Here is a 57,671-nt window from a genome sequence, read left to right on the forward strand (position 1 = left end):
GTGGCCCCGGGGCGCACAGAGTGGCCCCGGGGCCACTTTGCGCCTCAACCCCGCTCCGGGCAGGACGCACGGAGGGTTCGGGGGACGCCTCTCGACGTCTGCACAGGACAGCGAAGTGGCCCCGGGGCGCGCAAAGTGGCCCCGGGGCCACTTCGGTGCGCGGAGCTCGAGCGGGCGGGCGGGCGGGCGGCCGGGCGGCAGGGCGGGCGGCCGGGCGGGCGCGGCGGCGGGTCAGCCGTCGATCACGGCCACGAGCTCGTCGAGGAACGCCGCGAACGACGTCGCCCGGCGGACGATGCGCTGCACGCTGTCACGCTCGCTGAACACCTCGACGAACTGCTCGAACACCGTCTGGAACGCCTCGCGGTCCGCCTCCGAGAACGCCACGAGCGCCACCACCTGCACGCGCCCCTCGCCCCAGGCGATGGACGGGTCGGCGATGCCGATCGCGATGCGGGTCTGCGTCGCGGTCATGCCCATCGCGTGCGGCACGGCGAGGGCGTCGGTGAACGCCGTCGACGAGATCGCCTCGCGCTCCACGGCCCGCAGCACGTAGTCGTCGTCGATGACGTCCTGGGCCACGAGCATCCCGCCGAGACGGCGGATGACCTCGGCCTCGCCGCCGGCGGCATCCAGTCCCCGGACGAACGCGCCCGCCGAGAAGTACCGCTCCAGCTCCGCCCGCAGGCGCGCGAGCCGCCGCCCGCGCCGCACCCGGCTCGCCGCGGACTGCACGCGCTCCACGTCGGCCTCGGTGAGGAACGGCTGGATGCGGACGAACCGCTCCCCCGGCCGGGGCGGGTCGATCGTGGTGAGGACGAGGTCCGTGTCGATGGAGTCCCAGGCGGGGTCGATGCGCGTCTCGACGCCGACGACCTCGATCGCCTGTCCGAGCGAGCGGTCCACGGACGAACGCAGCAGCTCGTGCAGCTCGTAGTAGCCGGGGCACACGATCGTCGCCGTGAGCAGCTGATCGGCGCGACGGCTGCGCTCCAGGCGCCCGCCGACGTGCATCGCGATGTACGCGATCTCGTCGTCGAGGATCGGGATGCCGAGACCGTCCTGCAGTCCCTTCGCGATGAACACCGCGACCTCGAAGATCATCGGGTAGGTCGACTTCAACGACCGCGTCAGCGGGTTGCGCGACCATGCCTGCTCCCGCGACCGGTGCAGCAGGTTCTGCACGTGCAGCGCCAGGCGGAGGATGAAGTCGTCGTGGTCGATGTCGACGAGGAATTGGGATGCCGCCCCCTCGACGACTCCGCGCACGGCGGACTCGACCGCGGGGTCGAGCCGGGCCCGCACCTCGTCGGCGGCCGGGGCACCGGGGGCGACCACGCGGGTGAGGACGAGGGTGGCCAGGTGCCGACGGTCCCCCGCCCCGAGCTGGACGCCGATGTGCTTGAGGGTCAGCCGGTCCAGCAGGTCCGCGACCGTCTCCGCCGCCTCGGACGCCTCGCCGCTGGCCTGTCCGAGGCCGCGGTCACGGGCGACGCGGTCCGCCGCGATGGCGATGTGCATCACCACGTCGCCGATGCCGATCTCGTTCACGAAGTAGCCGAGGGCGCCCAGCTCGGCGACGAGCTCCGCCTTGAACGGACCGAAGGCCCGCGCGCCGACCGAGCGCTCGCCGAGCGTGCGCCGAAGGGCATCGAGGTCGAACATGCCGGCATCCATCTCGTCGTGCGCGAGCTTGGACAGCAGCCGCCGCTGAGCGACCTCGGTGCCCCGCAGCCGCGCGGTCGACGCCGAACGTTCGAGGGTGAGCTCGGTGCCGCCGAGGAGCCCCCGCACACGGGCGAGGTCGGCCTCGAGGGTGGCCGCGCTGACGAACAGGTCCTCGGCGGTCGCGAACACGTCGATGCCGTCGGGCGCGTCGAGCAGTCGCCGCACCAAAGTGTGCAGACGGTCGCGCGGGGTGCCCGTGTCGGTCGCTGAGGTGGAGCGCAGCGCGGCCGCGGCGGCGGACCCGGCGCGGTAGCCGAGCGGCCCCGACTCGATGGCCGCGCCCGCGGGCACGCGCGCGTTGACGGCGGTGACGTAGGACCGCACGCTCCGAGGGGTCACTCCGAGGGCGTCGGCCAGGGAGGCGGCGGTGGACCACTCCCCGTCCCGCAGCAGCAGGGCCAGCAGGCGGTCTTGGCGAGCCTTCGTCGTCACGATCCGTCCTCCGCGCCGCCATGGGTGGATACGGCGCTGAGAACCATCCAACCATGTGCGTCGCGCGCGGGCGCCGGGGGCGGCATCCATGTTCCGGGGGGTGGGAAACGAACCTGGTTGTCCGCTGGGAGTCCGCTCATGACAATCGGAAGGAAGGAGGCGGGTCGATGAGGATCCTCGTGGTGTGCGGCGCCGGTGCGTCGAGCACATTCGTCGCACAGCGTGTTCGTCACGCCGCCCACGATCGCGGCCTCCCCTACTCCGCGACAGCGGGGACCCCGAGATCGATCCCGAACGACCTCGACGCGACCGACATCGTCCTCGTCGGCCCGCACCTGGCCCCCGACCTGGAACGGATCCAGCAGGATGCCGCGACGAGGGGGGTGCTGGTCGTGCTGCTGCCCGAGGACGTCTTCTCCGACCTGGACGGAAGCCGCACGCTGGCGCTCGTGGAAGACGCGCTCAGCACCCGGCCGACCGCGGACCGCGTCTGACCCGCCCGGAAAGGAACACCCCCATGCCCCAGCTCACCCGGACGGTCCGCATCGGCTCGTCGCACGGCCTGCACGCGCGGCCCGCGAAGCTCTTCGCGCAGGCCGCGAAAGAGGCCGGCATCCCGATCACCATCGCGAAGGACGCCGGCAAGCCGGTGAACGCCGCGAGCATCCTCGGCATCATCGCGCTCGGCCTGGACCAGGGCGACTACGTCACGCTCACGGCGGACGGCGACGGCGCCGACGCCGCCATCGAGCGGCTGTCCGAGCTGCTGACCACCGACCACGACGCCGAGTGAGGAAGAGAACAGACATGACGGAACTTCGCGGAGTCGGAATCGGCCTGGGCGTGGCCCAGGGCCCCATCGCACGCATGGCGGAGCCCCTGCCCGCTCCCCAGGACACGAAGAGCTCGCTGTCGGTCGAGGACGAGACGACGCGGGTGCGCGACGCCGTCGCCGCCGTCGCGCGCGAGCTCGAGGAGCGCGGCGCGCAGGCCGGCGGCGCCGCCCGCGACGTGCTCGAGGCCCAGGCCATGATGGCCGAGGACCCCACCCTCGAGGCCGAGGTCGACACCCGCCTGCAGGCCGGTAAGACCGGCGAGTTCGCCGTCTTCGACGCCTTCGCGTCGTTCCGCGAGCAGCTCACCGCCCTCGGCGGCTACCTCGGGGAGCGCGCCGCCGACCTCGACGACGTCGCTCAGCGCGTGATCGCCCGTCTGCGCGGCGTCGCCGCCCCCGGCGTCCCCGACCCGGGCCACCCGTTCGTGCTCGTCGCGAAGGACCTCGCCCCCGCCGACACCGCGCTGCTCGACCTCGACAAGGTGCTGGCCCTGGTCACCACCGAGGGCGGCCCGACGTCCCACACCGCGATCCTCGCTCGCGAGAAGTCGATCGTCGCCATCGTCGGCGCCGCCGCCGCGAAGGACCTCGCCGACGGCCAGACCGTGATCGTGGACGCCGCCGCCGGGGTCGTCACCGTGGACCCGACCGACGAGGAGAAGGGCCGCGCGCTGACCCGCGCCGCCTCCCGCGCCGCCGCCGCCTCCGCCCCGATCACCGACGGCGCCCTGTCGGACGGGACCAAGGTGCCCCTGCTGGCGAACCTCGGCAAGCCGGGCGGCGCCGCCGAGGCGGTCGAGCTCGGCGCCGAGGGCGTCGGCCTGTTCCGCACCGAATTCCTCTTCCTCAGCTCCAGCTCCGCGCCCACCGTCGAGGAGCAGCGCGAGGCCTACACCGAGCTGCTCAGCGCCTTCCCCGGCAAGAAGGTCGTCGTGCGCGTGCTCGACGCCGGCGCCGACAAGCCGCTGCCGTTCCTCAACGACGCGCACGAGGAGAACCCGGCCCTCGGCCTCCGCGGCCTCCGCGCCCTGCGGGCGAGCGAGGACATCCTCCGCGAGCAGCTGACGGCGCTGGCCGAGGCGGACGCCGCCACCCGCAAGACCGAGGCCGGCCCCGCCGACCTGTGGGTCATGGCGCCGATGGTCTCGACCGTCGAGGAGACCCGCTACTTCACCGAGCTCGCGAAGGACTACGGCCTGAAGACGACCGGCGTCATGGTCGAGGTCCCCTCGTCCGCGCTGCTGGCCGACCGCATCCTCCAGATCGCGGACTTCGCGTCGATCGGCACGAACGACCTGACCCAGTACACGCTCGCCGCCGACCGTCTGCTCGGCTCGGTCGCGTCGTTCCAGGACCCGTGGCATCCCGCCGTCCTCCGCCTCATCCGCGAGGTCGGCGCCGCCGGCCGTGCCCACGGCAAGCCCGTCGGCATCTGCGGCGAGGCGGCGGCCGACCCGCTTCTCGCGGTCGTGCTGGTCGGTCTCGGCGCCACCACGCTGTCGATGGCCCCCACGGCCCTCGCCGACGTGCGCGCCACCCTGCTCTCGCACTCTCTCGACGATGCACGTCGCATCGCCGAGGCAGCCCTGGCCGCGGACGACGCGGCCTCCGCCCGGGAGGCGGCCCAGTCCGCCTCCACCCCTGTCGCGGTCTGACCCGGCACATCACTGATCGCGGTACCCGCCGCGACGACGACAAGGAGACACAGCAATGACGACGACGTCTACCGCAACCGCGCCGGGAGGTGTGCGCGTCCGGATCCAGCGGTTCGGCACGTTCCTCTCCGGCATGGTCATGCCCAACATCGCGGCCTTCATCGCGTGGGGCCTCATCACGGCCCTGTTCATCCCCACCGGCTGGATCGGCTCCGAGTCGCCCGTCGAGGGATGGCGCTGGGCCGACTCGTACATCCTCGGCGGCGGAACGGGTGCCGACGGCACCGTCTACCCCGGCCTCGTGGGCCCGATCATCACCTACCTGCTCCCGCTGCTGATCGCCTTCACCGGTGGTCGCATCGTCCACGGCCACCGCGGTGGCGTCGTCGGCGCGGTCGCGGCGATGGGTGTCATCACCGGTGCCGACGGCACCATCATGTTCCTCGGCGCGATGATCGCCGGCCCGCTCGCGGCGCTGCTGCTGAAGGTCGTCGAGAAGCCGTGGCAGGGCAAGATCAAGCCCGGCTTCGAGATGCTGGTCGACAACTTCTCGGCCGGTTTCGTGGCGTTCTTCTCGGCGCTCGCGGCGTTCTTCTTCCTCGCGCCGATCATGCGCTTCGTGACCGAGGTGCTCGGTGGCGCGGTGGGCTGGCTCGTCCAGACCGGTCTGCTCCCGCTGGCCAGCGTCATCGTCGAGCCCGCCAAGGTGCTGTTCCTGAACAACGCCATCAACCACGGCGTCTTCACCCCGCTCGGCAGCCAGCAGGTCGTCGACACCGGCCGCAGCCTGCTGTTCCTCGTCGAGGCCAACCCCGGCCCCGGCGCGGGTCTGCTGCTCGCGATCGCCGTCTTCGGTGTGGGCGCCGCGCGCGCCACGGCCCCGGGTGCGTTCATCATCCAGTTCCTCGGCGGCATCCACGAGGTGTACTTCCCGTACGTCCTCGCCAAGCCGATCCTCATCCTCGGCCTCATCGCCGGTGGTGCGACGGGCGTCCTGACGAACGTCATCTTCCAGTCGGGCCTGGTCGCCCCCGCCTCGCCGGGGTCGATCTTCGCGGTCCTCATCAACACCGCCCCGGGCAGCTACCTCGGCGTCGTCCTGTCGGTGCTCCTCTCGGCCGGTGTGACGTTCCTCGTCACCGCGCTGCTCCTGCTCGCCTCGCGCAAGCGCGACCTGCAGGCCGAGGCCGAGGGCGGCGACTCGCTGGCCGCGGCCATCGCGCAGACCGAGCTGAACAAGGGCAAGAGCTCGTCGGCCCTGTCCGGTCTGGCCGCCGGCGCCGGCGCCGCCACCGCCCCCACCGCGGGTGCGCAGGCGTCGACCGCCGCTGCCGCCGAGCAGGTCGCGGGCGTCTCGACCGCCAGCAAGCCGATCCGCAACATCGTGTTCGCGTGCGACGCGGGCATGGGGTCGTCGGCCATGGGCGCGAGCGTCCTGCGCAACAAGATCAAGAAGGCGGGCATCGAGGACGTCACGGTGGTCAACAAGGCCATCGCGAACCTCGACCCGGCCGCCTCCGACCTGGTCATCACGCAGAACCAGCTGACCGACCGCGCGAAGGCGCAGACGCCGGACGCCGTCCACGTCTCGGTCGACAACTTCATGAACTCGCCGAAGTACGACGAGGTCGTGGAGATGGTCCGCACCCAGCACGACGGACGATAAGTCCGATATCACGGAGGGGCCGGCAGCGCGAGCACCGGCCCCTCCGCTTTCCCGTCCGGCCCTCCCCTGCGAGGCTGGACAGCACGACGAGAAAGGCGAGCAACATGTCACGTGACGTCCTCAGCACCGATTCGGTGCGCATCCACCCCGGCAGCGCGACGCGCGAGGAGGCGATGAAGGAGGCGGCCGACATCCTGCAGGCCGCCGGCGCCGTCACCGGCGACTACTTCGCCGCGATGCAGCAGCGCGAGGAGACCGTCTCGACCTACATGGGCAACGAGCTGGCCATCCCCCACGGCACCAACGAGACCAAGCAGGCCATCCTCGAGTCCGGCCTCTCGGTCGTCCGCTACGACGGCGGCGTCGATTGGAACGGCGAGCCCGTCACGTTCGTCGTCGGCATCGCCGGCAAGGGCGACGAGCACCTCGAGATCCTCTCGCAGATCGCCATCCTCTTCTCGGAGGAGGACGACGTCGCGCGCCTCAAGGCCGCCGCCACGCCGGAGGAGCTCTACGACATCATCGCGGGGTCGATCAACGCATGAAGGCCGTCCACTTCGGCGCGGGCAACATCGGGCGCGGCTTCGTCGGCCTGCTCCTCCACAAAGGCGGGTACGACCTCGTCTTCTCGGACGTGGCGAAGCCCCTCGTGGATGCCATCAACGCGGTGTCCTCGTACACGGTCCACGAGGTCGGCGAAGGCGGCGTCGACAAGACGGTGACCGGGTTCCGCGCGATCGACAGCTCCACCGACACCGATGCTCTCGTGGACGAGATCGCGACGGCGGACGTGGTGACCACTGCCGTCGGCCCGACCATCCTGAAGTTCGTCGCCCCGCACATCGTCGCCGGTCTTGCGCTGCGCGACCCCGCGCTGCCGCCGCTGCAGGTCATGGCGTGCGAGAACGCCATCGGCGCCACGGACCAGCTGCGCGAGCACGTCATCGCGATCGCCGCGGAGTCGTGGGACGCGCTGGTCTCCCGCGCGGTGTTCGCCAACACCGCCGTCGACCGCATCGTCCCCGCGCAGGCCGCCGGTCAGGGCGTGGACGTCACGGTCGAGCCGTTCTATGAGTGGGCGATCGAGCGGGGCCCCTTCGGCGACACCCCGCCGAACATCCCCGGCGCGCACTTCGTCGACGACCTCGAGCCGTACATCGAGCGCAAGCTGTTCACGGTGAACACCGGTCACGCGACCACCGCGTACTTCGGCGCGCAGGCGGGCATCGACCGCATCTCCGACGCCCTCGCCGACGCGGACATCGCCGCGAAGGTCGAGGCGGCGCTGGAGGAGACGAGCGCGCTGCTGGTGGAGAAGCACGAGCTGGATGCCGCGGTGCAGGGCGACTACCGGCAGACGATCCTCCGCCGGTTCCGCAACGCCGCCCTTCCTGACACGGTGTGGCGCGTGGGCCGTCAGCCGCTGCGCAAGCTGTCGCGTCACGAGCGCTTCGTCGGCCCCGCCGCCGAGGCGGTCGAGCGCGGGCTGCCCGTCGACGCGCTCGTCGCGGCGATGGCCGCGGCCCTGGAGTTCTCCGACACCGAGGACACCCAGGCCGTGGACCTGCAGCGCCTGCTGCGCGAGCTCGACGCCGAGGCGTTCACCGCCGAGGTCACCGGGCTCGACGCCGCGCATCCCCTGTTCGCGCGCATCGTCGAGATCGTGAGCGCCCGACAGGCGGCGGTACGCTCCTGAGGTGACCGAGACCACGTCCGACGCCGGCGGGGCGCGCAGAGCGCCCCGCCGGCGTCGTCGTGTTCTGCGGTGGATCCTCGGCGGTCTCGGCGCCCTCGTGGTGCTGCTGGTCGGCGGCATCCTGATCTACAGCCAGGTCGGCGTCATGGCGGCCGAGGCCGGCCCGCTCGCGGAGGTGCGCGCCGATCCCGCGCTGAGCGCCGTGGACGAGGGGGCCGGCATCGTCCTCACCCCCGCGGACGGCGGTACCGGCGAGGGCCTGGTGTTCATCCCCGGCGCGAAGGTCGATCCCTGGGCGTACGCCGCCGTGCTCCGCGACGCCGTCGTCGACGACGGCCTCACCGTCGTCATCACCCGCCCCTGGCTGAACCTCGCGTTCTTCGATCCCCGGCCGCTGTCCACGTTCACCGATCTCGCGCCCGGCGTGGACGCCTGGGCCGTCGGCGGGCACTCCCTCGGCGGCGTCCGCGCCTGCCAGCTGGCCGCGGACGCCGACGCCCTCGTGCTCTTCGCCTCGTACTGCGCGACCGACCTGTCCGCGTCGGGCCTGCCGGTGCTGAGCCTGTCCGGATCCGAGGACCTGTTGTCCACTCCGGAGAAGATCCGGGATGCCGCTCCCCTCCTCCCCCCGGACGCGATCTTCGTCGAGATCGACGGCGCCTCCCACGCCTCCTTCGGCGCGTACGGTCCGCAGGCCGGTGACGGCACGCCCTCCCTCGCGCCCGAGGACGTCGCCCGCGAGATCGCCGACGAGCTCCGTGAACTCCCGTACGAAACTAGGTAGTTCCGGCCGAACTGCGTAGCCCTTCCGGTAGCGAAGGCCGTTGAGCGGCAGGCGACCGGCTTTTTACGATCTGAACGACCGGATTTCCTCGCGAGTGCGTACGGACGAGAGCCCGGGACGAGATCCCCCGCCGACTCTCGATCGCTCCGTCGACTCGCCACGACGACGCGTTCATCGACCCCTGAACGGCCCCGCGCCGTCCTCGAGGCCCATGTCTTCTTCGCGCCGTGAAACGTCCCGCCCGCTGCGGCGGCGTTCGGTGTTCACCGCGGTCACCGCCTCCCTCGCCCTCGTGGCCGGGCTCGCGGTGACGCCCGCCATGGCCGTCGCCGCGGCCGCGGATCCCACGGCGACCCCCACGCCGACGGCGACGGCTGCCCCGTCCCCTGCTCCGACGGCGACCCCGGCTCCGACGCCGTCCGCCTCGGCCTCGACGGCTGCGACGCCGACGCCCACGGCGACCCCCGCGAGCACGCCGGCACCGACGACGACCTCCACGCCGACGCCCACCGCATCCCCGTCCTCCTCCGCGCCGACCGTCACGCCGACGGATCGCACCTCGAGCGCGCAGCGCCTGTCCGCCGCCAACGTCGGGATACTCGCCGCCGGCGTGCCGGAGCAGCCGGCGGACGTGTGGATCGAGACCTTCGAGCAGGGCCTGAACACCACCACGCCCTCGTCGATCACCGCGTACGCGGGCGGGCGATACACCTCGACCGGCTGGGCCACCGGGACGAACTGCACCGGCGTGCTCGTGAACTACACCGCCGGCTACCCGAACGCCCAGTTCTGCCCGAGCCAGGGCCTCGGTCAGACGACCATCTCGGCCCGCGAGGTCCGCCGGCTCGCCGACGTGCTCGGCCAGGTCGCCGCCGGCGTCGCCGGCTCCACGACGGCGAACACCCCCGTGGCCGGTTCGACCACGACCACGCGCACGAACCACGCGCTCGTCGCCCTCCCCTACGCCACGGCCGGCGGCACGGTCGTCGCGCAGAGCGCCGCGGGCATCGGCGTCACCGCCGGCGGTTCGCGCTACTACACGCTGCGCTTCGACGCCGCGGGCGCCCCCTGCGGCGCCAACCCGCCCGCTTTGTCGCTCTCGCTGTTCTCGGGGGCGACGACCCTGCTGAACGCCTTCCCCACCGCGGTGAACCCGTGCGCCGCGACCGGCCCGGTTTTCTACACCTCGACGCCGACGCTCGCCGCGACGGGCGGCATCGGCGGCATCCTGGACCCCGCCATCAGCACCTCCGCCCGCGCGGCCACCTACACCGGCACCGCCTCCGCCCTCCTGACGCCCGCGCAGATCTCCGCCGCGCAGGTGCGTCTCACCAACACGGTCACGGGCACCGGCAGCGGGTTCGGCGTCGACAACCTGCGCGTGCTCGACGTCACCCCCAGCCTCGACCTCGCCTTCAGCCCCGCGAGCGTCCCCGTCGGCACGCCCTCCACGCTGACGTACACGATCACGAACACCACCGAGCTCGCGGCCAAGAACGACTGGTCGTTCACCAACACCCTCCCGGCCGGCCTCGCCGTGGCATCCGCCCCCGCCGTCGGCGGCACCTGCGCCCAGGTGACGGGCACCGCGTTCGCCGTGTCCGCGGTCGCCGGCGCCGCCACCGTCTCCGCGACCGGCGGCGACCTGGCCGCCGGGGCGACCTCGTGCACGATCACCGTCAACGTGGTCGCCGCGACCGAGGGCACGTACAGCAACGCCGCCGCCAACGTGGCCACCATGCTCGTCGCCCCCGACGCCGCCACCCTCACCGTCGTGCCGGCCTCGCGCCTCACCGTGCGGAAGAACCTCCCCGCCCGTCTGGCGACCACCGACCAGTTCACGCTGTCGGTCCGCAGCGGCAGCACGGTCCTCGCGTCCGCGACGACCACCGGCGCCGCGACCGGCGTGCAGGCGGCGCAGGTGTCGCGCCTCATCGTCGACGCCGGCGGCACGTACACGATCAACGAGACGCCGACCTCCGGACCCGGGCTCGGGTACGCGAGCTCCTACGACTGCACCCGCGACGGCACCGTCATCGCCACGGGCACCTCGCGCTCGGGCACGATCACGATGCCCGCCGACGACGGCGCCGAGGTCGTCTGCACCTTCACCAACACGGTCCAGCAGACGCGTCTGTTCTGCGACAGCGGGCTGTACTACGGCGTCACCGCGAACGGCACGCTCGTCCAGGGCGACGGCATCGGCGGCTCGCAGGCGAACGTGGGCTCGTGGGCGAACGTCACGGGCGCGAACTCCCTCGGCGTGGCCGCGAACGGGTCCCTGGCCTACGCCCTGAACCGGTCGACGGATGCCGTGAACGTTCTGTCCGTTCTGAAGTGGACGTCCGCGGGCGGGTTCGAGACGCTCGCCAACACCGCGTACACGACCGCCGACCGCGCGGGGACCGCCATCGGCGGCAGCATCGTCGCCGGAGCCGTCGACCTCGCCACCGGCCGCTACCTCTTCGGCAAGTACAACGCCGGCTCGTTCTACCTCTGGAGCTTCTCGGAGTCCGCCCCCGCGGCATCCCGCTTCACCTACCTCGGCTCCTTCAGCGCCGGATCGGCGCCGAACGGCAACGGCGACATGGCGTTCGACAACCGCGGCAACCTCTACGTGCTGGGCGCCGCCACCGTCAACAACGCCAGCAGTGCGGCAATCTTCACCGTCAGCGCCGAGACCCTCGCGGCCGCGAACGGCGGCACCCTCCCCGTGAGCACGTCCACGACGCGCACCCTGAACGGGCTGGACGCCTCCCCCGCCTTCGGCAGCGTGAACGGCATCGCCTTCTCGCCCCGCGGGACGGTGTACCTCTCGAGCAACACGAGCACCTACGAGTTAGACCCCACCACCTGGACGCGCGTCGCCGGATCCCCCCGCGTCGACTTCGCCTCGACCGACCTCGCCAGCTGCAACAGCCCCGGCACCGTGTCGGTGCTGAAGAACGTCGTCGGTCGTGCAGCCGCGGCGGACCAGTTCCAGATCAGCCTCGCCGACGCCAACGGCGTGCTCGGGACGGCCACCACCACCGGGACCACGACCGGTCGCCAGGCGGCGCAGGTCGGACCGTTCCCCGCACCGACCGGTTCGACGCTCACCGTCTCGGAGGCCATGGCCGCCGGGTCCACCTCGACCATCGCCGTCTACACCGTGCGGCTCGAGTGCTGGACCGACGGCATCCGGATCTCCACCGCCAGCGGGCCGACGGGCAGCCTCACGATGCCGGACCGCTTCGGCGCGAACGTCGTGTGCACGTTCTTCAACTCGCCGAGCCCGGTCGCCACGGTCACCGTGACCAAGCGCGTCCTCGACCCCGCGACGGGGCAGTCGACGCCCGCTGCGGGCTGGACCCTCGGCACGGCGGGGACGGCCACCGCCGGCACGGCGACGGTCCTGCCGAGCGAGGCACCCCGTCAGGTCACCGACGCTTCCGGTAGCGCGACCTGGACCGTCCTGTTCGGGTCGGCCGCCTCGCGCGCCACGCTGACCATCTCGGAGGTGCAGCAGACGCGGTTCACCTTCGTCAGCGGCTCGTGCACCGTCAACGGCACGGCCGTCGCCGTCACCTTCACCACCACGGGCGGCGTGGTCAGCGGCTCCCTCCCGGGGGTGGCCCCATCGGCGACGGTCGCGTGCACGCTGATCAACCAGCCCGTGACGTCGCTGACGCTCGTGAAGTCCGTGTCGTTCGGCAGCGCCGCGGCGACCGACTGGACGCTCACCGCCACCGCCCCGGCCACGCCGGCCGGCTCCCTGCCCGGTCCCACCGGACGCACCGGGACCGCCGCCGTGATCAACGTCCCGGTCAGCCCCGCCCGCGCCTACCGCCTGAGCGAGACCGGCGGGTCCGCCTCCTACGTGCAGGTCGGCGCCTGGCGCTGCGTCGAGTCGACGGGGACCGAGGTCGCCGTGACCGCGGCCGGCGACGTCACCCTGCGGACGGGAGCGGCCGTGACCTGCACGGTCACCAACGCCACGGCGACGATGACCGTGCTGAAGGACGTCGTCACCCCGAGCGCCGGGTTCCAGCCCTCGACGTGGACCATCACCGCCACGCCGGCGGCGCTCACCGGCGGCACGCTGCCGACCCAGTCCCGCGTCGGCGCGGCCTACGACCCCGTGGCGGGGAACGCGGCCAGCACGTTCGAGGTGCGCCCGGGCCACGGGTACACCCTCTCCGAGGCGCCGACCCAGAGCGGCACCCGCCTCGCCTACCAGACCCTCCGGCTCGAGCGGCTCGACGGGACGACATGGACGACGGTCGACAGCCGCGCCATCGTCGCCCCGTCCGCCGGTCAGAACGTCGTCTACCGGTTCGTGAACGCCCCGGTGACGGGCCCCGTCCTGCCCCTCACGGGCGGCGTCGGCGCCGACTCGTTCCTCCTCGCCGGAGCCCTCCTGCTCGCCCTCACCGTCGCGGGCGCGCTCATCCACCGCCGTCGCCGAGGAGGAAGCCCGACCAGATGACTTCCTCCGTCGCCCGACGACGCCGACCCCCGAAACACACCCTGCATCACCTCCCGAGAGGAAAATCCATGTCCATCCGAAAGAGAGCGGGCGCCATTCTGAGCGTCCTCGCGCTCGGGTCCCTCGCCGCCGTCGGTGCCGTCGCACCGGCTTCGGCCGTGACGCTCCCGGGCAACATCGACTCGGCGATCAACCGCACGCTGACCCTGCACAAGCACGCGCTCGGCCCGTCGACCCCCCTGAACCCGCAGTCGACCGGGCAGGAGCTGGCGACCCCGCCGGCCGACCCGCTCGCCGGCGCGCAGTTCACCGCCACCCTGGTCTCCGGCATCGACCTGACCACCGCCGCCGGCTGGACCCAGGCGGCCCAGCTGACGCCGGCGCAGGCCGCGCAGCGCCCGAACACCGTGAGCTTCACCTCCACGGTGTCGAACGCGGCCGGCGTCTCGACGTTCCCGGTCGACGCGGCGCAGTACCCGACCGGTCTGCCCATCGGCGTCTACCTCGTCACCGAGACCCAGCTGCCGCCGGGGGCGACCAACCCCGCCGCTCCGTTCCTCGTGACCCTGCCGACGCCGACCGGTGCCGCGGGCAGCCCGGCGAACCAGTGGATCTACGACGTGCACGTCTACCCGAAGAACGCGGTGACGCAGCTGACGAAGACCCGCGTCCCCGCCCCGGCGGGCTCGGTCGAGCAGCGCAACCCGGACCTCGTCCGGTGGGCGATCGCCTCGTCCATCCCGACGCTCGCCGCCGGTGACGCGATCGACGTCTTCACGCTCACGGACAACCTGCCCGCCGAGCTGACGTACCTCACCGCGGCCACCGTGCCGGCCGGGGTCACGCCGTCGAACGTCGTCGTCACGAACGCCGCCGGCACCGCCCAGACGTTCACCGAGGGCACCGACTACACGATCACCGACACGGGCGGCGCGCTGACGCTGACCTTCACCGCCGCCGGTCGCACGCGCCTCGCGGGCCTCCAGGGCGGAACGGTCACGTTCAACGTGCTGACGCGTGCGACCTCGATCCCCGCCAGCGGCGTCATCGTCAACACGGCGACCGCGAACGTCAACGGCGCGACCGAGACCGTCACCGGCAGCACGCCGATCGGCCAGCTCACCGTCTCCGCGTACACCACCTCGAACGGCCGCGTGCCGCTCGCCGGCGCGGTGTACCAGGTGTTCCTCAACGAGCAGGACGCCATCAACGGCGCCAACCCGATCGTCATCAACGGCGAGACCAACTGGACGACCGGTGCCAACGGCAACGTGGTCATCCCGATCATTACGCCCGGCAACTACTACGTGCGCGAGATCACCCCGCCGACCGGGTACCAGATCCCGTCGCCCGACCGCATCCTGACCGCGGTCGTGCCCGGACCCACCTCGACCACCGCGCCCGTGCGCAACTACGTCGAGTTCGCCCACAACCAGGTGCCCGCGTTCGCCCTGCCGATCACGGGTGGCGACGGCGGCCTGTGGTTCGGCGTCGGCGGCGCTGCGCTGCTGAGCATCATGGTCGGCTCCGCGCTGGTCGTCGCCCGTCGGCGCGCCCGCGCCGCTCAGGTCACGGCCTGAGGGACGATCGCACAGTGACAGAGGGGACGACGGGGCAGCTCACCCCTGCCTCGTCGTCCCCCTTTCCCGAGGGGAGGGCCGTTCCGCGGCCCTCCCCTTCGTCGTCTTCTTCGGCCGACGATTCGGCCGTCGCCGCGTCGTCCGCAGGACCCGCGGGAACCGACGCCGCACGTGACGCCGCGCCCGTGGCATCCCCCGGTCCCGCCCCCGCACTGCGTCGCGACCGTCGCCGCGCCCGCTGGCGTCTGCCGCGCATCCCGCTGCTGCTGGCCGTCGGCGCCCTCGCCGGCGTCGCGCTTCTCATGTACCCGACGGTCGCCGCCTGGTTCTCGCAGTACGCCCAGTCGCAGATCATCGACGGCTACTCCGATCAGATCCGCGACCTCGGCGCCGGCACCCTGGCGGACCAGCTGAATGCCGCCCGGGAGTACAACACCCGGCTCGTCGACGGCGGAGCCGAGATCGCCGCGAACGAACGACTGCCGCTGGCGAACTCCCCCGACCAGACCAGCGACTACGCCGAGCAGCTCCGTTCCGACGGCGCGGGACTGATGGCGCGGCTCAAGATCCCCTCCATCGCGGTAGACCTGCCGATCTATCACGGCACGAGCGAGGAGGTGCTCTACGAGGGAGTGGGCCACCTCGAGGGCACGGCCCTGCCCGTCGGCGGCGACACCACGCACTCGGTCCTCACCGCGCACCGCGGTCTCGCGACCGCCGAGCTCTTCACCCATCTGGACCAGGTCGCGCTCGACGACACCTTCACAATCGAGGTGTTCGGCGAGGTGCTCACGTACCGCGTCGTCGAGACCCAGGTCGTCCGACCCGAGGACACCGAGTCGCTCGCGCCGGTCGTCGGCCGGGACCTCGTCACCCTGGTCACCTGCACCCCCCTCGGGGTCAACAGCCACCGCATCCTCGTCACGGGCGAGCGCGTCATCCCGACCCCGCAGGCCGACATCGACGGTGCCGGCGCCCGGCCCGAGATCCCCTCCTTCCCGTGGTGGATCCTCGTGCTCGCCGCGGCCGCGGTCGTGGCCGGCCTCTACGTGTGGTGGTCCGGCCGTCCGCCGCGCTCCCGCCGCCCCTCCCCCGCCGCGCCCTCCCCCGGCCTCGTGCCGGCCGCTCCCGGGCCCGCCGCTCCCGGGCCCGCGGCTTCCGGGTCGACCGCTTCATCCCCCGCCGCTCCCGGGCCGGCCGCTCCCTCCCCGGCCGCTCCCGGGCCCGCGGCGCCCGGGCCCGCGGCTTCCGGGTCGCCGAACTCCTGAGAATCAGCGGGTCGCTGCCCGGCGCCCACCTCGCCCGGCCCGCCGCCCCCTCACCCAACTCCTGAGAACCACCCGGGCGCAGCCTGTTTCGGGCCGGCCTCGGTCGGAAACCCGAAAACCTCAGGAGTTGCGCGGCACGAGCGCGCACGCACCGCCGGCGGAGCCCTCCACGCTTTCAGGAGTTGTGCGAGAGGCCGACCGAGCCGACATCGCCGTGGCCCCGCCGGCTACGACTCCTCCACAGCGCGCAATGCGCCGCATCCATCCCCAAACCGGCACGACCCCACCGTGTTCGCCGGCATCGATCCCCCAGGCTGACCCCATGGCCCGCGGTCGGAAGGACACGAACACTCCACAACCCGTCGTGCGGACGGCCGCGGAGCTGCGCGCTGAAGGCCACACCCCCTGGACGCTGGCCCGCGCCGTCCGAGAGGGGACGCTCGTCCGTGTCCGGCGCGGCCGCTACACCCTCCCGGGCCATCCCGAGGAGATCCTCGCGGCGGCACGCATCGGCGGGCGCCTCGACTGCGTCAGCCTGCTGTCTCTGTGCGGGGTCTTCGTCCTGGAGCGGCAGGAACCGCACGTGCAGCTCGACCCGTCGGCAAGTCGTCGGCCGCGGCTCGCAGAAGGGGCGCGACGCCATTGGCGGCCGTCGGACGCCGCCCCGGAAGAACTCGTCGTCGGGATGGTCGAGGCGCTCGTCCAGTCCGTCCGCTGCCAACCACCGCGGGCCGCGATCGCCACGCTCGACAGCGCCTGGAACCTGGACCTCGTCGACGAGCAGGACATCGACGAGGTGTTCTCGCGCCTCCCCGCCCGCTTCCGCGTGCTGCGTCCGCTCCTCGACCGCCGATCCGAGGCCGGGACGGAGACCCTGGTCCGCCTCATGGTCCGCGCGCTCGGATGCGACGTCCGCCTGCAGGTCCGCATCCGCGGGGTCGGCCGGGTCGATCTCCTCGTCGATGGCTGGCTCATCATCGAGTGCGACAGCCGACAGTTCCACGGCGGATGGGAAGAGCACCGGAACGACCGGCGACGCGACCTCGCCGCACTCGGACTCGGCTACGCGACCCTGCGGCTTCTGGCGGAGGACGTGCTGTTCCACCCGGAGCGGGTCCAAGCGTCCCTGGCTGCGGTCATCGCCCGCGGCGCGCCCTCCCCGAACCGCTGACGTCGGCCCGCAGGTCCGTCGACGCGCCCGGACCAGGGATGCCACGGGCCCGGCATCCGACCCCGCCCGCGGCCCCTGCCCGCCGAACTCCTGAGATCTCGCCCGAGCGCCCCGGGACCGACCCGCGGCAGCCGCCAATTCGACCGAAAGTCAGGAGTTCGGCGACGACGGCTACGTGCAGCGGTCGCGGCGAGGCAGCGACCCCGGCGCACATCCGCCGCAGCGACCCCGGCACAGGCAGCGGACGCAGCGGCCCCGACGGCAGCCCTGCTCGCCGAACTCCTGAGATCTCGCCCGAGCGCCCCGGGACGGACCCGCGGCAGCGGTCATTCCGACCGAAAGTCAGGAGTTCGGCGACGACGGACCCGCGCGACGGACGCGCGCGACGGACTCGGCACGCACGGCGACGACCGACCCGCGCGACGAACCCGGCACGCACGGCGACGACGGACCCGCGCGACGGACCGGCGCCGTGACAGACCGGCCGGGCCGGGTCAGCGGGCGAAGCCCTCCGAAATGATCTCGATCAGCTCCTCGCGCTCCTCCACGGGCAGGAACGCCCCCGCCGCCGCGTTCAGCTGGAACGCTTCGAGGTCGTCGAGGTCGTAGTCGAACGCCTGCACGAGCAGACCCAGCTCGCGGGTGAGCGAGGTCCGGCTCATCAGCCGGTTGTCGACGTTCACCGTGACGGAGAACCCGAGCTGGTACAGCAGGTCGAACGGGTGGGCGTCCATGGTGTCGCCCCACGCGGTGACCGCACCGCTCTGAAGGTTGGACGTCGGCGACAGCTCGAGGGTGATCTCGCGATCGCGCACCCAGCGCGCCATGTCGCCGAAGGTCACGAGGACCTCCTCGCCCTCGCGCGAGACCACCTCGAGGTCGTTCGCGATCCGCACGCCGTGCCCCAGCCGCAGCGCGCGGCCGTCGAGAAGGGCGGAGCGGATGGATGCCAGGCCTGCACCCTCGCCGGCGTGCACCGTCGTGGGGAAGAACTGCTCGGCGAGATAGTCGAACGTCCCGCGATGGTTCGATGCGGGGAAGCCCTCCTCCGGACCGGCGAGGTCGAAGCCGACGACGCCGCGGCCGCGCCACGACACCGCCAGCTCGGCGATCTCGCGCGACCGGGAGCCCTGCCGCATGGCCGTGAGCAGCTGACCGACGCGGATGTCGTGGCCGCGCGCATCGGCGGCATCCTCACCCTCCTCGATGCCCTCCTGGACCGCGTCGACGACGTCGTCCAGGCTGAGCCCGCGGGTGAGATGCTGCTCGGGCGCCCACCGCACCTCGCCGTAGACCACGCCGTCGGCGGCGAGGTCCTCGACGAACTCCTTCGCCGCCCGGACCAGGCCCTCGCGGGTCTGCAGGACGCCGACGGTGAGCGTGAACTTCTCGAGGTAGTCCTCGAGCGAGCCCGACTCGACGTGGTCCGCGAACCAGTCCGCGAGTCCGGCCGCGTCGTCGGCGGGCACCTCGAGGTCGAGCTCATCGGCCAGTTCGAGGACGGTCTGCGCGCGCATCCCGCCGTCCAGGTGGTCGTGCAGCGAGACCTTGGGCAGCTTCTGGATCCTCTTGCCCTCGATACGGACGTCGTCGGTGGGCATGGTGCTCCTTCGGTTCGGTGCCGTCACGCGGTGATGCGCTCGCGGACGAGCGGGGTGGCCGCGGGAGCGTCGTCGCCGATCTCCCACGCCCCGTCGACGGCCGCGAGGGCCCGCTCGAAGCGCGTCCCATCATCGGCCGAGAGGGTGAACAGCGGCTGACCGGCGGTGACCGTCTGGCCGACGGTCGCGTGCAGGTCGATGCCCGCGGCGTGCACGACGGCGTCCTCGGCACGCGCGCGTCCCGCCCCGAGACGCCAGGCCCCGATGCCGAAGGGCAGCGCCTCGATCCGGGTGACGACGCCCGAGCGGTCCGCCACGACGGTGTGCGTCTCGCGGGGCGTCGGGAGGGCGGCATCCGGATCCCCGTCCTGGGCGCGGATCATCCGCTTCCAGACGTCCATCGCGCGGCCGTCGGAGAGGGCGGCCTCGACGTCCGCGTCCGGCTGACCGGCGAGGGCGAGCATCTCGCGGGCGAGGGCGACGGTCAGCTCGACCACGTCGGCCGGTCCGCCGCCGGCGAGCACCTCGACCGACTCGCGCACCTCGTTGGCGTTGCCGATCGCGAGGCCGAGGGGGGTGTTCATGTCGGTGAGCAGCGCCGTGGTGTTCACGCCCGAGTCGGTGCCCAGGGCCACCATCGTCTCGGCGAGCTCGCGCGCGCGGTCGATGTCCTGCATGAACGCGCCGGAGCCGAACTTCACGTCGAGGACGAGGGAGTCGGTGCCCTCCGCGATCTTCTTCGACATGATGCTCGAGGCGATGAGCGGGATCGCCTCGACGGTGCCGGTGACGTCGCGCAGCGCGTACAGCTTCTTGTCGGCCGGGGCGAGACCGGTGCCGGCGGCGCAGATGACCGCGCCGACGTCGCGCAGCTGCGCCATGATCTCGTCGTTCGACAGCGCCGCGCGCCATCCGGGGATGGACTCGAGCTTGTCGAGCGTGCCGCCGGTGTGACCGAGACCGCGGCCGGACAGCTGCGGGACCGCGACGCCGAACGCCGCGACGAGCGGGGCCAGCGGCAGGGTGATCTTGTCGCCGACGCCGCCGGTGGAGTGCTTGTCCACGGTCGTCTTGCCGAGAGACGAGAAGTCCATGCGCTCGCCCGAGGCGATCATGGCGTCCGTCAGCACCCGGATCTGGTCGCGTCCCAACCCGTTCAGGAGGACCGCCATCGTGAACGCCGACATCTGCGCGTCCATGACGTAGCCGCGCGTGTACGCGTCGACGAGCCAGCGGAGCTCTCCCTCCGAGACGGGGCGTCCGTCACGCTGGGCGCGGATGACGTCGACGGCGTCGTACGCCTCGACCGAGCCGCTCATCGCGCCGCCTCCTCGAGGTCGCGAGGACCGAACGCGTCCGGCAGGACCTCGTCGATGGTCCGGATGCCGCTGACCGTCTCGAGCAGCATCCCGGGGATGGCGTGTTCGTACAGCAGCTGACGGCAGCGGCCGCAGGGCATGAGGGTCCGCCCCTGCCCGTCGACGCACACGAAGGCCACGAGCTGGCCGCCCCCGGACATGTGGAGGGCCGAGACCAGGCCGCACTCCGCGCAGAGGGTGACGCCGTAGGACGCGTTCTCGACGTTGCACCCCGAGACGATGCGTCCGTCGGCGACGAGCGCGGCGGCGCCCACCTTGAAGCGGGAATAGGGCACGTAGGCCTTCTGCATGGCCTCGGTGGCGGCCGTGCGCAGTTCGTCCCAGTCGATGTCGGTCATCGTGAAGCGGGGGATCCTCTCGGGTTCAGCGGATGGAGCGGGCGGGCGTCAGCCCTTGATATACGGTTTGCCGGCGGCCGCGGGACCGCGGACCTTCCCGACGAGTCCGGCGACGGCGAAGATCGTCACCACGTACGGCAGCATGAGCATGAACTCGCTGGGCACGGGCGAGCCGATGACGCCGAGGGTGTTCTGCAGGTTCGACGCGAAGCCGAACAACAGGGCGGCGAGGGTCGCGCGGATGGGGTCCCACTGTCCGAAGATGACCGCCGCGAGGGCGATGTAGCCCGCGCCCGCCGTCATCTCCTTGTTGAAGGCGCCCACGGACCCGAGGGTGAAGAACGCGCCGCCCAGGCCGGCGATGGCGCCGCCGAGCGAGACGTTCCAGAAGCGGGTCTTCGCGATGTTGATGCCCACAGTGTCCGCCGCCTGCGGGTGCTCGCCCACGGCGCGCAGACGCAGACCCCAGCGCGTGTGGAACAGCCCGATGTAGACCGCGAGGACGGTGACGTACATCAGGTACACGATGACCGTCTGGTTGAACAGCATCGGACCGATCACGGGGATGTCCGCGAGGAACGGGATCGGCACGCGCGGGAAGCGCGGCGGGGAGTTGAGCGTAGCCGCGTTGGGGGCGAGCAGCTGCGAGAACAGGAAGCTCGTGAGGCCCACGACGAGGACGTTGAGCACGACGCCCACGATGACCTGGTCGACGAAGTACTTGATCGCGAACGCCGCGAGGACGAACGACACGAGCACGCCCGAGACACCCGCAGCGAGCAGACCGGCGAACGGGTTGCCGGTCGCCGTCGCCACGACGGCCGACGTGAAGGCGCCGGCCAGCAGCTGACCCTCGATCGCGATGTTGACGACGCCGACGCGCTCGCTCAGGACGCCGGCCATCGCGCCGAAGATCAGCGGGACCGACAGGCTGAGGCCACCGGCGAGCAGGCCGGTGAGCGGGATGACCGAGGTCGTCGCGCCCGCCGCGGCCCACGTGAGGAAGCCGACCATGAACACCACGGCGAAGACCACGGCGAGCCAGATCGGCGGGCGGCGGCGCGCCCGCACGAGGAAGGCGCTCACACCGGTGATGACGGCGAGCAGGACGGTGCAGACGGCACCGGTGACGACGCCGCCGAGGGTGACCTCGGGCAGCTCGAAGAACTCCCCCGGGCTCGACAGGCGGAACACCGCGTCGCCATCCTGACGGGCGATGACGAACAGGACCGCGGCGAGCACGGTGATGACGCCGTAGACGATCGGCGCCTTCCAGCTGACGACGACGGCCGTGTCGAGCGCCTCGGGCTGCGGGGCGGCCGCGTGGTGCTGCGCGGTGGTGCTCACTTGACCGCCTCCTTCTTCTTGAGGGCGCGGGCCCTCGGCTGACGCGCTCCCGGGGCCGGCAGGCGGAAGATCGCGCGCACCAGCGGCGGGGCCGCGATGAAGAGCACGATGAGCGACTGCACGACCAGGACGATGTCGATGGGCACGCCGTTGGCCGCCTGCATGGCGAAGCCGCCGGCCTTGAAGGCCCCGAACAGGATGCCGGCGACGAGGACGCCCACGGGGGTGGAGCGGCCCAGCAGGGCCACGGTGATGGCGTCGAAGCCGATGCCCGCGTCGATGCCGCTCGAGAAGCCGGTCGTCACGGTGCCGAGCACCTGGTCGACGCCCGCGAGACCGATGAGCGCACCGGAGATGAGCATCGCGTAGACGTACATCGACTTGACGTTGATGCCGGCCACGCGGGCCGCGTTCGGGTTCAGGCCGACCGCACGGAACCGGAAGCCCAGCGACGAGCGCTCGAGGATCCACCAGACCAGGACGACGGCCGCGATGGAGAGGATGAACCCGAAGTGCAGGTTGTAGCTCGGCCCGAGCAGGTCGGGGAACACCGCGGTGTCCTTCATGGCCGGCGTCGTGGGGTTGCTGGAGCCGGGGGCCTGCAGCAGGCCCGGGGTGCGCAGCATGTAGTAGACGAGGTAGAACCCGACGTAGTTGAGCATGATCGTGACGATCACCTCGTGCGCCCCGGTGCGCGCCTTGAGCACGCCCGCGATGCCGGCCCAGATCGCGCCGGCCGCGACGCCGGCCACGAGGGCGAGCAGGGCGTGCAGGCCCCACGGCAGGTCGAACGCGAAGGCGACGTAGCCGCCCGCGGCCGCGGCGACGAGCATCTGCCCGCGCCCGCCGATGTTGAACATGCCCACACGGAAGGCGAGCGCGACGCCGAGGCCCGCCGCGATGAGCGGGGTGGCGAAGGTGAGGGTCTCGGTGAGCGGACGGATGCCGGTGGCGAACTCCGGGCGCCGGAAGTTGTAGATCGCTCCCTGGAAGAAGGAGGAGTAGGCCCCCGAGACCGACTGCCAGATCGCGGCGAACGTGTCGCCGGGACGGGCGAAGAAGTAGCCGGCGGTCGCCTGCACGTTCTCATCCGTGACGGCGATCATGATGGCGCCCACGACGAGCGCGAGCACGACGGCGAGGACGGAGATGATCGCGTTGCCGGTGGCGATCTCGCGCAGCGCGCGCTGCCAGCGGCCGGAGTCGTCCGGCGGGGTGGTCGGCAGCACGCGGGCTGCCGCGGAGGGGGCGACGGTCGCGGACCGCGAGGCCGCGGCGTCGGTAGTCGCGCTCGCCTCGGAGGCGCGGTCGGCCTGCGAGACGTCCGGGTCCTGCGGGCTGTGCGGATCGCTCACGCGGCGACTCCTTCGTTCTCGGGCGCTTCGCCGGCCATCATGAGGCCCAGCACGTCGCGGGAGGTGTCGCCGGGCACGATGCCGACCACGCGGCCCCGGTACATCACCATGATGCGGTCGGCGAGGGCGGTCACCTCGTCGAGCTCGGTGGACACGACGATGACGGGGACGCCGGCGTCGCGCGTCTCGACGACGCGCTTGTGGATGAACTCGATCGACCCGACATCCACACCGCGGGTGGGCTGGGCCGCGACGAAGAGGCGGAGCTCGCGGCTCAGCTCGCGCGCCAGGACGACCTTCTGCTGGTTGCCGCCGGACAGGCGGCCCACCGGCGTCTCGATCGACGGCGTGCGCACGTCGAACTCCGCCACCTTCTCGCGGGCGAAGTCGGACAGGGTCGACAGCTGCAGCGTGCCGCCCTTGACGAAGGGGGCGCCGTCCGCGCGGTCGAGCATGAGGTTCTCGGCGATGGAGAACTCGCCGACGAGCCCGTCCTCCTTGCGGTCCTCGGGCACGAATCCGACGCCGGCGTCCAGCACGCGCCGCACGGAGGAGCCCGAGAGCTCGACGCCGTCGAGCACGACGGACCCCTCGACGCGCTCCTGCAGGCCGACGAGGGCCTCCGTGAGCTCAGTCTGGCCGTTGCCCTGCACGCCGGCGATGGCGAGGACCTCGCCGCGGCGCACCTCGAAGCTGACGTCGTTGACGACCTTCTGACCGATCGCGTCGACGACGGTGAGGCCGGTCACGGTCAGGCCGACGTCGCCGAGCGTGGGCGCGTCCTTCTGCACGGTGAGCTCGACGGCGCGTCCGACCATCAGCGAGGCCAGCTCGGCGTTGGATGCCGTCGGCTGCGCCTCGCCGACGACCTTGCCGAGGCGGATGACCGTGATGCGGTCCGCGACCTCGCGGACCTCGCGGAGCTTGTGTGTGATGAAGACGATGGACGTGCCGGCGGCCTTGAGCTGTCGCATGATCGACATCAGCTCGTCGGTCTCCTGCGGGGTCAGCACGGCGGTCGGCTCGTCGAAGACGAGGACCTTCGCGTCGCGCGAGAGCGCTTTGATGATCTCGACGCGCTGCTGCACGCCGACCGGCAGGTCGTCGACGAGGGCGTCGGGGTCGACGTCGAATCCGAAGCGGTCGGAGATCTCCTTCACCTTCGCCCGCGCGGCGGGCAGGTCGAGGCGGCCGCCGAACCGGGTCGGCTCGTGCCCGAGCATGACGTTCTCGGCGACGGTGAACACCGGGATCAGCATGAAGTGCTGGTGCACCATGCCGATGCCCGCGCGCATCGCGTCGCCGGGGCCGGAGAAGTGCTGGACGGCGTCGTCGAGCAGGATCTCTCCCCCGTCGGCCTGGTACAGGCCGTAGAGGACGTTCATCAGGGTGGACTTGCCGGCGCCGTTCTCGCCGAGCAGGCAATGGATCTCTCCGGCCTCGACAGTGAGGTCGATGTGATCGTTCGCCACCAGGGACCCGAAGATCTTCGTGATCCCGCGGAGTTCGAGCTTCATGTTCCCGATCCTAAGTTCTGCGGGCCCGGACGCGGTGGGCGTCCAGTACCGGGATCCGCCTCGTGAGCGGATCGTGCGGGTGGAGCGTGCATAAGGGAGGGGAGGCCGGCGGACGCCGACCTCCCCTGGAGCGATGGACTCAGCCGTTGAGGTAGGACTCGACGGTGATGTCGCCGCTGATGATGGCCGCCTGGAGCTCCTCGATCTGCGAGGTCAGCTCGGCGGGGACGCGGTCGGCCCAGTCGTGGTACGGGGCCAGACCGACGCCCTCGTTCTCGAGGGTGCCGACGAACGGCGCCGCGTCGAACTCGCCGTTGCCGGCGGCGACGACGGCGTCCTGCGTGCCCACGTCGATGCCCTTGAGGATCGAGGTGAGGAGCAGGTCGCCGATGCCGGGGTCGGTCTCGTACACGTCGGCGTCGACGCCGACGAGCGCGATCTCGCGGCCCGCGTCCTGGATGGCGACGGCGGCCGACTGGTAGATCGGGCCGCCGACGGGCAGCAGCACGTCGACGTTCTGGTCGATGATCGCCTGCGCGGTCTGGCGCGCGGCGTCGTTGGCCTCGAAGCCACCGGTGAAGGAGCCGTCCTGCGCGGCGCGGTCCCAGCCGACGAGGCGGACGCTGGCGCCGTTGTCCTCGTTGTAGCGCTCGATGCCCTGCGCGAAGCCGTCCATGAAGATGGTGACGGTCGGGATGTTCAGACCGCCGAAGGTGCCGACGACGCCGGTCTGCGAGGTGCCCGCGGCGAGGTAGCCGGCGAGGAACGCCGCCTGCGCGGTGTCGAAGATGATCGGCTTGATGTTCGGGGCGTCGGTCTGACCGTCGAAGTCCTGGTCGACGGTGTCGTCGATCGAGATGTACTCGATGTCGGGGTTCGCCTGAGCCGACTCGAGGGCGGCGGGGGCGAGGAGGAAGCCGACGGTGATGATGGTGTTGCAGCCCTGGTCCACGAGGCTCGAGAGGTTCGACGCGTAGTCCGTCTCGGACTGCGACTCGACCTCGATCGGCGTCTGCGAGCCGAGCTCGGCGGCGGCGGCGTCGACGCCCTCCTTGCCGAGCTGGTTGAACGACTTGTCGTCGAAGCCACCGGCGTCCGACACCATGCAGGGCAGGTAGTCGCTGGCACCGGCGGCGCCTCCGGACGCGCCGTTGCCCTCGGGTGCGGCGCCGCAACCGGCGAGCAGCGCCGCGGCGCCGATCATGGCCAGGCCGCTGACGACGGCCTTCTTCGTGGTGTTCACGAATGGTCCTCCAAGACGGATGCCCCCAACGGGTTCGGGGGACGATGGAGTCACGTTACCTATTGCGACGGCGCGCCCGCGGCCACGGGGGCGGCGCTCGGCGCAATGGTTACAAAGACGCAATATCGCGTCACGCGCCTGCCACACGAGCGGTGAGGGGGCGGTACCGGATGCCACCCGGGGTGGCATCCGGTGTCTAAAGGACGTCGCCGCGACCGGTCAGCTTCAACGCGTCGACGACGCCCTTGACCCGCTGGGCGTGCTCGCTCGTGGTGACGAGGAGGGCGTCGGGGGTGTCGACCACGACGATGTCGCGGACGCCGACGAGGCTGATGACGCGCTTGGTCTGCGTCACGACGATGCCGCTGGAGGCGTCCGCGAGCACGCGCGCCTCGTTGCCGAGGATCGCCAGCTCGTTGCGTCCGCCGGTGGAGTTGAGCTTCGCGAGGCTCGCGAAGTCCCCCACGTCGTCCCAGTCGAAGTGCCCGGGGATGACCGCGAGGCGTCCGCGCTCGGCGGCGGGCTCGGCGACCGCGTAGTCGATGGCGATCTTCTTCAGGGTGGGCCAGATGCGGTCGACCGCCGGGCCCCGGCGCGCGCGGTCGTCCCAGGCCTCGGCCAGCTCGATGAGACCGGCGTGCAGCTCGGGCTCGTTCCTCTCGAGCTCGGCCAGCAGCACGTCGGCGCGGGAGATGAACATGCCCGCGTTCCACAGGTAGGCGCGGTCGGCGAAGTACTCCCGCGCGGTGTCCAGATCGGGCTTCTCGACGAAGCGCTCGACGAGCGCGGCCTCGGGGGCGTCGTCCACGACGAGCTCGCCGGCCTTCTTGATGTAGCCGAAGCCCACCGACGGCTCCGTCGGCTGGATGCCGATGGTGCAGATGTAGCCGGCCCGCGCCACCGCGACGGCCTGCCGCACGGCGAAGTCGAACACGCGCGCGCCGCGGATGACGTGGTCGGCGGCGAACGAGCCGATCACGACGTCGGGCTCGCGGCGCACGAGGATCGCGGCGGCCAGGCCGATGGCGGCGCTGGAGTCGCGCGGCTCCGACTCGAGGAAGACGTTGTGGTCGGCGATGCCCGGCAGCTCGCGCTCCACCGCCGCGCGGTGGGCCCGTCCGGTCACCACGGCGATGCGGTCCTCCCCGGACAGGGGGGCGAGACGGTCCCACGTGTCGCGGAGGAGCGTCTGCCCCGACCCGGTGAGGTCGTGGAGGAACTTCGGCGCATCCGCCCGCGAGAGCGGCCACAGGCGGCTGCCGATCCCTCCGGCGGGGATCACGGCGTAGAAGTCGTCGAGCGCAGGTTCGGCCATGGTCCGACCCTAGCGGCGGGGATCGCCCGCGCCGTGCCACGCCGCGGGTGAATCCGGGCGCCGTTTATCTCGATGTCGAGAGACTGTTAGGGGGGCCTAATCCCCCGCGTTCACAGCCCAGACGTAGTATTCATGAGCGCCCGTGTGACGCCTGGGGCTTCGGAGCCTCGCCATCGTGTTCGATCAGGGAGGACGACCGTGTCAGCATCACCACGCGCCACGCTGTCGGTGAAGGAGACCACCTCGAAGGTGCCGCGCGGAACGCTCTACCGCGGTCGCGAGGGCATGTGGTCGTGGGTCCTGCACCGCATCACCGGTGTCGCCATCTTCTTCTTCCTGCTCGTGCACATCCTCGACACGGCGCTCATCCGCGTCTCGCCCGAGGCGTACGACGCGGTGATCGGCACCTACAAGAACCCCATCATGGGACTCGGCGAGGTCGCCCTCGTCGGAGCGATCGCGTACCACGCCTTCAACGGCCTGCGCATCATCCTCGTCGACTTCTGGCCCTGGGCCACGCGTCACCAGCGTCAGCTGTGGTGGGGCGTTCTCGGCCTCTGGGTCGTCACGATGGCCGGCTTCACGCCGCGCCACCTCATCAACGTCTTCAGCGCCGTCACCGGGAGCCACTGATGTCCGTCGCCCAGGAAGCCGCCACGATCCCCGCCCCCCGCACGCCCAGCGTGCGCAAGAAGGGGTCCAACCTGGAGAAGTGGGGCTGGATCTACATGCGCGCCTCCGGCGTGCTGCTGATCGTCCTCATCTTCGGTCACCTCTTCGTCAACCTGATGACCGGTGACGGCATCCACCAGATCGACTTCGCGTTCGTCGCCGGCAAGCTCGCCTCGCCGTTCTGGCAGTGGTGGGACGTCCTCATGCTCTGGCTCGCCCTGATCCACGGCGCCAACGGCATGCGCACGATCGTCAACGACTACGTCCCGAACGCCACCGTGCGCCGCATCCTCGTCTGGTCGCTCTGGCTGTCGGCGGCGTTCCTCATCCTGCTCGGCACGCTCGTGGTCTTCACCTTCGACCCCTGCATCGGCGTCACCGAGAGCAGCATCCTGTGGGAGACCTGCCAGGCGGCGTGAGCCTGCGGCATCCCTCCCCCCTTCGACTGACAGCAGAGGCATTGCACACGTGAGCACTCAGACCAGCGCGGACACGATCGTCAAGGACGGCGTGCACTACCACCAGTTCGACATCGTCATCGTGGGCGCCGGCGGCGCCGGCATGCGCGCCGCGATCGAGGCAGGGCCGGGCGCGAAGACCGCCGTCATCTCCAAGCTGTACCCGACGCGCTCGCACACCGGTGCGGCGCAGGGCGGCATGGCGGCGGCCCTGGCCAACGTCGAAGAGGACTCGTGGGAGTGGCACACCTTCGACACCGTCAAGGGCGGCGACTACCTCGTCGACCAGGACGCGGCCGAGATCCTCGCCAAGGAGGCCATCGACGCGGTCATCGACCTCGAGAACATGGGCCTGCCGTTCAACCGCACGCCCGAGGGCAAGATCGACCAGCGTCGCTTCGGCGGCCACACCGCCGACCACGGCAAGACGCCCGTGCGCCGCGCCTGCTACGCCGCCGACCGCACCGGCCACATGATCCTGCAGACGCTGTTCCAGAACTGCGTCAAGCTCGGCATCAACTTCTTCAACGAGTTCTACGTCCTCGACCTCATCACGGTGAAGGACGGCAAGGGCGGGACCCAGGTCGCGGGCGTCGTCGCCTACGACCTCGCCACCGGCGAGCTGCACGTCTTCCAGTCCAAGGCCGTGGTCTTCGCGACCGGCGGCTTCGGCAAGATCTTCAAGACGACCTCGAACGCCCACACCCTCACCGGTGACGGCGTCGGCATCGTCTGGCGCAAGGGCCTGCCGCTGGAGGACATGGAGTTCTTCCAGTTCCACCCGACCGGCCTCGCGGGCTTGGGGATCCTGCTGACGGAGGGCGCCCGCGGCGAGGGCGCGATCCTCCGCAACGCCAGCGGTGAGCGCTTCATGGAGCGCTACGCGCCGACCATCAAGGACCTCGCGCCCCGCGACATCGTCGCCCGCTGCATGGTGCAGGAGGTGGCCGAGGGCCGCGGAGCCGGGCCGCACCGCGACTACGTGCTGCTGGACTGCACGCACCTGGGCGCCGAGGTCCTCGAGACCAAGCTCCCCGACATCACCGAGTTTGCCCGCACCTACCTCGGCGTCGACCCGGTCGTCGAGCCCGTGCCGGTCATGCCGACGGCGCACTACGCGATGGGCGGCATCCCGACCAACGTCAAGGCGGAGGTCCTCTCGGACAACGACACCGTGGTCCCGGGCCTGTACGCCGCGGGCGAGTGCGCGTGCGTCTCCGTGCACGGCTCGAACCGCCTCGGCACCAACTCGCTGCTGGACATCAACGTCTTCGGCAAGCGCGCCGGCCGCAACGCGGTCGAGTACGTCAAGACGGCCGACTTCGTGCCGCTGCCCGAGGACCCCGCGGCCGAGGTCCGCGGCCTCATCGAGGGTCTGCGCAACAACAGCGGCACCGAGCGCATCGCCGTCCTCCGCAAGACGCTGCAGGACGAGATGGACAAGGGCGCCCAGGTGTTCCGCACCCACGAGTCCCTCGCCCACGTCCTCGACGTCATCGCCGACCTGCGCGAGCGCTACAAGAACGTCCACGTCGACGACAAGGGCAAGCGGTTCAACACCGACCTGCTCGAGGCCGTCGAGCTGGGCTTCCTGCTCGACCTCGCCGAGGTCGTCGTCTACTCCGCGCAGAACCGCGAGGAGAGCCGCGGCGGTCACATGCGCGACGACTTCCCGACGCGCGACGACGAGAAGTACATGCAGCACACCATGGCGTACCTGTCCGGCGACCCCCACTCGTCGCACCCCGCCGATCACATCGAGCTGGGCTGGAAGCCCGTGGTGTTCACCAAGAACGAGGCCGGCGAGCTGCGCTACCCGCCCCTGGAGAGGAAGTACTGATGGCATCCACCGTCATCGACACCGTCGACACCTCCGACGAGATTGAGCAGGCTCCCGCCGACACCGGCATCCAGTCGTTCATCGTCACCTTCAACGTCCGTCGCTTCAACCCCGAGGTCGACGACGAGCCCCGCTGGGTGGACTACGATGTCGAGCTGTACTCGACGGACCGCGTCCTCGACGCGCTGCACAAGATCAAGTGGGAGGTCGACGGCTCGCTCGCGTTCCGCCGCTCCTGCGCGCACGGCATCTGCGGATCGGATGCCATGCGCATCAACGGCCGCAACCGTCTGGCGTGCAAGACCCTCATCAAGGACCTCGACATCTCGCAGCCGATCTACGTCGAGGCGATCAAGGGCCTGCCGCTCGAGAAGGACCTCATCGTCGACATGGAGCCGTTCTTCGCCTCCTACCGCGAGGTGCAGCCGTTCCTCATCTCGAGCTCCAAGCCCGAGCCGGGCAAGGAGCGCGTGCAGTCGATCGTCGACCGCGAGGTCTTCGACGACACCACCAAGTGCATCCTGTGCGCCGCGTGCACCTCGTCGTGCCCCGTCTTCTGGACCGACGGCCAGTACTTCGGCCCGGCGGCGATCGTGAACGCGCACCGGTTCATCTTCGACTCGCGCGACGACGCGGGCGACGTGCGTCTGGACATCCTCAACGACAAGGAGGGCGTGTGGCGCTGCCGCACGACCTTCAACTGCACCGAGGCGTGCCCCCGTGGCATCGAGGTCACCAAGGCCATCGCCGAGGTCAAGCAGGCGGTCCTCCGCGGCGGTCGCTGAGCATCCCTCTCCCGAAGCGGGGGCGGTCCTTCGGGATCGCCCCCGCTTCGTCGTCCCCGGGAGAGGGATGCCACCGGCCGGCGGCCGCGGAAGGGGCGGCATCCATTGATTAGGCTCGTGGCGTGACCGAGACGCGCGACGATCCCCGGCCGCTGCCGGCGACCTCGCGGGACGAGTCGTCGCTGCGCGATCGGCTCGAGTCGGCGCAGGCCTCGCTGCGTGAACGCCTCGACGAGCCGATCGAGAAGGTGTCGCGGATCGCGGGCTGGTTCCCCATCCGCGTCTGGCGGCACTACTTGCAGCACAACGGCTTCCTGCTCGCGGCGGGCATGAGCTTCCAGGCGCTGTTCGCCGTCTTCGGCGCGATCTATCTCGCGTTCGCGGGCGTGGGCGTATGGCTGGGCGGGTCGCGCGCGGCGATCACGACGCTCATCGACATCATCAACAGCTACATCCCCGGCATCATCAGCGAGCAGGGACTCGTGAAGCCGGACGACGTGGAGAGCATCGCGCACGACAGCGGGCGGCTGCTCAGCATCACGGGCGCCTTCGCCATCGTGGTCGTCGTGTGGACCGCCACCGGCTTCGTCACGTTCGCCCGCCGTGCGGTGCGCGACACCTTCGGCCTGCCCTTCGACCTCCGCAGCTTCGTCATGCTCAAGGCGCGGGACTTCGTCGCCGCCCTCCTCTTCGGCATCTCGCTGCTGATCGGCGCCCTGCTCGGCTCCATCGCCACGGGCGCGATCGACCTCGTCTTCTCCCTGCTGTCGTGGGACCGCGAGTCCGTGTGGTGGTCGATCGGCGCCCGGGCGATCTCGCTCGCCGTCGCCTTCGCCCTGAACACGGTGGCCCTGGCCTGCCTGTTCCGCTTCCTGACGGGGACGTCGCTCCGGTGGCGCCGGATCTGGCCCGGCGCGCTCGTCGGTGCGACAGGGATGGTCCTCCTGCAGGTCGCTGCGGGCTTCCTCTTCGTCTACACGCCGTCCAACCCGCTGCTGGCCACCTTCGCGATCTTCATCGGCTTCCTCCTGTGGTTCCGGCTGATCGGCATCGTCATCCTCCTCGCCGCCGCGTGGATCGCCGTGGCGGCCGGCGACCGCGACGTGCCCCTGCGCTCCGCCGAGGACCGGCGGGCCATGGAGCAGGCCGCCATCGTCATCGCCGCGCAGGTGCGCGTGCGCGAGGCGGAGCGCGAGCTGGCACTGGCGCGGTGGCCGCGGCGCGGGGGTGCGCGCCGGCGGCTGGCGGCGGCGGAGAAGACGCTCGCGCGCGCGGAGGCCGACTCACCGGGTCCGCGGCGCGCGTCCCTCCTCCCCGACTGAGCCCGCGACCGTCCCGGCCGTTCCCGCTGGCGTCGCTCGGCGTGGTGCGGGCAGCCGTCCCGGGCCCGATGTCGGAGGCCCGCGTTACGCTCGTCGGGTGTCTCGCACTCTTCGCATCGTGTCCGTGAACGTCAACGGCATCCGCGCCGCCGTCCGCAAGGGCATGACCGAATGGGTGGAGGCCTCCGGCGCCGACATCCTCGCGCTGCAGGAGGTGCGGGCGACGGCCGACCAGCTCGCCGAGGCACTCCCCGGATGGCGCATCGTGAACGACGAGGCCCTGCAGAAGGGACGCGCCGGTGTCGCGGTCGTGAGTCGCATGCCCGCGACGGCCACGCGCGCGGTGCTGGGACCCGAGCCCCTGGATGCCACCGGCCGCTGGATCGAGACGGACTTCGACGTCGATGGGCACACCGTCACGGTGGTCAGCGCGTACGTCCACAGCGGGGAGGTCGACACGCCCAAGCAGGAGGCGAAGTGGCTGTTCCTCGACGCGATGGAGCGGCGTCTGAGCGAGCTCTCCGCCGAGCGCGAGCTGGCGGTCGTGATGGGCGACCTGAACGTCGGCCACCGCGAGCTCGACATCAAGAACTGGAAGGGCAACCGCAAGAACTCCGGGTTCCTTCCCCGCGAGCGCGCGTACTTCGACCGGTTCTTCGGCCCCGCGGGCGAGACCGTCACGGGCGTCGACGGGTCCGAGGGCCCGGGTCTCGGCTGGGTCGACGTCGGCCGGCGTCACGCGGGCGAGGTGGACGGCCCGTACACCTGGTGGTCGATGCGCGGGAAGGCGTTCGACACGGACACCGGCTGGCGCATCGACTATCACGTCGCCACCCCGGCCCTCGCGGACCGCGCGTCCGGCTACCGCGTCGACCGGGCGGCATCCTGGGACACCCGCTGGAGCGACCACGCGCCCGTCATCGTCGACTACGAGATCGGGTGACGCGCCGAGGTCGAGGCGCCACGATCGCCGGGGGCATCGCGGGCGAGGACGCGACGGCTGCGTGAAGAGGGCTGCGCGGGCGAGGGCTGCTCAGGCGAGAGCTGAGCGGGCAGGGACGGGCGACCCGACGCCTAGGATTGTCCGGTGACCACGCAGCGCCTCTACTCCGGAATGCAGCCCTCCGCCGACAGCCTCCAGATCGGCAACTACATCGGGGCCCTCCTCCAGTGGCGGACGCTGCAGGACGAGTACGACGCCTTCTTCTCCGTCGTCGACCTGCACGCCCTCACCCAGCCGGGCGACCCGGCCGAGCGCCGCGAGAAGACCCGCCGCACTGCGGCGCAGTACATCGCCGCGGGGATCGAGCCGTCCAAGTCGACCCTCTACGTGCAGTCGCACGTGCCCGCCCACGCCGAGCTGCAGTGGATCCTCTCCACCCTCACCGGTTTCGGTGAAGCCGGCCGCATGACCCAGTTCAAGGACAAGTCCGCCCGTTACGGGACGGATGCCACCAACGTGGGCCTCTTCACCTACCCGGTCCTCATGGCCGCCGACATCCTGCTGTACCAGACCGACGTCGTCCCCGTCGGCGACGACCAGAAGCAGCACATCGAGCTGACGCGCGACCTCGCGGAGCGGTTCAATCAGCGCTTCGGCGAGACGTTCGCCATGCCGAAGCCGATGATCCAGCGCGAGACCGCCCGCATCTACGACCTGCAGAACCCGACGGCGAAGATGTCCAAGTCCGCCGAGAGCGACGCCGGCGTGCTGTGGATGCTCGACGAGCCGAAGGTCAGCGCGAAGAAGATCATGCGCGCCGTGACCGACTCCGAGGGTGCGGTGCGGTTCGACCGCGAGGCCAAGCCCGGGGTGTCGAACCTGCTGGTGATCTACTCGGCGCTGACCGGCCGGGAGATCTCGGCCATCGAGGACGAGTACGCCGGGCGCGGGTACGGCGACTTCAAGAAGGGCCTCGCCGAGGTCGTCGTCAACGAGTTCGAGCCGGTCCGCGAGCGGGCCCTCGAACTGCTGGCCGACCCCGCCGAGCTGGACCGCGTGCTCGCGCAGAACGCCGAGCGGGCGGCATCCGTCGCCGAGAAGACTCTGGCGGACGTCTACGACCGCATCGGGCTGCTGCGCCGCGGCTGACCGCGCCTGGTCCCCTGCCGAGAAACGCTCTCTGCCCCGAGAAACGGCTGCACCCGGCATTTCCCCGCGCACGGAGCGTTTCTCGCGCGACGGCGCGGGAGCGGGGCCGCTCCGCAGAACGGCCCCGCCCTCGAGGTGTCAGACCGTGCGGCGTCGGCGCAGGACCATCAGCAGCAGGCCGAGCGAGACGGCCGCGGCGGCGACGATCCCGGCCGGCAGCAGCGCGTCGGCCGACGAGCCGGTCGCGGCGAGCGCGGTCGGCTTCGACGCCACCGATGCGGCGGCGGTCGGCGCGGCCGACGGCACGACGACCGCCGGCGTCGGGGTGGCCGTGACCTCGGGCGAGGCCGACGGGGTGGGCGTCGGCTCCATGGTCGGCGTCGGGCTCGGCGACGGCTCGGGACTGACGTCGCACCCGATGACGGTCACGCGCGGGTCCGGCGCGGCCAGCACGCCGGAGGTCCAGTCCGGCGCGGTGCCGAGCTCCTCGAAGCCGAACGTCGCCGCAGCCGTCTCCGCGACGTCGTCGCAGCCGTACCCCACGAGCACCTTCGACCAGACCCATTCCTCGCCCGGCTGGAACAGGCGGGGACCGTAGTCCTCGAGCGTCCCGTCGGGCGCCGAGATGACCGCGGCACCGTAGGCCGGGACCGCCGAGGTGTTCCTCGCCCAGACGCGCACCTCCACCTGTCCGGCCGTCGTGACGTCCACCGTGACGGTGGTCTCCCCGGTGATGTCGGCCGCCCAGGCCGCAGAGCTCGCACCGAACGCAGCCGTGAGGGCGAGCGCCGCGACGCCCACTCCCCCAGTGATCGCCTTCTTCTTCATATGGCTCTTCCCCCATTTCCCCTCCCACGACACGTGGGCGGGGACGCCCTGATCACGCCCCCACGCCGCACGTTAGCGATATCGGCATCCCGTTCTGTGTCGGGCTGTGCAACACCTCGTTTCGTTTTGTGTCATGACGCGATGGTCCGTCGCGGACGCACGGCGCCGGATAGCGTGAGCGGATGGAACGCGACGTCCTGCACACGCCCCGGCTCGAGCTGTCCGCTCCTCGGGACAGGGATGCCGCGAGCATCCACGCCGCGTGCCAGGACGCCGAGCTGCAGCGGCTGACGACCGTGCCGTCGCCCTACCTGCCCGGCGACGCCGAGAAGTTCATCGCTCTCTCCGACCGCTGGTGGGACGAGGGGTCCGAGGCGACCTGGGCCATCCGCCTCGACGATCGGCTGGTCGGCATGATCGGGCTCGCCCGGCTCGGCGGCGGGGCGCCGGAGATCGGCTACTGGATGGCGCGCGAGGCGCGCGGGCAGGGCGTCGTCGGCGAAGCGGCCGAGGCCGTCGTGGACTGGGCCTTCGCCGCCGAGCGGCCGGCGATCGCCCGGATCGAGTGGCGGGCCGTCGTCGGGAACGTGGCCTCGGCGCGCACCGCCCGTCGACTCGGCTTCCGCTACGAGGGGCTCCTGCGTCAGGCCGCCTCGAACAGCTTCGGGCGGGCCGACCTCTGGGTGGCGGGGCTGCTGCGCGACGACGAGCGGTCCCCGCAGACGTGGCCGCTCCCCCTCGGGTGAGCGTGGCCGTGGCATCCCTCCCCCTGTTCCGGTAGACGCTCCGGCTTCTCCGGTAAACGCTCCGGCGCGGCGACCCCGGAGGGAGCGCCCGGGGCAGCGACGGGCGGAACGGCGGGCGGGGCGAGGCGCAAGGGGCGGCGCGATGTCGGACCCGGATGCCAGGATGTGGCGCATGCCGGAGATGCCCGAGGTCGAGGGACTCGTCGAATACCTGCGCGGCCGCGTGACGGGGCTGCACGTGACGAAGGCGACCGTGTCGGCCATCTCCGCTCTCAAGACGTACGACCCGCCGCTCACGGCGCTCGTCGGGACGGCAGTGACCGGGGTGGAGCGCCAGGGCAAGTTCCTCGACGTGGCGACGGACGGCGGCATCCATCTCGTCTTCCATCTGGCCAAGGCCGGGTGGCTGCGCTGGTACGACCTGCTGCCGCAGACGCTCATCAAGCCGGGCAAGACGCCCATCGCGCTGCGCGTCGGGTTCGACGACGACTCCGGTTTCGACCTCACCGAGGCGGGGACCAAGAAGTCACTGGCCGTCTCCGTCGTCCGCGACCCGCAGGAGGTGCCGGAGATCGCCCGGCTGGGGCCGGATCCCCTCGGCGGCGGGATCGACCGCGACGCGTTCGGCGCGCTGCTCGCGGGGCGGCGCACCCAGATCAAGGGCGTCCTCCGCGACCAGTCGATCATCGGCGGCGTCGGCAACGCGTACTCCGACGAGATCCTGCACGCCGCGAAGATGTCGCCGTACGCGCTCGCGGCGAAGCTCACCGACGACGAGGTCGACCGCCTGTTCGACGCGATGGTGTCGACGCTCACCGACGCGGTCGCGGCCGCGCGGGGCAAGCCGCCGGCCGACCTGAAGGACGCGAAGCGCCGCGGCATGCGGGTGCACGGTCGGCGCGGCGAGGCGTGTCCGGTCTGCGGCGACGAGGTGCGCAGCGTCTTCTTCGCCGACAACTCCCTCGAGTACTGCCCCACGTGTCAGACCGGCGGCAAGCTGCTGGCCGATCGGCGGCTGTCGCGGCTGCTGAAGTGACGGCCCCGCGGAGCGCCGGAGAACCGTGACCGCCGGCGCGCGGACGTCCCGGATGTCACACGGCGACCGGGAATGAAACCGGGAGAACGACGTTGACTAGACTCCGAAGTGCAACAACGTGCTCCGGGGTCGGTGGGAATCCGAACCGGCGGTGACAGTCCGCGAACTCCGACGCCTCGGCTGACGGGTTGATCCGGTGGAACTCCGGAACCGACGGTGATGCGACGAGCGATCGTCGCTAGTCCGGATGGGAGGCAGCACGGACGGCGCGGCGCGCCTTCCTGCCCCCTCGAGCACCGCGGGAAGGACAGGGAATGGCATCCGCCACCGAGATCGACGCCATGCGGCGAGCGCTGCAGCTCGCCCGCGGAGGTCCGCGCGGGCTGAACCCGCAGGTCGGCGCGGTCATCCTCTCCCCCACCGGGGACGTCCTGGCCGAGGGGTTCCATCGCGGTGCGGGCACGCCGCACGCCGAGGTCGACGCCTTGTCGCAGCTGCCGCCGGGCGCGGCCGCCGGGGCGACCGCCGTCGTCACCCTGGAGCCCTGCAACCACACCGGCCGCACCGGGCCGTGCGCCGTCGCGCTCCTCGAGGCCGGGGTGTCCCGCGTCGTCTACGCGCTCGACGACCCCACGGATGCCGCGTCGGGCGGCGCCGCGCGCCTCCGGTCCGCGGGCGTCGACGTGGAGTCCGGCGTCGAGCGCGACGCCGCCGCCGCCCTCGTCCACGATTGGACGCACCTCCAACGCACCGGCCGCCCCGTCGTCACCGTCAAGTGGGCGCAGAGCCTGGACGGCCGGGCCGCCGCCGACGACGGCACGAGTCAGTGGATCACCGGGCCCGACGCCCGCCGGGACGTCCATCTCCGCCGCGCCGCGGCCGACGCGATCATCGCCGGCACGGGGACCGTCCGCGCGGACGACCCCGCCCTCACCGCACGCGCGGAGGACGGGTCCCTCCTCGAGAACCAGCCCGTCCCCGTCGTCATCGGCGAGAGCGAGGTGGCTCCGGATGCCGCCGTCCACCGGCATCCGCACCCGGTGATCCTCGCCCGTACCCGCGACCTGTCCGTCGTGCTCGCGGACCTCGGCGCCCGTGGCATCCAGCGCGTCTTCGTCGAGGGCGGCCCGACGCTCGCCAGCTCCTTCCTGCGCGCGGACCTGGCGGATGAGGTGCTCGTCTACGTCGCGCCCGTCCTGCTCGGCGGGTCCCGGCTCGCCCTGGGCGACATCGGGGTGCCGACGATCGCCGACGCCCGCCGACTGCGCGTGACGCGGATCGAGACCCTCGGCGACGACCTCCTCGTCGTCGCCCACCCGCACGAGACCACCCCCGACCCCCACGGAGACGCCTGATGTTCACCGGAATCGTCGAAGAGATCGGCGCGATCACCGCCGTCGAGCCGTCGGGCGACGGCGTCCGCCTCACCGTGCGCGCGCCGCTGTCGGTGTCGGACGCGGGCCACGGCGACTCCATCTCCGTCAGCGGGGTCTGCCTCACCGTCGTCGACCAGGGCGAGGACTGGTTCACCGCCGACGTCATGCAGCAGACGCTCGACATGTCGACGCTCGACGGCATCGCGCCGGGCCGCGCCGTCAACCTCGAGCGCGCGACCGCCGCCCACGGGCGCCTCGGCGGCCACATCGTGCAGGGGCACATCGACGGCACCGGCGTCGTGCGCGAGGTGCGACCGGGCGCGCAGTGGAGCGTCGTGCGGGTCGGCATCCCGTCCGCCCTCGCCCCGCTCGTCGTCGACAAGGGTTCCATCGCGATCGACGGGGTGTCGCTCACCGTCAGCGCCGTCAGTCCCGCGTCCGAGCCGGAGCCGTGGCTCGAGGTCTCGCTCATCCCCGAGACCCTCGCCGCGACGACCCTCGGCCGGGCCGAGCCCGGCGCCCCCGTCAACCTCGAGACCGACATCCTGGCGCGGCACGTGCAGCGCCTCCTCGCCTTCCGAGACACCGAGAACACCGCGGCTGCGGCCGCACCGACCGAGAGGGGCTCCGCATGAGCCTGTCCACCATCCCCGAGGCCCTGGAGGCCCTGCGTCAGGGCCGCCCCATCCTCGTCGCCGACGACGAGAACCGCGAGAACGAGGGCGACGTCATCCTGTCGGCCCAGCTGGCGACCGCCGAGTGGCTCGCCTGGACAGTGCGTTACTCCAGCGGCTACGTCTGCGCCCCCATGCCCGCCGAGTGGGCGGACGCCCTCGACCTGCCGCCGATGGTCGCGGTCAACGAGGACGCCCGCGGCACGGCCTACACGGTCAGCGTCGACGCCGCCGACGGCGTCACCACCGGCATCAGCGCCGCCGACCGCGCCCGCACCCTGAACGTCCTCGCGGACCAGGAGTCGACCCCGGCGAGCCTCATCCGCCCGGGCCACGTGCTGCCGCTGCGCGCCGTCGAGGGGGGCGTGCGCGAGCGCGCGGGCCACACCGAGGCCGCCGTCGACCTCATGCGCCTCGCGGGGCTGCAGCCGGTCGGCGCGATCGCCGAGGTCGTCGCCGAGGACGGCAGCATGATGCGCCTGCCCGGACTGTTCGAGCTCGGCGAGCGCGACGGCATCCCGGTCATCACCATCGAGCAGCTCATCGCCTACCTCGACGAGACCGACCCGCTGCCCTCCGCCGCGCCGGTCCGCCGCCGCGTCAGCCTGCGCGCCGAGTCGAACGTGCCCACCTCGCACGGGACGTTCCGCTTCCTCGCGTACAAGGACCGCATCACCGGAACCGACCACCTCGCCGTGGTCTCCGGCGACCTGCACGAGGAGGCGCCGCTCGTGCGCGTGCACTCGGAGTGCCTGACCGGCGAGGCCTTCGGGTCGCTCAAGTGCGAGTGCGGTCCCCAGCTGGATGCCGCCTTGGACACGATCGACCGCGACGGCGGCATCGTCATCTACATGCGGGGCCACGAGGGGCGCGGCATCGGCCTCATCAACAAGCTGCGCGCGTACAGCCTGCAGGAGCGCGGCATGGACACCGTGGATGCCAACCTCGCCCTCGGTCTGCCCGCCGACGCCCGCGACTACGCCGCCGCGGCCGGCATCCTCGCCGACCTCGGTGTCGAGAAGGTCCGCCTGCTGACCAACAACACCGACAAGGTCGCGCAGCTGCGCTCCTTCGGGCTCGACGTGGTCGAGCAGGTGCCGCTCCTGGTCGGCGTCGGCCCCAACAACCACCAGTACCTCGAGACCAAGCGCGACCGGATGGGTCACGTCATCGCCGAGGACGACCTGCGCGACGCCCTCGCGCACATGAAGGAAGGAACCGCCTGATGGCCGGCAGTGGAGCACCCGAGACGGGGAATGTCGACGCGACGGGACTGAACGTGGTCGTCATCGCGGGCACGTGGCACGACGTCATCACCGACGGCCTCATCGCGGGCTCGACGAAGGTCCTGGATGCCTCCGGCGCGACGTACCGCGTCGTCCGCGTCCCGGGCTCGTTCGAGCTGCCGGTCGCGGCCGTCGCCGCCTTCGAGGGCGGCGCCGACGCCGTCGTCGCCCTGGGCGTCATCATCCGCGGCGGGACGCCGCACTTCGAGTACGTGTCGTCCGCCGCGACGGACGGTCTCACGCGCGTCGCGATCGAGGCGGGACGCCCGGTCGGATTCGGCGTGCTCACCCTCGACGACGAGCAGCAGGGTCTGGACCGCGCGGGCCTCGAGGGCTCGAAAGAGGACAAGGGCGCCGAGGCGGCCGACGCCGCCATCCGCACCGCGCTGCTGCTGCGCGAGCTGCGCGGCTGACCCCGTCGGCCCCGGCGTCCGCCGCCCGAGTCCCGGGCCGGCGGGCGCCTGCTCAGCCGACGCATAGACTTGACGGGTAGACGGCCCCCACCCGGGACCGCCCGCTCACGGTGACCTTGCCGCGCAGCGGACGCAGACCACGCGCCCGTTCCGCGCCACCGCTGCGCCCCACCCCGGACGCACACGCTCGTCTTCATCGTCAGGCTGTCATGACCACCACCTCGTCCCCCTCCCCCCGCTCCACCACGGCTCCCGCGAACCCGCGTTCGCGCGTCATCACCGCGAGCCTCGTGGGCACCACCATCGAGTTCTACGACTTCTACGCGTACGCCACGGCGGCCGTGCTCGTGTTCCCGATCCTCTTCTTCCCGACCGGCAACGAGACCACCTCGCTGCTGCTGTCGTTCAGCGTCTTCGGCGCCGCCATGGTCGCGCGCCCCCTCGGCGCCGTCGTCTTCGGCCACTTCGGTGACCGGTTCGGACGCAAGGCCACCCTGGTGGCATCCCTCCTCACGATGGGTGTCGCGACGTTCCTCATCGGCTGCCTGCCGACCTTCGACCAGATCGGCGTGTGGGCCGCGATCCTGCTGCTCATCATGCGCCTGGCGCAGGGCTTCGCTCTCGGCGGCGAGTGGTCCGGCGCTGCGCTGGTGGCCACCGAGAACGCCCCGAAGGGCAAGCGCGCCCTGTTCGGCACGTTCCCGCAGCTGGGCGCCCCGATCGGCTTCATCATCGCCAACACGGTGTTCCTCGTCATCAACTTCGCGCTGCCGCACCCCGACGGCACCGCGCAGCGGTCGGCCGAGTTCCTCTCGTGGGGCTGGCGCGTGCCGTTCCTGTTCTCGGCTCTCATGGTCATCGTCGGCCTCTACGTGCGCCTCAAGCTCGTCGAGAGCGAGTCGTTCAGCAAGGCCGAGAAGACGGGCGTCATCAAGAAGTTCCCGCTGGGCGCCGCGCTCCGCAACAACTGGAAGCAGCTCATCCTCGGCACGTTCATCATGCTGGCGACCTACGTGCTCTTCTACCTGATGACGAGCTTCACGCTCTCGTACGGCACCAAGGCCACGCTCGAGGGCGCGGAGGCCGCCGCCACCGCGGCCGGCACGCCGTTCGACGCCACCCAGTACGTCCCCGGCCTCGGCTTCGGCTACACCGACTTCGTCATCATGCAGATCATCGGCGTGGTGTTCTTCGGCGTCTTCACGATGCTCTCCGGCCCCGTGGCCGACGCGATCGGCCGCAAGCGCCTCCTCATCGGGGTGACGATCGGCATCATCGTCTTCGGTCTGCTCTTCTCGGTGTTCCTGCTCCCGCAGGCCGACGCGAAGTTCACCGGTGCCCTGGTGCAGGCGTTCCTCATCTTCGGATTCGTCCTCATGGGCACGACCTTCGGACCGATGGGCGCCGTCCTGCCCGAGCTGTTCCCGACGAACGTCCGGTACACCGGTTCGGCCATCTCGTACAACGTCTCGTCCATCCTGGGCGCGGCCCTGGCCCCGCTCGTCGCGGTGGCGCTGTGGGCGGCCGGCGACGGCAACCCCTGGCTCGTCGGGGTCTACCTGTCCGTGATGGGCGTGCTGACGCTCGTGGCCCTCGTGCTCTCGCCCGAGACGAAGGACGTCGATTACGACGACAACCTCGCCGCCGGGGCGACCGCGCCTTAACGGCGACTCCCGGACGAAGGGATGCCACGGGTCTCAGGGCCCGTGGCATCCCTTCGTCGTCCACCGGGCACGTGCACGGTCCCCCTCGACGCCGGAGCCGCGTGCGAAGCGGGGTACGGTCGAAGGACCCGTTTCCTTTCCCCGAGGTGAGCATGTCCGTCCCCGCTCCCGCCCGTGGCCGTCGCGGCCGTCGCCAGCCCGAGGGCCCCCGCGCGTCGTTCCGTCAGCTGCTTCCGTTCCTCCTCGAGCACAAGCGCACGCTCGCCGTCGTCGCCGTGCTCAGCGTCTTCGGCGCCGCCACGACCCTTGTGCAGCCGCTCCTCGTCGGCGAGGTCATCACGCGCGTGCAGGGCTCGGTGCCGCTCGGCGCGCTCGTCTGGCTGCTCGTCGGCTTCGTCGTCGTGTCGTCGCTCATCTCCGGCTACCAGCACTACCTGCTGCAGCGCACCGGCACCGCGGTCGTCTACTCCAGCCGCCGCCGCCTCATCTCGCGGATCCTCCGCCTGCCGATCGCCGAGTTCGACGCCCGACGCACCGGCGATCTCGTCTCGCGCGTGGGCACGGACACGACCCTGCTCTACGCCGTGCTCACGCAGGGACTGGCGGATGCCGTCGGCAACGCGCTCATCCTCGTCGGCGCCGTCGTCGCGATGGCCTTCATCGACCCGCTCCTGCTCGGCCTCATCGTCGTGGTCGTCGGCGCCTCCCTCGCGACCGTCGTCGTGCTGAGCGGACGCATCCGCGCCGCCTCCACCGAGCAGCAGGTCAAGGTGGGCGAGCTGTCCTCGGGCGTCGAGCGCGCCGTCGGCTCGATCCGTACGATCCGCGCGGCCGGGGCGACCGCGCGCGAGACCGCCGCCGTCGAGAGCACCGCCACGGAGGCGTACGCCGCGGGGGTCCGGATCGCCAAGGTGTCCGCCCTCATCGTGCCCGTCGCGGGGATCGCCCTGCAGGTCTCGCTGCTGGTGGTGCTCGGCGTGGGCGGGTTCCGGGTGGCATCCGGAGCCATCGATGTCGCCGCGCTCGTGACCTTCGTCATCTTCCTCTTCCTGCTCGTTCAACCCCTCGCCTCGGCGATCGGCGCGATCACGTCCGTCAACCAGGCGCTGGGCGCGCTGGGCCGCATCCAGGAGGTGCTCGACCTCCCCGAGGAGACCGCGTCCGACAGCGTCGCGGCGGCGTCCGCGTCGGTCTCGACCGGGGATCGGGATGCCGCGGCGATCGAGTTCCGCGACGTGCGCTTCCGCTACCCCGACCACGTCGTCGAGGCGCGCGCGGCCGCGGCGAAGGAGGCGCGTTCGGTGCTCGCGCAGGCGCACCTCGACCGGGCGGCCGACGAGACCGCTGCAGAGGCCGGTGAAGCCGACCGCGAGGTGCTGCGCGGGGTGTCGTTCACGGTGCCGCGCGGGGCCCGCGTCGCGCTGGTCGGACCGTCCGGCGCCGGCAAGAGCACGATCCTCTCGCTCGTCGAGCGGTTCTACGACCCCACCGACGGGGCGATCCTCGTGGATGGCGTCGACGCCCGCGACCTGCCTCGGGACGACCTCCGCGCCCGCTTCGGGTACGTCGAGCAGGACGCGCCCACCCTGGCCGGCACGATCGCCGACAACCTTCGCCTGGCCTCGCCGGGGGCGTCCGCGGCGGACTGCGAGCGCGTGCTGCGCGCGGTCAACCTCGGCGACGTGCTCGAACGCAACCCGCTCGGGATCGACGCCCCCGTCGGCGAGGACGGCGTGATGCTGTCCGGCGGCGAGCGCCAGCGCCTGGCGATCGCGCGGGCCCTGCTGGCCGCTCCCCCGGTGCTGCTGCTCGACGAGTCCACCTCGTCGCTCGACGGGGTGAACGAGCAGCGGATGCGCGAGGCCATCGACGCGGTCGCCACCGGCCGGACGCTGCTGGTGATCGCGCACCGCCTGTCGACCGTCGTCGACAGCGACCTCATCGTCGTGCTCGAGCACGGCCGGGTCGTCGGGCAGGGCACGCACAGCGAGCTCGTGGCATCCACGCCCCTCTACCGCGACCTCGCGAAGCACCAGCTGCTGGTCTGACCGCCGCCCTCCCCCGCCCTCCTCTCGCCCTCCCCCCCCTCTCGCGCTGACTTGCCGCAGATGTACGCAGAAGCAGCCCCACGGCGTACATTCGCGCCACCTCACGGCCGGCGGCAGCGACCACGCGGCAGGGCTGGATGGGGGCACGGGTGCGCGCGGACAGGACGACGCCCCTCCCGCGCGCCAAGAACGGGAGGGGCGTCGAGTCGACGGCGTCAGTGTTGACGCAGGCGGTACCGCAGCGATGCCAGCTCCGCACGGAGCGCGGCGGGCAGGTGCGAGCCGAAGCTGTCGTAGAACTCCTCGGTCAGGTCGGCCTCGCGCAGCCACGACGCGGCGTCGACGGAGAACAGCTCGTCGAGGTCCGCGGCGGGGAGGTCCAGACCGTCGAGGTTGAGGTCCTCGATCTCGGGCAGACGTCCGATGGGGCTGTCGACCGCGCCGACCTGACCGTCGACGCGGCGGATGATCCAGTCGATGACGCGGGCGTTGTCGCCGAAGCCCGGCCACAGGAAGCGTCCGTCGTCGCCCTTGCGGAACCAGTTGACCTGGAAGATCCGCGGTGCCCGGTCGAAGCGGAGCTTCTGACCGACGGACAGCCAGTGGCCGAAGTAGTCGCCCATGTTGTAGCCGCAGAACGGGAGCATCGCGAAGGGGTCGCGGCGAAGCTCGCCGACGGTGCCCTCCTGCGCAGCGGTCTTCTCGCTCGAGATCGTCGAGCCGAGGAAGACGCCGTGCGCCCAGTCAGTGGCCTCGAGCACGAGCGGGACGTTCGTCGCCCGGCGTCCGCCGAAGAGGATGGCATCCAACGGAACGCCCTCGGGCGCCTCCCAGTCCTCGGCGATCTGCGGGCACTGGGCCGCGCCGACCGTGAAGCGCGAGTTGGGGTGCGCGGCCGGACGACCGGACGCGGGGGTCCAGGGGTTGCCCTCCCAGTCGATGAGGTGCGGCGGCGCCTCGTCGGTCAGGCCCTCCCACCACACGTCGCCGTCGGGGCGCAGCGCGACGTTGGTGAAGATCGTGTTGCCCCACAGCGTCTCGACCGCGGTGACGTTCGTCGACTCCCCGGTGCCGGGCGCGACGCCGAAGAAGCCGGCCTCGGGGTTGATCGCCCACAGGCGGCCGTCCTCGCCGGGACGGATCCAGGTGATGTCGTCGCCGAGGGTCTCGACGCGCCAGCCGGGGATGGTCGGGCGGAGCATCGCGAGGTTGGTCTTGCCGCAGGCCGACGGGAACGCCGCGGCCACGTGGTACGCCTTGCCGGCCGGGTCGATGACGCGGATGAGCAGCATGTGCTCGGCGAGCCAGCCCTCGTCGCGCCCGATGACCGAGGCGATGCGCAGCGCGAAGCACTTCTTCGCGAGGATCGCGTTGCCGCCGTATCCCGAGCCGAACGACCACACCTCGAGGGTGTCGGGGAAGTGGACGATGTACTTCTCGTCGTTGCAGGGCCAGGCGGCATCCACCTGTCCGGGGGCGAGCGGCGCACCGACCGAGTGCACGGTCTTGACCCACGGGGCCCCCGCGGCGATCTGCTCGACGACGGCGGTACCGACGCGCGTCATGACGCCGATGGATGCCACGGCGTAGGCACTGTCGGTCAGCTGCACGCCGATGTGGCTGAGCGGGCCGCCGACGGCGCCCATCGAGAAGGGGACGACGTACATGGTGCGACCGCGCATGGACCCCTCGAAGACGCCGTCGAGCGTCTGACGGATCTCCGCCGGGGCGATCCAGTTGTTGGTGGGACCGGCGTCCTCCTCGCGCTCGGAGGCGATGAAGGTGCGCGACTCGAGGCGGGCGACGTCGCCGGGGTGGGAGCGGGCGAGGTACGAGCCGGGACGCCACTCGGGGTTGAGCTTGATGAGCTTGCCCTCGTCCACCATCTCGCGCAGCAGCGCCTCGTTCTCGGCGGCCGAGCCGTCGATCCAGTGGACACGGTCCGGCTGGGTGAGGGCGGCGACCTGGTCGACCCAGGCGACGAGGGCGGCCAGTCCCGGTCCCTCGGCGGTCGGGCGGGCGCCGAGAGCGGCGGTGCCCGGGGCGGCGGCCGGTCGCGCCTGCGGACGGGCGGGGCGGGTGAAGATGTCGGCAAGAGCCATGTCGTTCTCCTCGGTCGTTGGGGAGGCAAATCGAAGGTCTTCCTCCACTGTGCGCCGCTGCAAGAGAAATTTCGACGCGATTCGGCGCTAAGAATCGAGGAAATTTAGATATGGTCAAGGAATGGCGACGTCGCTCGAACTGACCACGCTGGGGCACCGCATCCGGCACCACCGTCTCGCGCAGGGATACACCCTCGACGAGCTCGGCGCCCTCGTCGGCGTCGCCGGCAGCCAGCTGAGCCTCATCGAGAACGGCAAACGCGAGCCCAAGCTCTCCCTCCTGCAGGAGATCGCCCGCGTCACCGGCACCGAGGTGACCGAGCTGCTCTCGGCCGAGCCGCCGAACCGGCGGGCGGCTCTGGAGATCGAGCTGGACCGGGCGCAGGCGAGCCCCGTGTTCCGCCAGCTGGGCATCGCCCCCGTCAAAGTGAGCAAGGGCATGAGCGACGAGACGATCGAGGCCGTGCTCGGACTGCACCGCGAGCTGCAGCGCCGCGAGCGCGAGACGATCGCGAGCCCGGAGGAGGCCCGCCGCGCCAACACGGAGCTGCGCCTGCGGATGCGCGCCATCGACAACCACCTCCCCGACATCGAGCGCCTCGCCGAGAAGCAGCTCAAGGCCGCCGGGCACGGCACGGGAGCCCTCACCCACCGGACCGTGAGCATCATGGCGGAACAGCTCGGGTTCGAGCTCATCTACGTCAATGACCTCCCCCATTCCGCCCGGTCGGTGACCGACCTGGAGAACGGGCGGATCTACCTTCCGCCGGCATCCATCCCCGGCGGGCACGGCCTGCGCTCCATGGCGCTGCAGGCCATGGCGCACCGCCTGCTCGGGCACAAGGCGCCCACCGACTACGCCGACTTCCTGCAGCAGCGCCTCGAAATCAACTACTTCGCCGGCTGCTGCCTCGTCCCGGAGACGGGGGCGGTCGCGTTCCTCGCGCAGGCGAAGAAGGATCGCAACCTGGCCGTCGAGGACTTCCGCGACGCCTTCGGCGTCACTCACGAGGCCGCGGCGATGCGCATGACGAACCTCATGACCCGCCATCTCGGCATCAAGCTGCACTTCCTCCGCGTGGACGCCGACGGGGCGATCTCGCGCGTGTACGAGAACGACGACCTGCCCCTCCCCTCGGACGTGACCGGGTCGGTCGAGGGGCAGATCATCTGCAAGAGGTTCTCCGCCCGTTCCGCCTTCTCGGAGCACAACCGGACCACCGAGCACTACCAGTACACCGACACCCCTGCGGGCACGTTCTGGTGCTCGACGCAGACCGGGACGACCTCCGACGGCGACTTCTCCATCACCGTCGGCGTGCCCTTCGACGACGCCCGGTGGTTCCGCGGACGCGAGACACCCAAGCGCGGGGTCTCGCGCTGCCCCGACGAGTCGTGCTGCCGCCGTCCCGACGCCGAGGCGGCCGAGCGCTGGCAGGGCAAGGCCTGGCCGAGTGCGCGCGTGCACCGGCACATGTTCTCGCCGCTCCCCCGCGGCATGTTCCCCGGAGTCGACGACGCGGAGGTCTTCGCCTTCCTCGACCGCCACGCCGACGGCTGAGCCGGAACGACGGATGCCACGGCCCCGCGCCCCGTGGAGCGTGCGAGCCGTGGCATCCGGTGTCGTCAGGCGTACGGGTTCGCCGTGAGCGTGTACTTCGTCTGCAGGTACTCGTGGATGCCCTCGTCGCCGCCCTCGCGGCCGAGGCCGGACTGCTTCCAGCCGCCGAAGGGCGCCGCGGCGTTGGACACCACGCCGACGTTGAGGCCCATCATCCCCGTCTCGAGCTTGTCGATCATGCGCTGACCGCGCGCGAGCGACTCGGTGAACACGTAGGACACGAGGCCGTACTCGGTGTCGTTCGCGATGCGCACGGCGTCGTCCTCGTCGTCGAACGGGACGATCGCCAGGACCGGTCCGAAGATCTCCTCGCGCAGGATGTCGCTCCCCGGCTGCACGTCGGCCACGACGGTGGGCTCGAAGAACGTCCCGGGCCCGTCGACCGGCGAGCCGCCGGTGGTGACCGTCGCGCCGCGCTCGACGGCGTCGCCCAGGAGGGTCTTGGCCTTGTCGACGGCGCGGTCGTCGATGAGCGGGCCGATCTGCACGCCGTCCTCGGTGCCGCGGCCGATCTTCAGCCCCTGCACGCGCTCGGTGACGCGGCGGGTGAACTCCTCGACGACGGAGCGCTGCACGATGAAGCGGTTCGCCGCCGTGCAGGCCTGGCCGATGTTGCGGAACTTCGCCAGCATCGCGCCCTCGACCGCCTTGTCGAGGTCCGCGTCGTCGAACACGACGAAGGGCGCGTTGCCGCCGAGCTCCATCGAGGTGCGGAGCACTCCGGGCGCCGCCTGCTGCAGGAGCTTCACGCCGACCGGGGTCGAGCCGGTGAACGACAGCTTGCGCAGGCGCGGGTCGGAGATGATGCGCTCCGACACGGGTCCGGTGTCGGTCGTCGTGATGACGTTGACGACGCCGGCGGGCAGACCCGCGTCCTCGAGGATCTTCGCGAAGAACAGGGTCGTGAGCGGGGTGAGCGTGGCCGGCTTGATGACGACCGTGCAGCCGGCGGCGAGCGCCGGCGCGATCTTGCGCGTGGCCATCGCGAGCGGGAAGTTCCACGGGGTGATGAGGTAGCACGGACCGACCGGGTGCTGGGTGACGATCATGCGCCCGGTGCCCTCGGGGTTGGCGCCGTAGCGCCCCTGGGCGTGGGCGGTGACCTCGCTGAACCAGCGCAGGAACTCCCCGCCGTACGCGACCTCGCCGCGCGCCTCGGCGAGCGGCTTGCCCATCTCGAGCGTCATGAGGAGTGCGACGTCCTCCTTGCGCTCCTGCAGCAGGTCGAACGCACGGCGCAGGATCTCGGCACGCTCACGCGCCGGGGTCGCCGCCCAGGACGGGAACGCCGCCGCTGCGGCATCCATCGCCGCCTCGCCGTCGGCGACCGACGCGTCGGCGATCTCGCGGATCACGTCGCCCGTGGCCGGGTCGTTCACCGCGACGGTCCGCCCGCCCTCGGCCGGACGCCACTCCCCGTCGATGAGCAGGGTGTTCGGAATGGATGCCAGCAGCTCGCTCTCGCGCGACGCAGTCATAGGTCCTCCTGGATCGGGGCGGGGTGTCCCGCCAATTCTCGTCCGGCCACCGGGCGGCGCCGATATACGTGGTGTACAAACGAGAGTCGCCGCTCGCCCCTGCGTCCACCAGCCGGCGCCGTGCGGGCCGCGGGCGAGGGCCGGACGCCCAGGCCGCGGGGTCCTCGCGCAGGGCGTCGACCATCTTCCGCAGGAGCCCGAGCGCCTGCTCGCGCTGCCCGTCGTCGAGCCCTGAGAGCATGTGCAGCTCGACCGCGCGGACGGCGGCGGTCGCGCCCCGCAGCCGTTCACGACCGCGGTCGGTGAGCCGGGCGGGCAGCGCGCGGCCGACCGTCGCCGCGGCGGGCCGTTCGACCTCGCCCTGCTCCTCGAGCGAGAGCAGCAGGACGTTCATGCTCTGGCGGGTGACGAAGGCGCCGCGGGCCAGTTCGGAATTCGACAGTCCCGGACGCTGCCCGAGCAACTCGAGGTACGGCATCCACGACTCCCTCGTCGCGGAGGGCCACCGCATCGTCACGGCGCCGTTCGACGGACCGTTCGGCCGCACCTTCACCTTCGCCGACCCGGACGGCTACCACCTGACGCTGCACGACCGCGCCTGAGGGCGGGCGCAGAGGCCCCGGTGCCCGAGGGCGGGCGGCGTACGCGGGACGCGAGAACCCGCGCACGCCGCCCTATACTCGGACGGTCAGGCGCCCGACGGTGTGCGTCGCTGCTCGAAAAAAGGGCACGTAGCGCGGCACGCGCGAGACACATACGGCATCCCTCCGTTCGTCTCGAAAGGCCCGTCCCGTCATGCCCACCGTCTCCGCGCACGTCGCGCACACCCTCGCCCGCCACATCGACACCGTCTTCGGGGTCATGGGCAACGGCAACGCCTACTTCCTCGACGCCCTGGGACGCGAGACCTCCGCCGGGTTCGTCGCCGTCCGCCACGAGGCCGCGGGAGTGGTCGCCGCCGACGCCCACTTCCGTGCGTGCGGTCGTCCCGCTGCGGCGACGGCCACCTACGGCGCCGGCTTCACCAACACCCTCACCGCTCTCGCCGAGGCCGTGCAGGCGCGCACGCCGCTCGTGCTGATCGTGGGCGACGAGCCGACCTCGGGATCCCGCCCCTGGGGCGTCGACCAGATCGCCCTGGCCGCAGCCGTCGGCGCCCGCACCTATACGGTGGGCCATCGCGACGCCGCCGCGACCGTCGTCATCGCGATCGAGCACGCCCTGACCTACCGCCTCCCGGTAGTGCTCGGCATCCCGTACGACGTGGCGACGCGCGAGGCGGGCCCGATCCCGGATGCCTCCGCCCCCGGCGTGCAGCCGGAGGTGACGCCCGAGCGGCCTCCTCTCGGCCCTCACGCCGACGCCGTCCTCGACCGGATCGCGGACGCGCTCGCCACGGCGGAGCGGCCGCTGCTCCTCGGTGGTCGCGGTGCCTGGCTCGCCGACGCCGGTGCCGCCCTCGACGATCTCGCCGCCGCGACCGGTGCCCTGACCGCCACGAGCGCCCTCGGCCGCGGGCTCTTCTCGGACCCGGACCGCGATCTCGGCGTCGCCGGCGGTTTCGGCGCGCCCGGGGCCATGGAGATCGTCCGCCGCGCGGATGTCGCCGTGGTGTTCGGCGCGGGTCTCAACCAATTCACGATGCGCTTCGGAGAGCTGTTCGCCCCCGGAACGCAGGTGTTCCAGGTGGATCTGGCGCCGACCGCGACGCACCCGAACGTCGGCGGCTACGTGCAGGGCGACGCCTCCGATGTCGCCGCGGAGATCACGCGGCGGGTGCGCTCGCGCGGGGCGACGCCGTCGACCTGGGGCCGCGGGCTCGACATCGCCGCCGCCCGCCGCCAGCCCGTCGGGCACGCGGTGGGTCCCGACGGCCGCCTCGACCCGCGCACCGCGGCCGCCCGTATCGGCGAGCTGCTCCCGGCGGACCGCGTCATCGTCTCCGACGGCGGACACTTCCTCGGCTGGTCGAACATGTACTGGCCGGTGGCCTCACCCGATCGGATGATCATGGTCGGCACGGCGTACCAGTCGATCGGGCTCGGCTTCCCCAGCGTGCCGGGGGCCGCCGTGGCGCGCCCCGACGCGACGATCGTGCTCACCACCGGAGACGGCGGCGGCCTGATGGCCCTGTCCGACCTCGAGACGGCGATCCGCGTCGCGGGCGGTCGCGGGATCGCCGTCGTCTGGAACGACGCGCAGTACGGCGCCGAGGTCCTCAACTACGGCGTGAAGGGCCTGCATCCCGACCCGATGCTCATCCCGCAGGTCGACTTCGCCGCGGTCGCCCGGGGTCTCGGCGCTGAGGGCGTGGTGGTCGAGACCGTGGCGGACCTGGAGGCCCTGGCATCCTGGTCCACCCGTCCGACGGATGACCGACCGTTCCTCCTGCTCGACCTGCGGGTCAGCGCCGCCGTGGTCGCGCCCTACTGGGAGGAGATCGCCGCCCGCTGAGGCGGGCTGGGGAGGAGATGTCGCGACGGGAGGACCCGGGACACCGGATGCCACCTCCCCTCGCCGCATCCCCTCCCGCGGCCGCGAGGGTCAGTCCTCGTCGTCGTCCTCGCTGTCGTTGACGATCTCGATGTCCTCGACCTCGAGCTCGGGCGTCAGCTGCACGTGCACGAGCGCGTCCGGGAACTGCTTCTCGGCGACGAAGACGACGATGATCGCGTCGACGAAGACGCCGACCCCCACCGGCTCGAGGTCCACGCGCGGGTCGGCGACCTTGGCGATCTCCTCGTCCTCGAGGGCGTCCTCGATCTCGGTCGCGACCTCCTCGAGGAGCGCGCGCCAGCTCTGCTCGTCGGTCGACAGCACGCGCGAGACCGCGGCGACGAGCGCGTCGAGGTCGGGCTCGTCCGTCTCGTCGATCTCCGGGTCGACGTCGATCTCGACCTCGGCGTCGGCACCCGTCAGGTAGGCCTCGCCGCGGACGACGTCATCCTCGATGACGGGGTCGTCGACCAGTCCGCTCTCGGTGACGCGGGTCAGGAGGTCGTTCAGCACGCTGTCGCTCATAACAGCCCACGATGTCACGCTTCGGGTCCGGCCGCCGACGACGCGCCCCACCGTTCATCCGTCGTTCGCGCACTCCTGGCATCCCGCGCCGTGGTCGCCGTCCCCTGGCTGTGACTTGTCGCAGATGTACGCCGCGCCCCGCGCATCCCGTACATCTGCGACAAGTCAGCGCACGGGCGGCATCGCCGCACCCCTGGCGTTGACTTGTCGCAAATGTACGCCGCAGCCCGCGCATCCCGTACATCTGCGACAAGTCAGCGCCCGAAGCGCGGGGAGGGTGCGCGCCCGCAGCGCGGGGAGGGCGCGCGCCCTCCGGCGCGTCAGACGGTCGCGCGCTCCGCGGCCTCGACGACGTTCGTCATCAGCAGGGCCACCGTCATCGGTCCGACACCACCGGGGTTCGGGGAGAGGAAGCCGGCGACCTCGGCCACGTCCGGGTGCACGTCGCCGTAGACGCGGTTCTTGCCGGTCTCGGGGTCGACCTCGCGCGTCACGCCCACGTCGAGCACCGCAGCGCCGGGCTTGACGTCCTCCGCGCGCACGATGTGCTTCACGCCGGCCGCGGCGACGACGACGTCCGCCTGGCGCAGGTGCGACCCGAGGTCCGTGGTGCCCGTGTGGGTCAGCGTCACGGTCGCGTTGATCTCGCGGCGCGTGAGGAGGAGGCCGATCGACCGGCCGATGGTGACGCCGCGACCCACGACCACGACGTTCTTGCCGGCGAGGTCGTAGCCGTTGCGCAGCAGGAGCTCGATGACCCCGCGCGGGGTGCAGGGCAGCGGCGTGGTGATGGGCGCGTTGACGTTGAGCACCAGGCGTCCGAGGTTGGTGGGGTGCAGGCCGTCGGCATCCTTCGCCGGGTCGATGCGCTCGAGCACGCGGTCCGTGTCGATGTGCTTCGGCAGCGGGAGCTGCACGATGTAGCCGTGGCACGTCGGGTCGGCGTTGAGCCGGTCGATGACGGCCTCGACCTCCTCCTGCGTGGACTCGGCGGGAAGCTCGACCTGGATCGAGTTCATGCCGATGGCCTCGGACTCGCGGTGCTTCATTCCGACGTAGAGCTGCGACGCCGGGTCCGCACCGACGAGCACGGTCGCGATGCCGGGGACGACTCCGCGATCGCGCAGCACCGCCACCCGCTCGGCCAGCTCCGTCTTGATCGCCGCCGCGGCGGCCTTGCCGTCCAGTCTCGTCGCCGTCATGGCATCCCTCGTTCTGTGTCTGTGTCTGTGTGTCGGGCTCGGCTCCGACCCCCGGCGCGCGGCCGACCCGCCGCGGTCACGCCCGGCTCCGGGCGGTGAGGGATGCCGGGACGGGACACCGCACGGGCGCCCGCCCCGGCGGGGCTCACTGCTGCAGGTCGGGGTACAGCGGGAAGGCGTCGGTGAGCGTCACGACGCGCGCCCGCAGCGCCTCGACGTCGGCGCCGGGGATCAGCGCGAGCGCGATGATGTCGGCCACCTCGGTGAACTCGGCGTCGCCAAAGCCGCGGGTCGCCAGCGCCGGGGTGCCGATGCGGAGACCCGAGGTGACCATCGGCGGACGCGGGTCGTTCGGGACCGCGTTGCGGTTGACGGTGATGTGGATCTCGTGGAGCAGGTCCTCGGCCTGCTTGCCGTCGATCTCCGCCTCGCGCAGGTCGACGAGCACGAGGTGCACGTCGGTGCCGCCCGAGCGCACGGCGATGCCGGCGTTCTTGACGTCGTCCTGGGTGAGGCGGTCGGCGAGGATCGCCGCGCCGCGCAGGGTGCGCTCCTGGCGCTCTTTGAATTCCGGCGTCATCGCGAGCTTGAACGCGGTGGCCTTCGCCGCGATCACGTGCATGAGCGGGCCGCCCTGCTGACCGGGGAAGACCGCCGTGTTGATCTTCTTGGCCAGGTCGGCGTCGTTGGTGAGGATGAGGCCCGAGCGCGGGCCGCCGATCGTCTTGTGCACCGTGGTGGAGACGACGTGCGCGTGCGGGATGGGCGAGGGGTGCACGCCCGCGGCGACGAGACCGGCGAAGTGCGCCATGTCGACCCAGAGCAGCGCGCCCACCTCGTCCGCGATGGCACGGAAGGCGGCGAAGTCGAGCTGACGCGGGTAGGCCGACCAGCCGGCGATGATGACCTTCGGCTTGTGCTCGACGGCGAGGCGGCGGACCTCGTCCATGTCGATGACGCTGGTCTCGGGGTCGACGCCGTAGGCGACGATGTCGTACAGACGGCCCGAGAAGTTGATCTTCATGCCGTGGGTCAGGTGACCGCCCTGGTCGAGGGCGAGGCCGAGCAGCGTGTCGCCGGGGCGGGCGATGGCGTGCAGGACGGCGGCGTTCGCCGACGCGCCCGAGTGCGGCTGGACGTTGGCGAACTCGGCGCCGAACAGGGCCTTGGCCCGCTCGATCGCGAGCGACTCCGCGACGTCGACCTCTTCGCACCCGCCGTAGTAGCGACGGCCGGGGTAGCCCTCGGCGTACTTGTTCGTGAGCACCGAACCCTGCGACTGCAGGACCGACACCGGCACGAAGTTCTCGGAGGCGATCATCTCGAGGAAGCCGCGCTGGCGGTCGAGCTCGCGCTCGAGCACCTGGGCGATCTCGGGGTCGACCTCCGACAGGGGGGCGTTGAAGTACGGATCGGTCATGCGATCTCCTTGACGATGGTTCCGGATGCCACGGACTCGGCGAGTCCGCGGAGATACCGCATCGACCCAGGCGTGCGGTCGAATACCGTCAAGCGGTCGCTCCCCGGTGGTGTCCCACCTCAACGCCAGTCGCGACGCTGCCACCTTACCGGAGGGTCCCCCACCCGTGGCATCCCTTCCCTTTCTCCTCCGCCGCACCCCGTGGCATCCCTTCCCCTTCTCCTCCCGTCACGTGCCCTCCCTCCCCGATGACTGGCCGCGAATGCACACCACACGCGCCGCGCGGTGTACATCTGCGGCAAGTCAGCGCCCACCACCACCGCCGCCACCACCTCTCGCCATCCACACGCGTGCGGAGTGCTTCGAGGGCGGACGATCCCGGATGCCACGGGCGAGAGGCCGCGTAAAATGGCGGGGTGACCGATACCCCGAACGTCCGCGCGCAGGCGCCTCTCGCTCCCGGCATGCGCCCGCGCCCGACCGTGGTCGAGATCGGCAGCGTGCTGTGCGGGATCGCCGCGTTCGTGACGCTCGCCATCTGGGGCTTCACCGCCTGGCCGCTGCCGTGGAACATCGTCGCCGGCATCGGTGCCCCGGTCCTCGCCATCCTCGTCTGGGCCCTGTTCGTCTCGCCCCGCGCGGTGCTCGCCGTCCACCCGTTCATCCGCGCGATCGTCGAGCTCTTCGTGTACGCGGCCGCGACCATCGCCTGGTGGAGCATGGGCCAGGCCGTCATCGGCCTCGTCTTCGCCATCGTCGCCGTCACCTTCGGCGCCCTGAACGGACGCCGGCGCCTGGCGTGACGGAGCCGTCCGACGTCGTCGCGCTGCTGCGCGCCGATCTCGGTGATCGCGTCGACACCTCCGCCGCCGCGCTCGCGGCCGTCCGGGCGGACAAGTCGGGGCACGCGGCCGACGGGACGCCGCTCGCCGTCGTCCACGCCGCCACCGTCGCGGACGTGCAGGCGGTCCTGCGGATCGCCTCCGCGACCGGCACTCCCGTCGTCCCCCGCGGCGCGGGCACCGGCCTGGCCGGCGGCGCCAACACCGGCGGCGGCGAGATCGCGCTCTCGCTGCGCGCGATGGACCGCATCATCGAGGTGCGCCCCGACGACCTGCTGGCCGTCGTGGAGCCCGGCATCCTGAACGCCGACCTCAACACCGCGCTCGAACCGTATGGCGTGTGGTGGGCGCCCGACCCGGCCAGCCGCGCGATCTCGACCGTGGGCGGCAACATCGCCACCGGCGCGGGCGGCCTGCTCTGCGCCAAGTACGGGGTCGTGCGCGACGCGGTGCTCGGCGTCGACCTCGTCCTCGCCGACGGACGCCTGCTGCACCTCGGGCACCGCAGCGTCAAAGGCGTCACCGGACTGGACCTGACCTCGCTCGTCATCGGCAGCGAGGGGACTCTCGGCGTCGTCGTCGGCGCGACCCTCAAGCTGCGCCGCCTCGTCGCCGGGGAGCGCGTCACCCTGACGGCGATGTTCCCGGGCGTCCGCGCCGCCGCTGTGGCCTCGTCCGCCGTCACGGCATCCGGAGTCCAGCCCGCGATCATGGAGCTGATGGATGCCACCAGCCTCGCGGCCGTGCACCGCCTGCTGTCTCTGCCGGCCCCGGCCGCGGGCGCCGCGCAGCTCACGATCCAGACCGACGGACCGGCCGCCGTCGACGAGGCGCGGGCCATCGCCGGGGTGCTCGAGGCCGCCGGCGGGGTCGTCCGGGTCGCCGCGGACGACGCCGAGGCCGAGACGCTGCTCGCGGTGCGCCGCGCGATGCACCCCGCGATGGAGACGCTCGGCACCACCCTCATCGAGGACGTGTCGGTGCCGCGCAGCGCGCTCCCCGACATGTTCGACGCGATCGCGCGGATCGAGCGGGAGTACGGCCTCGTCATCCCCGCGGTGGCCCACGCCGGCGACGGCAACCTCCACCCGAACTTCGTCTTCGAGGGTCCGGAGGTTCCGGCGGTCGTCTGGGAGGCGGCCGATGCGCTCTTCCGGGCCGCGCTGGAGCTCGGCGGAACCCTGACCGGCGAGCACGGCATCGGCGTCCTCAAGCGCCGGTGGCTGGTCGACGAGCTGGGCGACGACCAATGGCGGCTGCAGCGCGACATCGTCCGCGTGTTCGACCCCCGCGGCATCCTGAATCCCGGCAAGGTCTTCGCGCCGTGACCGATCCGGGGGCGCCCGTGGGCGCGGGGGGCGGGAGGG

Annotated in this window: 46 protein-coding genes, 2 pseudogenes and 2 riboswitches (1 of these 50 running past the window's edge); of the genes and pseudogenes, 32 read left to right on the top strand and 16 right to left on the bottom strand. The window is 71.7% G+C overall.

Translation table 11 applies throughout. The features are described 5' to 3' along the window. Window positions 1-231: 231 nt before the first annotated feature. Complete coding sequence (locus tag ACO03V_RS11625; RefSeq protein ID WP_367729645.1) at window positions 232-2,160, bottom strand: BglG family transcription antiterminator; 1,929 nt, start codon at window positions 2,158-2,160, stop codon at window positions 232-234. Between the two features lie 167 nt (window positions 2,161-2,327). Between ACO03V_RS11625 and ACO03V_RS11630 the strand changes: the two genes are divergently transcribed. The 11 genes from ACO03V_RS11630 (at window position 2,328) to ACO03V_RS11680 (ending at window position 17,283) form a co-directional block, all read left to right on the top strand. Continuing rightward, the gene (locus ACO03V_RS11630; protein WP_367729643.1) at window positions 2,328-2,654 is read left to right on the top strand and encodes a PTS sugar transporter subunit IIB; all 327 of its coding nucleotides are present in this window, start codon (window positions 2,328-2,330) and stop codon (window positions 2,652-2,654) included. Between the two features lie 23 nt (window positions 2,655-2,677). Continuing rightward, complete coding sequence (locus ACO03V_RS11635) at window positions 2,678-2,953, top strand: HPr family phosphocarrier protein (protein WP_367729642.1); 276 nt, start codon at window positions 2,678-2,680, stop codon at window positions 2,951-2,953. Window positions 2,954-2,967: 14 nt separating this feature from the next. Beyond that, the gene (gene ptsP, locus ACO03V_RS11640; RefSeq protein WP_423137692.1) at window positions 2,968-4,650 is read left to right on the top strand and encodes a phosphoenolpyruvate--protein phosphotransferase; all 1,683 of its coding nucleotides are present in this window, start codon (window positions 2,968-2,970) and stop codon (window positions 4,648-4,650) included. A gap of 55 nt (window positions 4,651-4,705) precedes the next feature. Continuing rightward, entirely contained in the window at window positions 4,706-6,316 is a 1,611-nt protein-coding gene (locus ACO03V_RS11645) for a PTS mannitol transporter subunit IICB (RefSeq protein WP_367729639.1), read from the top strand. A gap of 104 nt (window positions 6,317-6,420) precedes the next feature. Then, entirely contained in the window at window positions 6,421-6,861 is a 441-nt protein-coding gene (locus ACO03V_RS11650; RefSeq protein WP_367729637.1) for a PTS sugar transporter subunit IIA, read from the top strand. After that, window positions 6,858-8,012, top strand: coding sequence for a mannitol-1-phosphate 5-dehydrogenase (locus ACO03V_RS11655; RefSeq protein WP_423137693.1), 1,155 nt, complete (start codon window positions 6,858-6,860; stop codon window positions 8,010-8,012). Before ACO03V_RS11650 ends, ACO03V_RS11655 begins: the two co-directional genes overlap by 4 nt. 1 nt (window position 8,013) lies before the next feature. After that, window positions 8,014-8,796 carry an alpha/beta hydrolase gene (locus ACO03V_RS11660; protein ID WP_423137694.1) on the top strand — a complete coding sequence of 261 codons (783 nt, stop codon included), beginning with the start codon at window positions 8,014-8,016 and terminating at the stop codon, window positions 8,794-8,796. A 259-nt stretch (window positions 8,797-9,055) separates the two neighbouring features. Further along, window positions 9,056-13,264, top strand: a complete 4,209-nt coding sequence (locus ACO03V_RS11665; RefSeq protein WP_423137695.1) for a beta strand repeat-containing protein — start codon at window positions 9,056-9,058, stop codon at window positions 13,262-13,264. A 68-nt stretch (window positions 13,265-13,332) separates the two neighbouring features. Further along, window positions 13,333-14,844 carry a SpaH/EbpB family LPXTG-anchored major pilin gene (locus ACO03V_RS11670; protein WP_423137696.1) on the top strand — a complete coding sequence of 504 codons (1,512 nt, stop codon included), beginning with the start codon at window positions 13,333-13,335 and terminating at the stop codon, window positions 14,842-14,844. Window positions 14,845-15,029: 185 nt separating this feature from the next. Then, complete coding sequence (locus ACO03V_RS11675; protein WP_423137697.1) at window positions 15,030-16,112, top strand: class C sortase; 1,083 nt, start codon at window positions 15,030-15,032, stop codon at window positions 16,110-16,112. A 322-nt stretch (window positions 16,113-16,434) separates the two neighbouring features. Further along, complete coding sequence (locus ACO03V_RS11680) at window positions 16,435-17,283, top strand: hypothetical protein (RefSeq protein ID WP_423137698.1); 849 nt, start codon at window positions 16,435-16,437, stop codon at window positions 17,281-17,283. A 494-nt stretch (window positions 17,284-17,777) separates the two neighbouring features. On the opposite strand, the gene ACO03V_RS11685 is transcribed toward ACO03V_RS11680, so the two are convergent. The 8 genes from ACO03V_RS11685 to ACO03V_RS11720 form a co-directional block, all read right to left on the bottom strand. Continuing rightward, on the bottom strand, window positions 17,778-18,884 hold the full coding sequence (locus tag ACO03V_RS11685; RefSeq protein ID WP_423137699.1) for an adenosine deaminase: 1,107 nt from the start codon (window positions 18,882-18,884) through the stop codon (window positions 17,778-17,780). 23 nt (window positions 18,885-18,907) lie between these two features. Continuing rightward, complete coding sequence (locus ACO03V_RS11690) at window positions 18,908-20,203, bottom strand: thymidine phosphorylase (RefSeq protein WP_387055494.1); 1,296 nt, start codon at window positions 20,201-20,203, stop codon at window positions 18,908-18,910. Next, on the bottom strand, window positions 20,200-20,601 hold the full coding sequence (locus ACO03V_RS11695; RefSeq protein WP_367729509.1) for a cytidine deaminase: 402 nt from the start codon (window positions 20,599-20,601) through the stop codon (window positions 20,200-20,202). The genes ACO03V_RS11690 and ACO03V_RS11695 overlap by 4 nt, the downstream gene beginning before the upstream one ends. 48 nt (window positions 20,602-20,649) lie before the next feature. Next, window positions 20,650-21,948: an ABC transporter permease gene (locus ACO03V_RS11700; RefSeq protein ID WP_423137700.1), complete on the bottom strand. Its 1,299-nt coding sequence runs from the start codon at window positions 21,946-21,948 to the stop codon at window positions 20,650-20,652. Beyond that, entirely contained in the window at window positions 21,945-23,303 is a 1,359-nt protein-coding gene (locus ACO03V_RS11705; protein WP_423137701.1) for an ABC transporter permease, read from the bottom strand. The genes ACO03V_RS11700 and ACO03V_RS11705 overlap by 4 nt, the downstream gene beginning before the upstream one ends. Next, complete coding sequence (locus ACO03V_RS11710) at window positions 23,300-24,820, bottom strand: ABC transporter ATP-binding protein (protein WP_367729505.1); 1,521 nt, start codon at window positions 24,818-24,820, stop codon at window positions 23,300-23,302. Before ACO03V_RS11710 ends, ACO03V_RS11705 begins: the two co-directional genes overlap by 4 nt. Window positions 24,821-24,959: 139 nt before the next feature. Then, complete coding sequence (locus ACO03V_RS11715) at window positions 24,960-26,024, bottom strand: BMP family lipoprotein (RefSeq protein ID WP_367730835.1); 1,065 nt, start codon at window positions 26,022-26,024, stop codon at window positions 24,960-24,962. Between the two features lie 235 nt (window positions 26,025-26,259). Beyond that, window positions 26,260-27,378, bottom strand: a complete 1,119-nt coding sequence (locus tag ACO03V_RS11720; RefSeq protein WP_367729484.1) for a mannose-1-phosphate guanylyltransferase — start codon at window positions 27,376-27,378, stop codon at window positions 26,260-26,262. A 198-nt stretch (window positions 27,379-27,576) separates the two neighbouring features. On the opposite strand from ACO03V_RS11720, the gene sdhC reads away from it, so the two are divergent. From sdhC to trpS, 7 genes are all read left to right on the top strand, one after another. Next, window positions 27,577-28,011: a succinate dehydrogenase, cytochrome b556 subunit gene (gene sdhC, locus ACO03V_RS11725; RefSeq protein ID WP_387055486.1), complete on the top strand. Its 435-nt coding sequence runs from the start codon at window positions 27,577-27,579 to the stop codon at window positions 28,009-28,011. Beyond that, complete coding sequence (locus tag ACO03V_RS11730) at window positions 28,011-28,469, top strand: succinate dehydrogenase hydrophobic membrane anchor subunit (protein WP_367729481.1); 459 nt, start codon at window positions 28,011-28,013, stop codon at window positions 28,467-28,469. The genes sdhC and ACO03V_RS11730 overlap by 1 nt, the downstream gene beginning before the upstream one ends. A 49-nt stretch (window positions 28,470-28,518) precedes the next feature. Then, complete coding sequence (sdhA, locus tag ACO03V_RS11735; RefSeq protein ID WP_367729479.1) at window positions 28,519-30,348, top strand: succinate dehydrogenase flavoprotein subunit; 1,830 nt, start codon at window positions 28,519-28,521, stop codon at window positions 30,346-30,348. Then, the gene (locus ACO03V_RS11740; protein ID WP_367729477.1) at window positions 30,348-31,133 is read left to right on the top strand and encodes a succinate dehydrogenase iron-sulfur subunit; all 786 of its coding nucleotides are present in this window, start codon (window positions 30,348-30,350) and stop codon (window positions 31,131-31,133) included. The genes sdhA and ACO03V_RS11740 overlap by 1 nt, the downstream gene beginning before the upstream one ends. Window positions 31,134-31,255: 122 nt before the next feature. Then, entirely contained in the window at window positions 31,256-32,455 is a 1,200-nt protein-coding gene (locus tag ACO03V_RS11745; RefSeq protein WP_423137702.1) for a YihY/virulence factor BrkB family protein, read from the top strand. A 97-nt stretch (window positions 32,456-32,552) separates the two neighbouring features. After that, window positions 32,553-33,398, top strand: a complete 846-nt coding sequence (locus ACO03V_RS11750) for an exodeoxyribonuclease III (protein ID WP_423137703.1) — start codon at window positions 32,553-32,555, stop codon at window positions 33,396-33,398. Between the two features lie 144 nt (window positions 33,399-33,542). Continuing rightward, a complete protein-coding gene (gene trpS, locus ACO03V_RS11755) occupies window positions 33,543-34,547 on the top strand; it encodes a tryptophan--tRNA ligase (RefSeq protein ID WP_423137704.1) in 1,005 nt (334 codons plus the stop codon). Between the two features lie 138 nt (window positions 34,548-34,685). On the opposite strand, the gene ACO03V_RS11760 is transcribed toward trpS, so the two are convergent. Continuing rightward, window positions 34,686-35,375, bottom strand: a complete 690-nt coding sequence (locus ACO03V_RS11760) for a hypothetical protein (protein ID WP_423137705.1) — start codon at window positions 35,373-35,375, stop codon at window positions 34,686-34,688. Between the two features lie 182 nt (window positions 35,376-35,557). Here ACO03V_RS11760 and ACO03V_RS11765 point away from each other — a divergent pair, with 182 nt between their 5' ends. The 8 genes from ACO03V_RS11765 (at window position 35,558) to ACO03V_RS11800 (ending at window position 44,618) form a co-directional block, all read left to right on the top strand. After that, complete coding sequence (locus ACO03V_RS11765; protein WP_423137706.1) at window positions 35,558-36,121, top strand: GNAT family N-acetyltransferase; 564 nt, start codon at window positions 35,558-35,560, stop codon at window positions 36,119-36,121. A gap of 172 nt (window positions 36,122-36,293) precedes the next feature. Continuing rightward, on the top strand, window positions 36,294-37,157 hold the full coding sequence (locus tag ACO03V_RS11770) for an Fpg/Nei family DNA glycosylase (RefSeq protein ID WP_423137707.1): 864 nt from the start codon (window positions 36,294-36,296) through the stop codon (window positions 37,155-37,157). A 115-nt stretch (window positions 37,158-37,272) separates the two neighbouring features. After that, a riboswitch (FMN riboswitch) is annotated at window positions 37,273-37,421 on the top strand. Between the two features lie 50 nt (window positions 37,422-37,471). Further along, window positions 37,472-38,512 (top strand): bifunctional diaminohydroxyphosphoribosylaminopyrimidine deaminase/5-amino-6-(5-phosphoribosylamino)uracil reductase RibD, encoded by a 1,041-nt coding sequence (gene ribD / locus ACO03V_RS11775; protein WP_423137708.1) that lies wholly within the window; start codon window positions 37,472-37,474, stop codon window positions 38,510-38,512. Beyond that, window positions 38,512-39,168 (top strand): riboflavin synthase, encoded by a 657-nt coding sequence (locus ACO03V_RS11780; protein ID WP_423137709.1) that lies wholly within the window; start codon window positions 38,512-38,514, stop codon window positions 39,166-39,168. Before ribD ends, ACO03V_RS11780 begins: the two co-directional genes overlap by 1 nt. Then, complete coding sequence (gene ribA, locus ACO03V_RS11785) at window positions 39,165-40,433, top strand: GTP cyclohydrolase II (protein WP_367729457.1); 1,269 nt, start codon at window positions 39,165-39,167, stop codon at window positions 40,431-40,433. The genes ACO03V_RS11780 and ribA overlap by 4 nt, the downstream gene beginning before the upstream one ends. Further along, window positions 40,433-40,906 (top strand): 6,7-dimethyl-8-ribityllumazine synthase, encoded by a 474-nt coding sequence (gene ribH, locus ACO03V_RS11790; RefSeq protein ID WP_367729456.1) that lies wholly within the window; start codon window positions 40,433-40,435, stop codon window positions 40,904-40,906. Before ribA ends, ribH begins: the two co-directional genes overlap by 1 nt. Before the next feature lie 209 nt (window positions 40,907-41,115). After that, the gene (locus ACO03V_RS11795) at window positions 41,116-42,570 is read left to right on the top strand and encodes an MFS transporter (protein WP_423137710.1); all 1,455 of its coding nucleotides are present in this window, start codon (window positions 41,116-41,118) and stop codon (window positions 42,568-42,570) included. 152 nt (window positions 42,571-42,722) lie between these two features. Further along, on the top strand, window positions 42,723-44,618 hold the full coding sequence (locus tag ACO03V_RS11800) for an ABC transporter ATP-binding protein (protein ID WP_423137711.1): 1,896 nt from the start codon (window positions 42,723-42,725) through the stop codon (window positions 44,616-44,618). A gap of 215 nt (window positions 44,619-44,833) precedes the next feature. Here ACO03V_RS11800 and ACO03V_RS11805 read toward each other — a convergent pair whose 3' ends face one another. After that, window positions 44,834-46,720, bottom strand: a complete 1,887-nt coding sequence (locus tag ACO03V_RS11805) for a phosphoenolpyruvate carboxykinase (GTP) (RefSeq protein WP_367729448.1) — start codon at window positions 46,718-46,720, stop codon at window positions 44,834-44,836. 121 nt (window positions 46,721-46,841) lie between these two features. Here ACO03V_RS11805 and ACO03V_RS11810 point away from each other — a divergent pair, with 121 nt between their 5' ends. Beyond that, window positions 46,842-48,281: a helix-turn-helix domain-containing protein gene (locus tag ACO03V_RS11810; protein ID WP_367729446.1), complete on the top strand. Its 1,440-nt coding sequence runs from the start codon at window positions 46,842-46,844 to the stop codon at window positions 48,279-48,281. A gap of 65 nt (window positions 48,282-48,346) precedes the next feature. Here ACO03V_RS11810 and ACO03V_RS11815 read toward each other — a convergent pair whose 3' ends face one another. Beyond that, on the bottom strand, window positions 48,347-49,819 hold the full coding sequence (locus tag ACO03V_RS11815; protein ID WP_423137712.1) for an NAD-dependent succinate-semialdehyde dehydrogenase: 1,473 nt from the start codon (window positions 49,817-49,819) through the stop codon (window positions 48,347-48,349). A 154-nt stretch (window positions 49,820-49,973) separates the two neighbouring features. Further along, window positions 49,974-50,288, bottom strand: a pseudogene (locus ACO03V_RS11820) (MarR family winged helix-turn-helix transcriptional regulator); the annotation flags it as partial. Window positions 50,289-50,295: 7 nt separating this feature from the next. Here ACO03V_RS11820 and ACO03V_RS11825 point away from each other — a divergent pair. Continuing rightward, window positions 50,296-50,421: pseudogene (locus tag ACO03V_RS11825) on the top strand (VOC family protein); the annotation flags it as partial. A gap of 193 nt (window positions 50,422-50,614) precedes the next feature. Next, window positions 50,615-52,273 (top strand): thiamine pyrophosphate-binding protein, encoded by a 1,659-nt coding sequence (locus tag ACO03V_RS11830; RefSeq protein ID WP_423137713.1) that lies wholly within the window; start codon window positions 50,615-50,617, stop codon window positions 52,271-52,273. A 90-nt stretch (window positions 52,274-52,363) separates the two neighbouring features. Here ACO03V_RS11830 and ACO03V_RS11835 read toward each other — a convergent pair whose 3' ends face one another. The 3 genes from ACO03V_RS11835 to glyA form a co-directional block, all read right to left on the bottom strand. After that, window positions 52,364-52,840 carry a cytochrome C5 gene (locus ACO03V_RS11835; protein WP_367729309.1) on the bottom strand — a complete coding sequence of 159 codons (477 nt, stop codon included), beginning with the start codon at window positions 52,838-52,840 and terminating at the stop codon, window positions 52,364-52,366. A gap of 320 nt (window positions 52,841-53,160) precedes the next feature. Continuing rightward, the gene (locus tag ACO03V_RS11840; RefSeq protein ID WP_423137714.1) at window positions 53,161-54,042 is read right to left on the bottom strand and encodes a bifunctional methylenetetrahydrofolate dehydrogenase/methenyltetrahydrofolate cyclohydrolase; all 882 of its coding nucleotides are present in this window, start codon (window positions 54,040-54,042) and stop codon (window positions 53,161-53,163) included. A gap of 145 nt (window positions 54,043-54,187) precedes the next feature. Beyond that, the gene (glyA, locus tag ACO03V_RS11845) at window positions 54,188-55,462 is read right to left on the bottom strand and encodes a serine hydroxymethyltransferase (protein WP_423137715.1); all 1,275 of its coding nucleotides are present in this window, start codon (window positions 55,460-55,462) and stop codon (window positions 54,188-54,190) included. Between the two features lie 57 nt (window positions 55,463-55,519). Then, window positions 55,520-55,605: riboswitch (ZMP/ZTP riboswitch) on the bottom strand. Window positions 55,606-55,878: 273 nt separating this feature from the next. On the opposite strand from glyA, the gene ACO03V_RS11850 reads away from it, so the two are divergent. The 3 genes in view from ACO03V_RS11850 to ACO03V_RS11860 are tightly spaced (each overlapping or abutting the next) and all read left to right on the top strand, a layout consistent with a single transcriptional unit that may run on beyond the window. Then, window positions 55,879-56,265: a YrdB family protein gene (locus ACO03V_RS11850; protein ID WP_423137716.1), complete on the top strand. Its 387-nt coding sequence runs from the start codon at window positions 55,879-55,881 to the stop codon at window positions 56,263-56,265. Next, entirely contained in the window at window positions 56,262-57,632 is a 1,371-nt protein-coding gene (locus ACO03V_RS11855) for an FAD-binding oxidoreductase (RefSeq protein WP_423137717.1), read from the top strand. Before ACO03V_RS11850 ends, ACO03V_RS11855 begins: the two co-directional genes overlap by 4 nt. After that, window positions 57,629-57,671, top strand: partial view of an NUDIX hydrolase gene (locus ACO03V_RS11860; RefSeq protein ID WP_423137718.1) — the 5' end (the start) only. It continues 470 nt past the right edge of the window; the window shows 43 of its 513 coding nt (coding positions 1-43); the start codon lies at window positions 57,629-57,631; its stop codon lies beyond the right edge, outside the window. The genes ACO03V_RS11855 and ACO03V_RS11860 overlap by 4 nt, the downstream gene beginning before the upstream one ends.

The sequence above is a fragment of the Microbacterium sp. HMH0099 genome, from assembly GCF_049384025.1.
In the GTDB taxonomy this organism is placed as follows: Bacteria; Actinomycetota; Actinomycetes; order Actinomycetales; family Microbacteriaceae; genus Microbacterium.

Excerpts from the sequence above, each read along its gene's own strand:
- ribH (WP_367729456.1), top strand. The coding sequence starts at position 40,433 with ATGGCCGGCAGTGGAGCACCCGAGACGGGGAATGTCGACGCGACGGGA.
- ACO03V_RS11830 (WP_423137713.1), top strand. The coding sequence starts at position 50,615 with ATGCCCACCGTCTCCGCGCACGTCGCGCACACCCTCGCCCGCCACATC.
- ACO03V_RS11715 (WP_367730835.1), bottom strand. The coding sequence starts at position 26,024 with ATGATCGGCGCCGCGGCGCTGCTCGCCGGTTGCGGCGCCGCACCCGAG.
- ACO03V_RS11685 (WP_423137699.1), bottom strand. The coding sequence starts at position 18,884 with ATGCCCACCGACGACGTCCGTATCGAGGGCAAGAGGATCCAGAAGCTG.
- ACO03V_RS11670 (WP_423137696.1), top strand. The coding sequence starts at position 13,333 with ATGTCCATCCGAAAGAGAGCGGGCGCCATTCTGAGCGTCCTCGCGCTC.
- ACO03V_RS11655 (WP_423137693.1), top strand. The coding sequence starts at position 6,858 with ATGAAGGCCGTCCACTTCGGCGCGGGCAACATCGGGCGCGGCTTCGTC.
- ACO03V_RS11835 (WP_367729309.1), bottom strand. The coding sequence starts at position 52,840 with ATGAGCGACAGCGTGCTGAACGACCTCCTGACCCGCGTCACCGAGAGC.
- ptsP (WP_423137692.1), top strand. The coding sequence starts at position 2,968 with ATGACGGAACTTCGCGGAGTCGGAATCGGCCTGGGCGTGGCCCAGGGC.
- ACO03V_RS11780 (WP_423137709.1), top strand. The coding sequence starts at position 38,512 with ATGTTCACCGGAATCGTCGAAGAGATCGGCGCGATCACCGCCGTCGAG.
- ACO03V_RS11695 (WP_367729509.1), bottom strand. The coding sequence starts at position 20,601 with ATGACCGACATCGACTGGGACGAACTGCGCACGGCCGCCACCGAGGCC.
- ACO03V_RS11840 (WP_423137714.1), bottom strand. The coding sequence starts at position 54,042 with ATGACGGCGACGAGACTGGACGGCAAGGCCGCCGCGGCGGCGATCAAG.
- ACO03V_RS11740 (WP_367729477.1), top strand. The coding sequence starts at position 30,348 with ATGGCATCCACCGTCATCGACACCGTCGACACCTCCGACGAGATTGAG.
- ACO03V_RS11730 (WP_367729481.1), top strand. The coding sequence starts at position 28,011 with ATGTCCGTCGCCCAGGAAGCCGCCACGATCCCCGCCCCCCGCACGCCC.
- ACO03V_RS11770 (WP_423137707.1), top strand. The coding sequence starts at position 36,294 with ATGCCGGAGATGCCCGAGGTCGAGGGACTCGTCGAATACCTGCGCGGC.
- ACO03V_RS11720 (WP_367729484.1), bottom strand. The coding sequence starts at position 27,378 with ATGGCCGAACCTGCGCTCGACGACTTCTACGCCGTGATCCCCGCCGGA.
- ACO03V_RS11795 (WP_423137710.1), top strand. The coding sequence starts at position 41,116 with ATGACCACCACCTCGTCCCCCTCCCCCCGCTCCACCACGGCTCCCGCG.
- ACO03V_RS11690 (WP_387055494.1), bottom strand. The coding sequence starts at position 20,203 with ATGAGCGGCTCGGTCGAGGCGTACGACGCCGTCGACGTCATCCGCGCC.
- ACO03V_RS11805 (WP_367729448.1), bottom strand. The coding sequence starts at position 46,720 with ATGGCTCTTGCCGACATCTTCACCCGCCCCGCCCGTCCGCAGGCGCGA.
- ACO03V_RS11710 (WP_367729505.1), bottom strand. The coding sequence starts at position 24,820 with ATGAAGCTCGAACTCCGCGGGATCACGAAGATCTTCGGGTCCCTGGTG.
- ACO03V_RS11680 (WP_423137698.1), top strand. The coding sequence starts at position 16,435 with ATGGCCCGCGGTCGGAAGGACACGAACACTCCACAACCCGTCGTGCGG.
- ACO03V_RS11760 (WP_423137705.1), bottom strand. The coding sequence starts at position 35,375 with ATGAAGAAGAAGGCGATCACTGGGGGAGTGGGCGTCGCGGCGCTCGCC.
- ACO03V_RS11800 (WP_423137711.1), top strand. The coding sequence starts at position 42,723 with ATGTCCGTCCCCGCTCCCGCCCGTGGCCGTCGCGGCCGTCGCCAGCCC.
- ribA (WP_367729457.1), top strand. The coding sequence starts at position 39,165 with ATGAGCCTGTCCACCATCCCCGAGGCCCTGGAGGCCCTGCGTCAGGGC.
- ACO03V_RS11765 (WP_423137706.1), top strand. The coding sequence starts at position 35,558 with ATGGAACGCGACGTCCTGCACACGCCCCGGCTCGAGCTGTCCGCTCCT.
- glyA (WP_423137715.1), bottom strand. The coding sequence starts at position 55,462 with ATGACCGATCCGTACTTCAACGCCCCCCTGTCGGAGGTCGACCCCGAG.
- ACO03V_RS11630 (WP_367729643.1), top strand. The coding sequence starts at position 2,328 with ATGAGGATCCTCGTGGTGTGCGGCGCCGGTGCGTCGAGCACATTCGTC.
- ACO03V_RS11810 (WP_367729446.1), top strand. The coding sequence starts at position 46,842 with ATGGCGACGTCGCTCGAACTGACCACGCTGGGGCACCGCATCCGGCAC.
- ribD (WP_423137708.1), top strand. The coding sequence starts at position 37,472 with ATGGCATCCGCCACCGAGATCGACGCCATGCGGCGAGCGCTGCAGCTC.
- ACO03V_RS11635 (WP_367729642.1), top strand. The coding sequence starts at position 2,678 with ATGCCCCAGCTCACCCGGACGGTCCGCATCGGCTCGTCGCACGGCCTG.
- ACO03V_RS11815 (WP_423137712.1), bottom strand. The coding sequence starts at position 49,819 with ATGACTGCGTCGCGCGAGAGCGAGCTGCTGGCATCCATTCCGAACACC.
- ACO03V_RS11645 (WP_367729639.1), top strand. The coding sequence starts at position 4,706 with ATGACGACGACGTCTACCGCAACCGCGCCGGGAGGTGTGCGCGTCCGG.
- ACO03V_RS11650 (WP_367729637.1), top strand. The coding sequence starts at position 6,421 with ATGTCACGTGACGTCCTCAGCACCGATTCGGTGCGCATCCACCCCGGC.